This window comes from Paraglaciecola polaris LMG 21857 (assembly GCF_000315055.1).
Classification (GTDB): Bacteria; Pseudomonadota; Gammaproteobacteria; order Enterobacterales; family Alteromonadaceae; genus Paraglaciecola; species Paraglaciecola polaris.
Window position 1 is genome coordinate 1 of sequence record NZ_BAER01000006.1, and the last position, 57,671, is coordinate 57,671.

The following is a 57,671-nucleotide window of genomic DNA, read 5'->3' on the forward strand; positions in this document are numbered from 1 at the left end:
GATACAGCAATTAACGGGTTGATATTCGCCATACGAATAAGCCCTATAGATACGGATTTATTATCGCGAGTTGTATGATGATGGTGATGTAATGTACAAAGTGATTGATGAGTGGTTCTGGCTATATTTTCTGTTTGGCTTTTTCCTTCATATTTTTGTATGGGGATAATTTCGCCGATACGCTTTGGCGGTTTTTCTTTTTGTTCGTTAATTAGCGCCTCAATTCTTCTGTTAACAAACTTTCGGTGTTGTTTTTTAAAACTATCTAAATCACCAACAAATCGGTCTTCATAATCTGAGGTTGTAAATTCATCAAACCAAGTACAACAAATACTTTGATTCCATTCACTAAGATTGGCTTTTGCATATTGGCTCCAACCGGCCTTGTAGGATTCATATAACGCATACGCCAATGCGGGTGGCATTGTGGCTGTTGATAAAAGAACTTTACTACCGAGCAATCCAGCCCAATGAACCAAGCGACATAACGCTGGAAGGTCACTCAGTCCAAAATCGTCAGGTTCATCTAACACTAAATCAGACGTTAATAAACGCAACATCGGAGGGATTTGTTTGCCTCCTTTTGTACCTTCTGTTGCTGGAATGAGGTGATCAATAGTGCTGACCAGCACCGGCGCGCAAAGTAATTTGTCTATACGTTTATTTTTATCATATTTAGTCCACTCACTAAGACTATGCGATGTGTCTCCTTTGAAATCTATATAGAGTTCTGGATCTAGCACTTCCTGATCTGATTCACTTCCGGATTGTTCGCTTTTGACTACACCTTGAATAGCATGCTGACTATTTTCAAAAAGCTGTTTAACCGATACACCACCAACAGCAATAGCTAGTTGCTCGCTACTAAGCTTCAGGCTATCACGAAATTCCCTGCCTGTTTGCAAGGTAAGTGATCGCAAACCAAGCGCAACACTAAAGCGAATTCTGCCTGTTTGCTCACCCAGCGCATACATAATCTTAGCATTAGCAATAGTTTTTCCTTTTCCCGTTGATGCCATGTTGATACCAAAAAAACCATTTGTTAGTGGTTCTTTATTAAGCTTACTAATTAACTTTATCGCTTTATCTTGCCACCCATACTTAACCTTATCTGCCTTTTTTACAGGGGTAGATAGAAAGTCGTTTTTTTCTAATGGATGAAGGCTAGCGTTTAGTCTCGGTAAAGCTCTTGTTATTAATTTGGCAAAGTGCGCGACACCTATCAAATGTTCATCTAACTGTTGTTTAAATCCGTGTCCAAACATTGCCTCACTGTTTCGGTAGGTATTTGCGTAAACCTTATAATTTGCTGATCTCCACTCTTCTGTTGTTTTCGGTTTCGCAGAATAATGATGATCAGCCAACATCATTGATAGTCGAGCTAGGTGGCTTGTGAATAATTGGTCGTTAATAAAATCCAAGTTGGTAGATTCAACAAAGAGTCTGGATAGCTCCTTTTTAGCATCTGATCCTGCGATAGATGCGTGAGAAATCCATTTAATACTGTGGTGCGGTAATGCTTTTTTCGAGAATGACCAGTTATCTTCTAAACGGTGCTTTTGATCTTTTTCATTACATCGATATGAGTTCCACATAGCTTCAAAGCTTGTTTCTAACCAGTCGTCAATACGATTAATATCTGCTGGATTCCCGTTAATATCGTCACGCCACATTGGAACTAGCGGTAATCGGTGATGAGAAACAATAATCCATGCGACAAGCTGCCCAAATGGTGGGAGACTAAGTATTGGGTGTTTTTCGCTCTCATTGCTATCTAATCCATCTCTAAAATAATCAGTTATGGTACTAAAATTGGCGTTTGCTAAAGCTTCCAACCACTGTTCATCTGAGTTGTCGCCCAAAAACGCTTGGAATAACCTTAACGACACCCATTCATGGCGATATGGTTCAAAGCTATCGGTAGTAATATCTGGATTTATCTTATTTTGAAATAATTTATTAGCTTTGCCAAAATCATGAAATAACCCAGCAATGGTAGCGGCATGAGTCATGATAGGTTGAGTTTTCCAGCTGAAATTATCTTTGTACTGATTAGTTATTGTGTTAGTACTATTCACCGGCACCACACCTAAACTATTAAACTTATTTTTATTCCCCACCACCCATAAAAACTGACTTCTTGCTCTTGAGCGTATCCAGTGGCAGCTCACCGCTGTGCTTTTACTGGCGGTTTGCCGTAGCATTTTTTTAACGGTAAGTAAGCCGTCTTCGGTGATGATGGTTTGCCATGTGTTGTCACCTATGCGGTCGGCAAAGGCATCGAGTACTCGCCGAGTTTTTTTGAGGGCATTTTTTTCGCATTGGCTGACAAAGGTGACCATCATGGCTGTTCACCTTCTTTTTGTGGCATAAGGCACTTATGATGTTTGTTTTTTGCGAAAAGCATCAATATAAGCATATACTGATGTCCATATTGATGCCTGAGGAATATAAATATGCGTACTACCTTAAATATCGATGATGACTTATTTGCCCAAGCCGTTGAATTGACAGGTGTAAAAGAGAAAACTGCTCTAGTGAGAGAAAGCTTAAAAGCTTTAATTGAGCGTGAAAGCGCACGACGTTTGGCTTTGTTGGGCGGTACTGATCCGTCAGCACCGTGGAGCCCTCGTCGCCAGAGCGAAATAGCTGAATAATGGTTTTGGTCGATAGCTCTGTGTGGATTGATCATCTTCGCAAAAAAGATGATGTGCTGAGTCAATTGTTGATAAATGGCCAAGTCTGCATACACCCTATGATTATTGGTGAACTGGCTTGTGGCAATTTGCGAAATCGTTTGTCCATCATCAAATTGTGGCAGAGTTTGCCACATGCTAACCATGCTACACATCAAGAGGCCTTGCACTGTTTAGAAAAACACAGCCTGTTTGGTAAAGGCATTGGTTTTATTGATCTACATTTACTGGCGTCAACATTACTCAGCACTAACACCTTTTTGTGGACAAATGATCGCAGGTTAAAAAACCTTGCAGGCGATTTAAAACTCAGCTTTTCTTTGCATTGAATTAAGTACAATTTCACTCTTCCTGCCCCTGTAACGCCACTTTTTTAACCTGCTCAAACATAAAGTCTAATGCTTTATGGTCGGTAAATTTTTGTAATACTTGCTGACGGAACTCTTGTTCGGTGGAGTTTTCTTTGGCGCAAATAAAGGCCCAGGGCAAGACGATGGCATCTTTGATTAAATCGGCGATATCAAATACCAATGCGCCTCTGCGGGTTTTGCCGTGCATCACGGCAAAACCGTGAGGGATGCCTAATACCCACAAGGTACACGCCGCTAAACCATAAGCCAGATAGTTACCGTGGTTTAGAAAGTCATTAGCTTTGTCGGCGCTCTGATGCTGACGAGTAAAATCGCTTGTACCAGTATTATTGGCAGAAAATTTATATAACACTTTCGTGAGTTGGGCTTCGGTAAGCAGTAAATCGGAGGATTTTGTGGCTTGCTCGGTTCGCGTGTTAAAACGCTCTAATGCGCCTTTGATCAGGTCGTTATCAGTGGTAAATCCCTCGACACTTAGGTCTCGATCCTTGCCCCACACGCGCGTCAGGTATGCAATTCTTGCGGCTTGAAATTGTTTGGCTGCCTGTAAGCGCTTTTCGTCATCAAACCAAAACGACATCCATCCTTGTATGTATTCTGTTGGTCGGTATTCACTTTGTGGAGTTAACCATTCAATCTCGTTACCCATGTACAAGGGGGTACCGCCACCACCGGCAAAACCGAGTAATACCCCTGCTTGGGCTAGCATACGCACTGCGGCTTGGGTGATTGACGTACCGTTTCCTAATAGCACTACGGTCGTATTTGCAATGGGAATATTAAAATACTGGTTTTCAGGGTTTTTCTGTGAATTATTCGCTTCTGTTAGGTACAGCACCCGGCCATCTTTTTGCATCACTCGGCAGTATTCTAAGTAATACAAATTTGCTCGCTTTGAATGCAAGATAGTTTTTAAGTCACTGGGGGATAAGTCTTTCATTTTCAGCCACAAGCCTTGGTTGATGATAATAAAACTGCGCTCAGATTACCGATTATTCAATAGCCTCAAACCCCTGAAATAAAACCAGTAAACTTTGTTGGCGGATTTCCATCATGTGAGCTGGTTAAGCATTGAATAACCATTGTTTAATGTCGTTTTTGTTGGCGAGTACCAATTGCTGTGCTTCTGGCTCTGCATCGAGAAACTTGAAATTCACCTGCATTTCTTGCAATAAATATTGTGCTAAAGCAGCGCGGGTTTTAACAATCAACATGCCATTTTGCATCTTATAGTCTTGGGCGATAACGGCTTTTTGCTTGGCATTGAATCGGCTATCTGGAATGAGTTTTAATTCAACATAAGTATGCCATGCTTCATCTTTATCGGAATTTCTGGTTCCACCGTCCAGTATTTCTGGCGTGCCGCGAAAGCGACTGAGCACAAAGTCGCGAAACTGTTGATGTTTTTCATCGAATGCACGTAAATGCCAACGCAGGCCTGTACGCACAAATACATGAGGCTGAATAATACGCCCTTCGCCATTGGGATTGCTCAACGAGACATAGTCTACTTCAAGCCTACGTTTGCTTTTAATGGCTGCAGTGAGGCCTCGCATTACATATGGCGTGACGTGTCTTTGCGGTAAGTTGAGCGAGGTGTTTGTTAGTTCATTAGGGAGGTGATTAACACCAATCGATTCACCTGAATGGTCGAGCCATTGTAAATATTCAATCGCGTCACCCGTGATATAGCTCAATGTAAAATCAGGCTGAGGAATATAGCCTTTCAGACTGGAGTCATAATGTAAGTTTTTTGGAAACGCGTGTTGATAGCTGGCAAAATATTTTTTAGCTTGCGTACTGCTAACACCGAAATGTTCACTCAATTGGGTGCTATTGACATGCCCTTGCCAGTAACTGAGTAGTTCAATTAGTCGATAACGTTTCTCTATGTGATGGTCTTTCAATTTAGACCATCCTGTTCACGTAATAAAGCGGCAAAACTGCACGTTGCTGCATCAATAAAATTCCTTGTTACCCGCGTGACATCATATTCTGCATCGAATCAGTAACGCAGCAGATTCATCGCCCAAAATATTTCGCTTTTCAGCACCTTACTGAACTTTTCGCGAACTGGCAACAAGAAAGTATCCAATTAGATACACACGAAAAATCGATTTTTGCAGTGCTTCACTTTGCAAAACAGCAATTAAGCAGCGTTTTGTATGGCTGTGGGAATGGATCCACATTTAGATATATTTTGCTTACGGAATATACGGAGGTTAAATTCGATGACACAAATAACCTTGCTTGCAAACATGATTTTTATAAATGAATTACTGCCATCACCGACATTCGGCTGCCTAGTTAGCCTTTAACGACACACCCAGATGCACAGATTAACTAATGACTTAGATCGGCAATCAGCACATTTTAGAATACCGCCCTATAAGCTTACTTATATCGAGCTGTCATTTGAAAAATGCTATTAGCAGAATCATTACCTCCCTTTTGAAAAACCTACAGGGCAAATACAATTTTTACCCTTTCGCCTGCTTGATTAACCAAGCAAAGTCACAGAACTTCTCGTCAATGATGTTTATCCGCCTATGACTGGCAAGGTTTAAATCGTGGGCATGCAGATGACGCCGCGTTTCATGTTCTTTGGCACAATACTTGATTATCATCCGTTGATAAAAGCAGACATCTTGCATTTAACGTAGCAACAGATTGCATTAAGCTCCTAGGAAACCGATATGCCTATATTGCTAGCGAATGGCCCAAGGCGTTTTTCCCGTTGCTTTATATTTAATCAATTACTTAATAAGCATTAGAATACGAGAGCCCAGAATGTCATCTGACTATTTTCATTTTTTAAACCTAATTGGGGTCGCATTTTTTGCTATCGCAGGTACCTTGCTTGGCTACGAAAAAAAGGTTGGCGGTTTTGGCATAGTGGTTGTTGCGTCGGTGACTGCCCTCGGTGGCGGTTCACTGCGAGACTTACTTTTGAACCAGCCCGTTTTCTGGGTTGCTGATCCCACTTATTTATATTCAACTTATGCTGCCACCATTACTGCGATTGTCTTTATTCGCTACTTGCCACACGTGTCTAATTATTATTTTTTACTTATTGACGCCATTGGTATGGCCATATTTAACATAGTCGGCATTGAAAAATCTCTTATAGAAGGCACGGGCATGCTTATCGCGCTAACGATGGGCACCACCACCGGCATTTTTGGCGGTCTAATAAGAGACGTAATTTGCCGAGAGGTACCGTCAGTGATGCGCAGCGAAATGTATGCGTCGGCGTGTGTATCGGGCGGCTTAGCTTATGCGGTGCTGTTCCAATTCGGTGCCCCGTACCTTTGGTGTATTTTAGGATCGCTTTTTACCACGGTATTTATACGAATGGGCGCATTGCACTGGAATTGGCAGCTTGAATTTTTCAAAAAACGGCAAGGTTAATAACCTATTATTAGGTTAATGGCCTTGCCTGCTTAAAGCACGAAGGTCATCACCGAAGGTAAAGTAACAATGTGAACCATTCGGTCACAGGTTTTACGGATCCCATCATGGTGAAACCTAATCCGCCCTCTTAGAATACGTTCGCTTTGGCGACGGTAAAGTTTCTATCAACACAAACGGCAGCAACATTTTAAGTGAATGGCACGGCCTAACCGTCAAAAATCATGTCCACTTCCCTGCACGTGCTAAGCCCCATATGCCAAGGGCCCTGTAATTGACCAATCGCAGCATGTCGCTATTAACTGCTTTAACTGCTTTAACTGCTTTTAAACAACATGAAGATGCATTAAAGATCAGCCAATTTATCAGCTAGTTGCTTAAGATTTTGCGCTATAAAATCTGGCTGGGGCACATTTTCAGCCGACAAAATATTGTTATTTGGGCGCGTAATAAAAGCGCCTGCACATCCGGCTGCTTGTGCGCCGATCGTGTCCCATAAATGACATGCCACCAGACATATTTGCTCTAGTTCCACGTTCAGCTCTTTTGCTGCATAAGCGTAGGTTGATGGGTGCGGCTTAAACGCACGTACGCTGTCTACACTGAAATGTTGTTCAAAAAAATGACTGATCCCTGCTTTTTCCAATAGCGTTGGCGAAGGAGACGGCGGGGAGTTTGTCAGGGTCGCCAGGCGAAAGCCAGCCGCCTGCAGGCGCTTTAATCCTGGCACAACATCAGGATGCGGCGGTAGGCTTGTAAGTAACGTCTTGAATTGGTTAACATCCTCTTCGGTTATCGACAAACGATGATTTTCCGCCACCATCTTCAACGTGCCCACAGCTAGATTAGCGAATGGTTCATAAAGGCCCGCAATGGTCATGGTTTGAGAATACAGCACCAATTCAGCAAACCAATTACGCAGCACTAAAGGATGATTAAATACCCGCTGAAAAAACGGTTCGAGAGTCGTGATATCAAGCAAGGTCTCATTTACGTCAAAAAGAAGTACTTCTATACTGCGCGCTTTATTCATTTTTATACGGTCCTCTTTTAGATTTGAGAGCAAGCCATACTTGCCCATAAGCTTATGTTAGTTATTGAAGCATCAAATTGATCAAAATTGTTGCTTTCTTAGGCTAATTACACACGATTCGTAATGACGGCTAACATTGTAAAACACCAAGCTTATACACAGAGATGTCTAGTGATGTGGCCAGTAAAGGGTTTGCTTACTGGCCACATGTTTAGTCTGAGCAACTGATCACCGGACGATTAGCAAGTCGTATTGCGTAAGACGTTTTCGGTCAACGCGGATTAGCTAGCGCCCGCGAGTTCCTTAAGCACATCATGGTAGCTACTTTGTGGGTGTGCACCAGTCATCGCGCTACTGCGATTGAAGATAACGCTTGGTACGCCGGAAATTCCTCGCTGTTGCCATTGTATCTCTTGTTTCACTACCTTGCTGAGTCTATCAGCGTCATCTAAGGCCAACTCGGCTGCATAAATATCAAGACCAACACTCTGGGCCTCTGTGAGTAATACCTCACGATCAGATATATCTTTGTGTTCACTGAAAAAAGCCGCAAACAAACGTTGTTTCAACGTGTGTTGCAGGCCAACTTCATGGGCATAATCTAATAACACATGTGCTTGACGCGTATTAACCATCTTCATGTCTTCAAAATAGTTAAAGGTAAAGCCATACTCAGCGCCGAGTGACGTGATATTCGCCCGAGCTTTATCACTGTCATCACGCTTAGCACCATACTTACGTAACACGTGGGCACGTAAGTTTTCACCTTGTATGGGCATATCTGGATTGAGTTCAAAGGGTTGCCACTCAATCTCTACCCTATCTTGCAAGCCGAGTTCATTAATTGCGGCTTCTAAATGTGTGTAACCAACGATGCACCAAGGGCACACGATGTCAGACACAATATCCAATTTAATTTTTTTGTTCATTTCTGCACACTGACAATATTTAATCCACTCACTATAATCGAAAATGAACGGTCGTTCAATTGATTGCTGAACAATCGTTCAACTTATAGTGACGGTTTATTTCTGATGGTGGCTAACCATGCCCTAGGGCGTGATTTAATTGCAAAATTCCCTCACCGATGATTCGGGCAAATCAATTTGCATAGGGCTAAGCTTTTACAATATAGGAAGACTGAATGGGTATGCTGACAAAACGGAGACGAGTAAGCTTAACCAAGGCGGAAAAATCCGTTCTACGCGCTCATTGCTGTATCAGGCAAGTCTGGGGCACCTAAGCTAATCAGCAGAGTAAAACAAGATTAAGGCAAGGCTTCAAATAGGTCATCAATGAGCTTTTCCACGGCAACAATATTATCTGTTGCCTGAGCATACGTTCTTAAGCCTATTAATTGCACTTGCAGATAACAGGCTAATTCAACGGGATCTTTTGCTGCACTTATCTCGCCATTATCTTTCGCCCGTTGAAAAATTTGCGCAAGAGAGCCCTCTACCTTTGCTAAAATGGCTTTTGCGTTCGCAAGCAAGACAGGACTGTCGTTTTGCGTTAATTCAGCGACGCTTTTAACGATCATGCACATGCCACTTGGCACAGATCCTTTGTCACATAGGGTCACACTGCGAATAAATCGTTTAAGGCCACCAAGCACTGTGTTTTCTTGCGCCATGCAGTTAGCAAGCTGCTCAGCATTTTCCAACGCGTAATGATTTAACGCTTCGCTGAACAAATTATCTTTACTGCCAAAAGCCGCGTAGATGCTACCAGGGCGCATATCAACCACATCCTGTAGGTTTCTCATTGACGTCGCATGGTAACCTTTCTCCCAATATAGGTTTTTGGCTTTGCTGATCACGTCATCACGATTAAACTTTGCTTTTGCACTCATTACTATGGCCTTAAAACGTTTACGGTAAAAATCAAAAACCTAATGACAAAGATGCCACTAGGTTTAGATTGATCGTTTGCTGCTATGTAAAATAACTTACGCTGGCTTTAACGCCAATACTTTATCGATATCTTTAGCACTGTGACGACTTTCAAGTTGTTCCCATTCATCACCCCAATCACGGTTGATGATACGCCCACGTTGCACTGATGGGCGAGCTAACATCGCCTTTGCCCAACGCTGAATATGGCTGTAGCTTTCGACCTGCAAAAACGCTTTTGCGTCGTAGAGCTTACCCAGAACTAAGTTGCCATACCACGGCCAAATTGCGATGTCCGCAATACTGAGTTCATCACCTGCGATGAATTCATTTTTGGCTAATTGTTTATCTAATACATCTAACTGGCGTTTGGTTTCCATGGCAAAACGATTAATTGCATATTCAAATTTCTGTGGCGCATACGCATAAAAATGACCAAAACCACCTCCTAAAAAGGGTGCTGAGCCATGTAACCAGAACAACCAGTTCAAAACTTGTGTACGCTTAACGCCTTTTTCAGGTAGTAACACCGAAAATTTTTCCGCAAGATAAACCAAAATGGAAGCGGATTCAAAAATAGCGTCAGCATCGTCGTTTGAGCGGTCGACTAATGCAGGAATTTTAGAATTTGGATTAACGTTCACGAACCCAGATGAAAACTGATCACCCTCGCCAATTTTTATCATGTGCGCGTCATATTCAGCGTCCTTACCCAAGGCTAATAACTCTTCTAACATGATAGTAATTTTTTGACCATTCGGTGTGCCCATTGAATATAATTGCAAGGCATGCTGACCTACAGGTAACGCCTTTTCGTGGGTCGCGCCTGAAACAGGGCGATTAATACTCGCCCATTTACCGCCACTTTGCGCATCATGAGTCCATATTTCGGGCGGTGTATATAGGTTTTCCATCTCGTTATTCCTAGGTTACTTTATGTGCTCAGGCTTGCGTATCAAAGTTTTGTGGATACAGCGCCCGGGCTGATTCTTCATCGAAATCAGCTTTAAATTGGATATCTTTAGCAATATTTCTTGCTCTTTCCACTGCTGGTCTGGTCTCTATTTTTGCAAACCAACGCAATAAGTTAGGATAATTTTCCAGCTCTTTTTCACCTAACACAGCGGTTGCTTTATCTACCCAGCCCCATGCTGAAATATCGGCAATTGAGTATTCGTCACCCACCACAAATTCACGACCTTTCATATGTGCCTCTAACACTTCATAGTGGCGCTGGGCTTCACGTAAATAACGATTGATGGCGTAAGGCACCTGCTCTGGAGCTCTATGTCTAAAGTGAACAGACTGACCAGAGAACGGCCCTAAGCCTGTCGCTAAAAACAATATCCAAGATAACATTTCACTGCGATATTGCTCTTTACCTGTGAACTTCCCCGTTTTTTCAGACAGATACATTAGGATGGCCGTCGAATCAAATACCCGTTTGCCATCGTCATCGATTGCAGGAGTTTTCCCATTAGGGTTAATTGCACGGTACTCAGGTGTATGTTGCTCACCTTTCATGGTATCGACTGGGATTAATTTATACGCTAGCCCTGCCTCTTCTAAAAAAAGAGCCACTTTCATGGGGTTTGGCGTAGGGTGAAAATAGAACTTAAGCATATTGTTAACCTATCTCGCTGTGCCTGTGTAAGTATTAAAATCAACGCTGAATTGCTTCTGCATTAATAGCAGAGGCAATTGCATTGAAATCAATTATTCATGCTTACATGCTTATTTTTTAGTCCACGCGAATTTTTCAAACATGGGATCAACAGGCGTTTCAGCAATATGGTTGACGTAATTACTGATCACTTTTTGCGATAAACCAAGGATCACTTCAAGTACCTGCTGTTGTGCATAACCTGCAGCAAAGAATGCTTGTAACGCGTCTTCAGAAACATTACCGCGGTTACGAACAACACTTAACGTAAAGTCCTGCAAAGCTTGCAGTTTGTCAGTTGGCATCGCTTCACCGTTACGTAACGCTTCGGTTAATGCAGGATCAACTTTCATTGAATGTGCAATACCAGTATGTGCAGGCACACAATAATGGCATTCATGCTCAACGTTTATCGTTTGCCATACCACGGTCAGCTCTTCAGCGTTAAAGGACGTATTGGTGAACAATTCATGTAATTGCATATACGCTTTGAGCGTACTTGGCGATTCAGCCAGAACACCGTAAAGGCCAGGCACTACACCCATCTGCTTTTTTGCACCTTCTAATATTGCTTTGCTTTCTGCTGGTGCTGACTCAAGGGTATGAATTTTTAAGTTTGACATTATGACTCTCACTAGTTGGGGAATAGACGGTTTTGTTGAATAGGAACCTTTGTTCCTCTGATTTAAGTGTACTATAAACCCACATGAACGAACGTTCAAGTTTATTTTGAGCGATCGTTCAGACTTGATATTAAGACACTGAATGCAAAGTGATTTTATTTACGCTAAGCCTCACGGTACGCAGCTTTCGCGCATATCCAGCCAGGCGTTACACATTAATAAACAAAAATACCGTCGGGTATAAGTGAGCTTTAGGGAGTTATGCGGTTTTGGGTGGTTTTAGGAGAGCATTTAAATCCGCTGACTCACAGACCAATAAATCGTTTCAGATATTAACAATCGGCATAACCAAATGGCGTGGGCAAAATAAAGCAAGGGTATTTCTCATACACAGAGGGTGATTAAACAGAGATCCCCCCCTAGGAGGTTTGCTTTAGGGGGATACCTTTTTGTTCAAGCATGGTGGATTTTTAGCCTGTTACAAAATTACCCCTGATGCTTTGAAAAGCCAGTACCACTTCAGAGCGGCTCATTACCCTGAAGTGTATGGCACACGTTAACCGGGTTAACCGTTATTGATAGCTTCTTTTTACCCAGCCAACCAAATACCAACTGTCCGCTGAATTTTTTGATCGTCTGATGGTGCGGATTTTTTCTAGATTCTTCAGACTCTCTTCTAATTCATTTTCGGTCAACGTAGTACGGTCGTAACGAATTAGGTGGGTGTTAATTTTGCTAAGTAAATCTTTACCGCTTATGGTGTTGCTACGGCGGTTTCTCACGAACCACATGCTCCAGATTACCATAGCGTCATTTTCACTGATCGTGACGTCTTGCAGGTCGCTGACTAAACGCAAAACCTCAATAAAGGCATATAAACCTAACCAAGGCTCAACTTTAAGATTGAAGCCTGGCGGTTGAGTTTTCACAATTTGATCAACCACGGTATTGATATTCAATTTGATACTGCCCGCTTTCGCTACTTTTGCCTCGCCGTCTTCTGATGTTGCGCTGGCCTCTGCGTCTGACACCGGGGTTTTCGGCGGTTTGATCACAATAGCTGGCGTAAGTGCGGTACCTATCAATTCATCAATCGAACTTGGCTCTACCCCTACACTGCTAAGGGATGCACGCATTGAAGCGTTGAGTTCCAATTCTTTGTTATTTGCCGTCTCATAGTCGAGTTCCATATCGATATCTCCTAATCATTCTTATTATTATTGCTCTACCAGCCTTGCTCAAATAAAGGCCAAGTCAGCAATTACCAACACTGACTAACCTAACTCTTTCGTCATCGGCTAACCCAAGGGCAAATTTATACGGTCAGCTAAATGTCTAAAACGTGGGAGCGAACAAGTGCGGGTTAATCAACCCATCGCAAAAACCAATTTGCCCCTTGTTTGCGGTAATTTCAGCACTAACTTACCACAAAAACGCCTATTAATGTTGCACATGGCTTGATTTTCACGTTACCGACTCAGTAATTTACAGAATTTTAGACAGGGAATAACGTATTTTTCATACATCTGGCGCGGTAGATGCCAAAATACGCAACGCAAGATTTTATCCACTCACTTAACGTAAAATTCATGCCTAGACACTGCCCTTAACCCGTCATTACTAGTAAGCCGTGCATGGCAGCCAAACCATTTTGGCAAGGCTGATACGGTTAGTTTTTATTTCTGAGGGGAGGCGCTACTGATAAAGGCGTTAACTTAGCAACTTGCCCAGCTACGCATTAGGTTGTGATACACGCCTGAAAGGCGTTTGACTTCGGGATCATTACTGCCCCTGTCGACCGTAAGCGCTTGTATCGATTGGTCTAAATCAAATAACGTGCTGCGCTGATCATTGGTGCGCACTAAACTTTCGATCCAGAAAAACGAGGCAGTTCTGACGCCCCTATTGACCGGATTAACCTGGTGTAAGCTATTAGCCGGATACAAAATCACGCTGCCTGCACTGAGTTTAATTTGCTGTAAGCCGAACTGGGTTTCAATGCTTAATTCCCCTCCCTCGTATGCACCAGGTTCCGTTAAAAACAAGGTGGCAGAAAGATCCGTACGCAACATTTGATGACTATTTGGCAGTGGCATGATTGACGCGTCAACATGTAAACCGTAATGCTCGCCGCCTTGGTAACGATTAAATTTTGGCGGGTAAATCTTACTTGGCAGCGCAGCGGACATAAAAAGTGGATGACTGGACAATTTGCGGATCACAATATTCCGCAATTCATTTGCCAATGCACTGCTGTCGTCTAGCTGTTGATTGTATTTAACTTTTGACGCTTGACTGCCTGCCGTGTGTTTACCGTCTTGCCACTGACCTTTATCTAACGCTTGGGTAAATTGAGTGACTTCTTTTTTGGATAGTAGATCTTCAATGACGGTTAACATGGGTCTCTCTTTTAACGGGCTGGCTGTATAATAATTGGTAAGTGTAACAATTCACGCCTAGATATTCATTTGGCATTAACAGCGAATAGTTACCCTTAACACATAAATATTCTCTTCTATTGGCATTGCGTATTCCGGCAAACTAATAAATACAATCAAGTGTAATATCGTTAATGGTTTCGCATCCAGTCAACGCCATCGCAAGTTCTAGCTCTTGTTGTAGCAAAGTCAGGCTATGCGCCACACCTAAGGCGCCAGCCACAGCTAAGCCGTTTAGTACTGGCCGACCAATCAATACGCCGTTGGCTCCTAAGGCAATGGCCTTAAAAATATCAGTGCCACGGCGAATACCGCTATCAAGTAAAATAGCGAAATCTTCTCCTACCGCGTTTCGGATTGGTGGCAGTAAATCAATGCTAGGGGCAAGGCCATCTAACGTGCGTCCACCGTGGTTTGATACTACGATACCGGCACAGCCACTCTGGGAGGCTAAAATTGCATCTTGTGGGTGACTGATGCCTTTGATCCATACTGGCAGCTTAGTGTGTTGACGTAACCACTGAATATCGTCCCAGTCGGGGGCGTCTGCCATTAAACCATTGAGCAGTACACTTTGCCCTGGGGACAAAGATTGGGTTTTCGACGTGGGGTAATTGACTAAATTGGCTGCAACCACACTTGATGGCAAGCTAAAACCTGCCCGTTGCTGGCGATTACGCAGGCCACTTACCGGCGCATCAACCGTCACCACAATGGCCGTGTAACCAGCATTTTCAGCTCGCCTTACTAAATCAAGGGTATGTTCAGGGTCCGGCTGCATATATAACTGAAACCACTTAGGCGTTTGCTGTTGGGCAGCAATATCTTCTAGCGGTACAGTCGATAACGTACTGGTTAACATACCCATATTCACCGCATTCACCGCTTCAACCGTGGCTAACTCGCCTTCGGGATGCAGTAAACTTTGATACGCCAAAGGCGCCACCAACATAGGCCAAGCAAAGGTATCACCACTTAAAGTGACCGCTGTCGTGCCTTGGGTGAACTTACGCAACACACGTTTGTTCATACCGATGGCGTCAAACGCACTTCGGTTGCGATTTAAGGTAATATCGTCCCCTGCTCCGCCGGCAATATATTCATAGATACCGTGGGGCATATATTCTTTTGCCAAACGTTCATAATCGCCAATGGCAATCACATCCGCGGGAATTTTCTTGAGTTTTGGTAACACGTAATGTTCTGCTTTCATGGCGAAAGATTAACCTAAAAAGAAAAAGGGAGCACGCTGAAAAACAACCTACTCCCTTGATTCATTTACCAAAATTGTAAATAAACGTGTTTTAGAACTCGTACGTTAGTGTCAACTTGGCGTTTCGCGCTGCACCAATATAGGTAAAGGCACCACTGCGATAGGCTGCTAGGTAGTAGTCTTTATCGGTAACGTTAGCCACATTTAACCGCAAGTTTAACTGCTCATTGAATGCATACGTTGCGAACACATCAAACGAGGTATAGCTTGGGACCTTGTAGGAGTAATCATTAATGTCGCTGTTGAAGCCGGCGCCTGAATCAGGTTGGCCTGCATATATTTCACTTGAGTAGGTCATAGTCCCGCCGAATGAAATTGCATCGTTTGCCTGATAACGCAACTGCCAGAAGGCGCTGTTATCCGCGAAGTTACTCAAGGTTCTACCAACACTATCGGTATCGAAAGATTCAAGTACTTCGGCATCCATGAAGCTTACACCGAATTGGGTGCTTAACTTTTCTGTGATGTTACCTACCACAGAGAACTCAGCACCTTTCACACGGTTTTTACCTGTATTAAGGGTACCTAGATTGGCGTAATCGTCGTCGCCTATACTTTCCATTACATCATCTTTAGTGATTTGGAAGATAGCCGCCGTGATAAGCAGTTTATCGTTGTATACGTTCCATTTGGTACCTAATTCAAAGTTTTCAGTGTCTTCTGGTTTACTGTCAGTCACTTGTTGAGGGTCGCCACAAATACCACCGTAACCACAGTTACCACCCAGATCTGACTCGCCGCCGTTGATATTACTTGACGTACTGTATGTTAAATAAACATTAGCGTCTTCGTTGATGTTATATACCACACCCACATGACCGTTCCATAAAGTATCTGAATAGTCATAGGCAGTGGCTACACCGCCGCTGGTCACGACATTATCGTAATCAAAGCTATCAGCACGTACACCGGCAAATACCGACCAGAAATCGTTAATGTCAATGGTATCCATTAATGACACAGACACGGTATCGATTGAGTAATCTGAGTCTTGGGCACCTTTGGTAATGCTGCGACCCATGACGCTATTGATATTATCAATATAGTTACCGCTGGCATCGACGATACAATAACCTGCTGAAGCACCACCGCGACCTGAAGTGACACAGTTGGTGTCACCGGTATTTTCTACGTTATAAACACCGTTATCTACGTCAAGGGTACTGTATTCAGCACTCACTACGAAATTATGCTTTAGACCGCCTAGATCACGGGTTAAAAAGACATTAAGTTGGTCTGCGAAGTACTCGACTTCTTGCCAACCTTGGTGCGTACTCAAACCAACAGTTGCCGCACCGGGTGCATCTAGGTCAGTTGCGTCACGGTTAGTGCCGCGGGCACCGGTTGTGACATAACCATTGTCTGTTGTGCCGTAACGCATCATGTTTTCAACACGAGTGTTACTGTCTATTTCGTATTGCGCACGCAAGGTAAACGTATTAATTTCTGACTCTAAGAAATCTTGTCCATCTTGGCTATACACAGGCAAGTCATGTACAGGTTTGCCACCATTTGGCTCAATATAGGTACCTAGATCCGGGGTATCTTCTGCTTTTAAGTAATAGTAATCTGCAGTCAATTTAAGTTTGTCAGTGGCTTGATAAACCGCTGACAAGGCTAAACCGTTACGCTCTTGATCGGCAGGGCTGCGGTCAGGGATTTCTTTGTATGAATGCAACACGTTTGCACGTACGGCAAGTTCGTCATTGATACGTTTGTTACTATCAAGGGCGATACGACGATAATCATCAGTACCTAAACCGGCTTCTAGCTTGTTAAAGTCATATTCGCTGCTCGCTTGCTTGGTAATACTGTTAACCGCGCCACCTGTTGAACCACGGCCAGCAAAAGTAGAACTGGGGCCTTTGGTTATTTCAACTTGCTCTGTGGCAAAGCTTTCACGAGTTGTCATACCTGGGTCACGTAAACCATCGACAAACACGTCACTGCGTGCTTCGTGGCCACGAATAATATAGCGATCGCCAAAAGCATTACCGTTTTCACCTGTGCCTAATGTAATACCAGGCTGGGCAGCAAGAATTTCTTTTAAGTCAGTTTTACCTGACTCTTTTATTTGGGTTTGTGTCAAGACACTAATAGTCTGGGGCGTATCGGCTAATTCTTTAACATGGCGTGAATCACCAGAAACCTGCGCTTTATAAGGTGCGCCCGCTTGGGCATAAGGGTTGGTATCTACCGTACGCTCTTCAATCTGCATGGTGTCCAATACAATTGGCTCGTCTTCTTGTGCCAGTGCCATAGGGCTTAGCAACATACCTGGAATGCTTAACGCTAATAAAGTCTTGTTGGTTTTAACGTTAGGCGAGCGCAAGCTCAATGGCGCCGAATGACAGGCTGTTTTTCTACTCATGGGTAACTATTCCTTAAATGCTGAGTTGGTGATTAGTGAATATTCAATGGGAATAACTAACGTGATGCGCTCACGTTTAATTGAATCTGGTACGAGAGGCAAAGGATTGGCTTTTTGCAACATATCTAAAGCCGCTTGATCAAGTGCAGCGGATCCTGAGCTCTTTTCGATGCTTGAGGCCAAAACATAACCGTCGCGATCTATGGTGAACTTGAGCTGCACTATTCCTTCAATTTTTTGCTTCTTAAGTGCTTTCGGGTACGTCTTGTATTCCCTCAGGTGTGCCTGCAAGTCAGCGAAAAAGTTTTTTGCATTGCCGGCACGTCCACCTGAACGACGAGAGCTGGCACTGCCTGTTCCACGAGTTGTGGCTATTTGGGCCACTGGAGCTGGGCTATTATCCGTTTTGTCAGCTTCGCTATCGCTAACAGGCGCATTATTTGTCTCAGTCTTGTCTGTCTCAGGAGTATGCTGCACATCAGGTGCACTACTTGACGCAACGACTGTCTTTGTTGGCTCTGGCACCTTTTGGATGGCATTGCTGGCAGATACCTGCTCGATTATCGGGGCGATATCGTCCATGACCGGTTCGTTAACGTTTTCAACAGGAGGTTCAACGGGTACAGGTGGCACGTTATCTTTGAAAGGTTTGCTTTCAACCTCAGGCTCGGTTTGTGCGGTTGGCTTGTTAACTGCTTTTTTAACCGCTTCAAGCTGAGTGACTGGCTCTACTGGGTCAGTCAATTGCTCTGACTCAACCAACTCTTGATCCTGATAAGCACCGACCATACCTAACCCGACTTCAATTCCGTCTTGCCCTTCACCAGCCGCACTGCCCTGCACTGCATCTGTCTTTACTGATAAAGCTGCAAACACCGCGCCGTGTAGAATAATCGCAACCGTCACGGCAACGGCCCACTGACGTTTACGTCCCGAGGCAAACAATACAGATTGCTCAGGAAGAAGCGCCACTGAAGCCCCGCCGTCCCCTAACATATTGGGATTAACCGATGACGCGTTGTTTTTTGGAGAAATGGCACTCATCAACTTGGCTCTGTCGTTAGAGTGAATAAGTTGATGGTGCTAAAACCAGCAGATCTAAGTGTATTTAACACTTTGTCTAAATCTTGGTAGGTCACTTGCTTGTCGGCACGCACGGCAACGTCAGCTGGGTGCTCAAGCAATAAATCCGTTAACGCGTTAGGCAATTCAGCAAAGCTGACCAATTCGTTGTTGAGATGAATTTCGTTGTCTTTAGACAACTGTAGGGTAATAGGCTGATCGATCGCCGATTTCGTTTGACTGCTCTGGGGCAGTGTTAAACCGGCGTCGTGAATTTGCTCGATTTTGCCCGCAATCATAAAAAATATCAGCAATAAAAATACAATGTTGATGAGCGGAATGAGGTTATCATCACTGTTTGCTTTACGGCGCAGGCGAGGCATTTGGTTAAACATGCTCATTGCACTGCTCCATCACCGGGGCTTAATTTACCCAAAGTGACCTGGCTAAACCCTAAGGCTTTCAAGCGAGAAAGCGCATCAACAATAACTTGCACTTGTGTTTCGGAGGCAGGCATAAGCACGGTAGGTGTGTCGATTGCCAATAGGGTGCTTAATGCATCGTCGGTTAACGCTACCCCCTCTAATTGCGTACCTCCACCTAATAATTGCCCATTAACACTTAATCGAACCACTTGAGGTTTTGTGCTAGAAATCGTACTGGCTGCCAATGCCGATTGCATTTCAACCGCACTGAATTTAGTGAACGAGGAGGTCAGCATAAAAACATCAGTAAAATGAACACCACATCGATTAACGCTGTCAGGCTAATGCTTTGCTTTCTGCGTTGTGGCAAGACCAAACTAGACATAGTGTTTACTCAGTGCCTTGCTTAGAAGTATTTTGTGCTTTACTCGCCGAGCTTGTTTTACCTAATGACGATTGACTTGAAGCGCTGGCATAAATTGTAAACACCCGCTGCAAATCATTTTGTATTGCTTGGGCTTCAACTTCTGCTTTGCGTTCAAAGTAACTATTGAGCATAGACACAGGTATCGCTACGGCTAAACCCACTGCAGTGGTCAGTAATGCCTGCCAAATTCCCCCTGACAAAACCGCAGGGTTAACCTGAGCACCAGCCGATTCCATAGCCTTAAATGCTTCGATCATGCCAATTACTGTACCAAAAAGCCCCATTAATGGGGCTAATGTGGCAATGACTTCTAGAATTCGTAAATAGCTATTAAGTTGCGCTATCGCCAATTGTGCTTGACGATAAACTTCGTCTTTAATGTCGTCTAATGCCAGTGATGATTTATCGATTAATTGTACTGTGCTACTGATCAACGCGGCCCGGTAGTTGCGCTGCCCCTTGACTAATAAAAGTGCTTGGGCATGTTTACCTTGTTGTAAAAAACCAAATGCTTGCTCAATGGCATCAGCTGGTTTTGGACGCGTACTATAAAACTGCCATCCTTTTAACACCCCTACACTTAATGCAATCACTGAAAGACTGATTAACAGCCATACCACAACCCCACCATTGACGAGTAAATCAATCACTGCAACATCCTAATAACAATCTAAATGAGAACGATTATCACTTTATCTATTTTTGCTTTTTAAGACAAGCCTTTATTGAACTAAAACTGTAAAACAATGTCGTTTTAGGCAATTTTTAAAATCTAACAATTATTGTTTAACATGGTAAATAGTGAAAAATTCGCCAGTATTTAGAGTTTAATGTGGCAGAAATTGATTTAAGCAGGATTTATAAAAGTAATGATATTCACTAGCAATAACATTGAATGAGAAAAAAAGGAAAGTTAATGACCCGAAAAAGGGTGCCGTAGACGACTATTTAAACTGAGGTATCGCATTTTATTTTGCTCAAAACACGGTTACCTGACACAGTAAAGTAAAATCGAACTGATGTTCGACCCCTGTCACATAACTTTATTAGCGAGTAATTCACGCAGTGCCACAGGCAAATATTCTCTTAATTTATCGGTAATAGCATGCTCGTTTTTCTGCCACATGATGCCCACGTAAACAATCACTATCCCTAACATGGTTAACGCAATAGGAAATAGCCAACTGCCGCTAAACACGTCATAGGCCAAGTACCCTATATACCCACAAACTCCAAGCGCACCAAATATGACCAGCACGCGACGCACCAAGATAATTCCTAATCCCATCATGAGTATATTGATGCAGCAGTAGATAAACTTAGATAGCTCACTGTCCGACTCTTGCATAGACAAGCCACACCAAAATGCAATAGTGCCAAATAAATACAACCAGAATGCATAATCAGCTAAACGTCTAGTACGTAAATCCACCCAAAATGCTAAGCCTAAGATGGATAATCCTATGTACATAGATACCAATGCACGCACCTCATATGCAGGACTTTCCCCTGTGAGCATCACGGCGAGATCCATCGACAGGTACCAAAGAGTGACCGCAATGGGCATGACCAAAAAGGGATATTTATAGATCTTAGCGAGTATTACCGCGACCGCTAACGTGCCTAGTTCCATGTATAGCCAATGCCACTGTATATAACGGTGGTAATCTTGATAGCTGTCGCTGCCAGGCCAAATATCCAACGTCTGTTGTATTCCAAATATAGCGAGCGGCGTCAATGTGACTACAAAAGTAGCACAGATGCCGGCAACCACGACTAAGCCTTGTTTTGCAAAGCGATTAGTGAGTAACACACCAGCAGCAGCATAAACCGCACAAAGACCCACAATGCCTGCGCCCCCAAATGATTCCCACCCTAGGTTCATAAATACGGTCATTGCTCCGATTGCGACTAAGCCACCGAAATAATAAAGTAAGTGGGTAAAATCAAACTTGGGTGTGCTATCCGGCAGCGCTGATAGGTATGCAACTAACTGCTCGGCTTGAGATGCGGTTAAAATTCTCTCTTCCACCGCGCCATTCAATTGACGTTGACTAATACGCATTTCATTTACTCCGTTAAGTGACGCTATATTTGTAAAATATCGATTCAAGACTAAGTTTCATCGTGCAAACCGCCCAAACGTATAGGTAGTTCTGCAGGCAACTAACGCCTTCATAGGTTTACAGCTGACTTTTTGCCGCACTGACATTATCGAGCAATAACATCAGCGAATGATAGGGTATACCGCTATGTTGACTAAGCCCAATTTCACACGTTCGACTATTACTATAGCCAGCTTTACAGTTGACTGGAATTTGCCTTTTTAGGTGGCGAAGTGCACTGGCATTTAATTCAGGTACGAACATGCCTTTATCGCCCGCATAACCACAGCATTCTATGCCCTGAGGCTGAATGACCTGCTCGCTGCAGGCGTGAGCCAAGGCTTCTAGATAACCTGAGATGCCCATTTTACGGCTGCTGCAAGTAACATGAAGGGCAACTGGATCACTTTGCGGAGTGATATGTAAATCGGCTAATACGCGCTTGACCATAAATTCACTGGTTTCAAAAATATCTAATCCTTGTACCTGATCGAGTGCTTGCATTTGTTGCTTACAGGGGCTGGTATCAAACACAATGGGAATGTTACCTTGGCGACTAATGTTAAGCAGGTTACGGGCTAACTCATCACCTTTTTGCTGAGCTAAATCGGGAAAACCTTTGCTGCTAAATGGCATACCACAACATAGGTCGTTCATGTCTTCAGGTAATATGACCTGATACCCTGCCTTAGCAAAAACCGAGCGCGCTGCATCGTAGGTAGAACGGGGCTCGTTGTCAGACGCTGCAGGTCCCATAGTGCGACTGGCGCAACTGGCAAAATAGACCACTTGCTTAGCCTTTGGCTGCCCATCGAACTTTATCGCTTTGGCTTTACTTGGCCACTGACTTTGCCACAAAGGTAGGTTTTTAGCAGACAATCGATGCACTTTAGCACCTATGGTGTCGGTGAGCGTATCGCCTAAGACCTTAGTAACAAAGCTTGACGCTCCAAACCCCAACGCGGCTGATTGGCTCACCAAGGAAAAATGTTCTGCGCTGAATTTAGCGATAGTTTCACCGAATTTGCTTTGTCTTTCACTGCGAAGTTGGCGAATAAGATCACCTGTGTTAATCCCCACCGGGCAGCGCTGAGCACATAATCCTGTCGCGGCACAGGTATCGATTCCCATGTATTGAAAGTCATGCTCTAACTGACGTAATTCCTGAGCGTTTTCAGACTCAGTGTTGTTTGCTGCATTGCCTAGCGCGCGCAGCTGTTTTATTCGGCGCCAAATGGCGATGCGCTGCCGAGGGGTATAACTCAATTCTTGAGATGGACAAACAGCTTCACAGAAACCACATTCGATACATTTATCAATAATATCATTGGCTTTTGGCATTAATTTAAGGTTTTTAATGTGGCTTTGCGCATCGTCATTCAATATAACCCCAGGATTCAAAATCCCTGTGGGATCAATGATTTTTTTAACTTGCTGCATCACTTTGTAGGCTTCACTTCCCCACTCTAATGCCACAAACGGCGCCATATTACGCCCTGTACCGTGTTCTGCTTTAAGGGATCCTTTAAATTCCACCGCGACTAGCTTAGCCACCGCCTGCATAAAACGATCATAGCGTTCAATTTCAGCTTGTTGTTCGAATGACTGGGTAAACACAAAATGTAAATTCCCTGCCAATGCATGGCCAAATATTATCCCTTCTGAGTAGCCAAACTGATCAAATAACTGATGTAATCGGCCAATGCCTTGCGCCATATTTTCAATGGGGAAACATACGTCTTCAATGATAACCGTAGTGCCTGCTTCGCGCACCGCGCCAACAGCAGGAAACGTACCTTTGCGTATGGCCCATAATTGTTGGTTTAACAAGGTATTACGACTAAAAGGGATTGACTGTAAAACATGATGACTGCTTATATATGCTGCCAGCGTGTCTATTTTTTGTGTCAGTTCCCCTGGGCTTTCAGCACTCACTTCAATCAAAAGTGCCGTGTAATTGTCATTCTGTGTGCAAAATGAATCTGGTAAACCTGGCTGCCCTTTAACCGAATTCAATGCTCGCTGGTCCATTAATTCAACGGCGTCGACGCTTTGCTGACTTAATGTTTCAACCAATGAACATGCTTGCTCTGCACTGGCAAATAAATATAAACCGCTGGCTTTATGTTTATGCTCAATTACGGTCCGGTAAGTAATGTCACTAATGAAACCTAACGTGCCTTCTGAGCCAATCATGAGATGCACCAATATATCGAGTGGGTCCTGATAATCAATCAACGCATTCAGTGCGTAACCACAGGTATTTTTAAGGCGATATTTGTGGGTGATAAGTCCATATAGTGATGTATTATTTTGGCAGTCCGAGGCCAATTGCTGTAACTGTGACAGCATTTCCTGATGTCGTTGGCGAAAGTGAGCAACACTTTCTTCATCACTGGTATCCACCATGCTGCCATCTGCCAGCACTAGGGACATATCTTGTACTGTGTAATAACTGTTGTGCGCCACACCGCAGCACATGCCGGAGGCATTATTTGCCGCAATGCCTCCGATTTTACAGCTGTTGATTGACGCAGGGTCTGGGCCAATCTTACGTCCAAAAGGGGCTAATAACCGGTTCGCATCCGCGCCAATAACCCCAGGCTGTAACTTAATTTTCCCGCCGTTATTTAACACCCAGTGGTTACGCCAATCATCACTTAAGGTAATCAGCACGGAGTCACTTACCCCCTGCCCTGACAAACTGGTGCCCGCGGCACGAAAAGTAACAGCCACCCTATATTGCGCACTGAGCCTGAGAACGTTTTGTACTTGTTCTAATGACGAGAGCTTCAACACCAACAAGGGAATAAGCTGGTAAAAGCTGGCATCGACCGCCAGTGCCCGGCGTCGGCTGATATCTTGAATAATTGATTCAGCAGGTAACATAGCAAGTATTTGCTTCAGATAGTCGGTGGGCAACCGTGTCATTTAATGGTCCTTTTACTGGGAAATAGAGCTGAGAGATGCAGTGTTTTGCGAGCTCGGGATAAAAGAGCAAAAGAATCGCATCTTGAGACATTTGCATCAAGGGCAATACGTAAGCTTTTGTAAGCTAAATTGAACAAAAATATTTGCTGTGCTTGCTAATCCCTTCGTATCTAGTAACAAAGGTAAAGCTCACCAACAGTAAATATTTTATTGCGCAGAGTGAGTGTGACTCACGTTCGATGAACACATAGTGGTCCTAGCTAGGAACATTTGCCTTGTTTATAACGCGACTTCCACCAGGAAATAACGATGAAACAACGTTAACTTCGCTCACCTTGTAAACTTTCAGGATATACAACAGAAATAGTCGTTATCAATATATCAGTATGTTAGGCAGCAAAAAACAAGCCTAGGGTTCGAAAGTGGTGATTAGACTGGACTGCCTTGCACACGAAAAGCAAAAGCATGTAAATAAGTACTATTTATCAGACATTTAAAGAAATAAAAAATTCACTTAGATTCCAATACGATAAGTTTAAAATCACTTATATTTTATCTTTAAGCGCAAATAAAACGCATGAAAGTTTGAAATATAGCAACTTTATGACAATTTATTTCGAACTTATGAAATCCAACATGTTTTATTACAACATGGGTTACATAATGAGTCCAAAATTGGTTAGAATAGTATCGACTGTTACACAGAGTAACGCCTTATGCTAACAACGCTCTAGCTAGCTGCCATTAAGGTATTAACCGGGTCAGGCTTACGTGCCTAACACGACCATAAATATACGTTCGCGCCGCCATTATCAAACGAAGGGTTATTTAATGACTATACACACATTGACCACTGATTTAGCCAAATTAGGCATTATCGAAGCTACCGAAATTGTACATAACCCCTCGTACGACTTGTTGTTTGAGGAAACCACCAACTCCTCACTTGAAGGGTATGAAAAAGGAACGATCACTGAATTGGGTGCCGTAAATGTCAACACAGGTAAGTTTACCGGTCGCTCACCGAAGGACAAATACATTGTGCGTGATGACGTATCTAAAGATACCGTATGGTGGTCAGATCAGGGGAAAAACGATAATAAACCCATCACACCACAAGTTTGGGGCGAGTTAAAAAATTTAGTCACCGAGCAACTCAGCGGCAAACGTTTATTTGTGGTAGACACTTATTGCGGTGCGAATGAAGATACCCGCCTGAAAGTACGTTTTATCACTGAAGTGGCTTGGCAAGCACACTTTGTAAAGAACATGTTTATTCGTCCTACCGAAGCAGAATTAGCCCACTACGAACCTGACTTTGTCGTTATGAACGGTGCAAAAACCACTAACCCGAATTGGCAAGCCCAGGGATTAAATTCAGAGAACTTTGTTGCCTTTAATCTCACTGAAAAAGTCCAGTTAATTGGCGGCACTTGGTATGGCGGTGAAATGAAAAAGGGTATGTTCTCAATGATGAACTACCTGTTACCCCTTAAAAATATTGCCTCAATGCATTGCAGTGCAAATGTGGGCAAGGAAGGTGACGTTGCCGTATTTTTTGGTCTTTCTGGAACCGGTAAAACCACCTTATCGACGGATCCCAACCGAGAACTTATCGGCGATGATGAACATGGCTGGGATGACAACGGGGTATTTAATTTTGAAGGTGGTTGTTATGCAAAAACCATCAACTTGAGTAAAGAGAACGAACCTGACATCTACAATGCCATTCGTCGTGACGCACTACTAGAAAATGTAACCGTAGATGCAAACGGTAAAATTGATTTTGACGATAATAGTAAAACTGAGAATACCCGCGTCTCTTACCCCATTCAGCATATCGACAATATCGTTAAACCGATATCTCGAGCGGGTCACGCCAATAAGGTGATCTTCTTAACCGCAGATGCATTCGGCGTACTTCCGGCTGTTGCTAAATTGACACCTGAACAAGCGCAGTATTATTTCTTATCTGGATTCACCGCTAAATTAGCCGGCACGGAACGCGGAATTACTGAACCGACTCCGACCTTTTCTAGCTGTTTCGGTGCGGCTTTTTTAAGTTTGCACCCTACGCAGTATGCCAAGGTCCTTAAAAACCGCATGCAAGCATCAGGTGCCCAAGCGTATTTGGTCAATACCGGTTGGAACGGCACAGGCAAGCGTATTTCTATCAAAGCAACGCGTGCCATCATTGATGCCATTCTAGATGGCTCCCTAGATGAAGCATCCACCACGACACTACCGATATTTAATTTACAGGTACCACAAGGGTTGGGTGAATTGGACACAGATATTCTCGATCCACGTAAAACTTATCAGCATGAAAGCCAATGGAGTGAAAAAGCCAATAACTTAGCTGAATTATTCGTCGACAACTTCGATAAATTCACAGATACCGACAATGGAAAAGCCTTGGTAGCGGCTGGCCCAAGTTTATTTGCGCCAGCAAAAAGCGCAAAATCTGCTTAACGAATATTCTGTTACCCTATTCACAAATAAATGGATAAGCAGGCGCAAATCATGGCGCCTGCTTTTTTCATCACCATTAGTCCGTTACACCTCAATGCTTGTGCCACACATTCACTGTTCTCGTTCCCTGTTGCAACTATCACTATCTTATTAAACCCACTATGGTGTTAATAGTGCTCACTATTGCAATAATTAACATGCTACATAAACACACGAGGTGAAATATGGCTTATATCGATGGTTTTGTTGTCGCGGTTCCCAGCATAAATAAAGAACAATACAAAGCTTATGCTAAGCAGTGTATTGACATCTTCAAACAAGAATACGGTGCGCTAGCTTGCAAAGAGTGTTGGGGGGATGACGTCCCGGAAGGTGAGCTCACGTCTTTTCCCTTGGCTGTGAAGGCGAAAGACGATGAAACTGTAGTATTTTCATGGATCACCTGGCCGTCGAAAGAGGTCAGGGACATAGGCATGCAGAAATGTATGCAAGACCCTCGCTTCGACCCACTAAAGTCACCCATGCCCTTTGACGGAAAGCGTATGATTTATGGAGGCTTTGAAGTGCTAGTGGATGAGTAACTTTGGGTCAAACGTTTGAGTTGAGAACCTTTTCGATAAATTAAGCCGAGTCGCTGACGCGAATGAAATGCCATTTACCCAATGGAAGTAAATGGCACATATTGCGATTTAATTTGCCGTTATTTTTCAATAAACGCTTGTTCAATAACGTAATGGCCTTGAGAGCGAGAATTTGCTTTGCTGAATCCTTTGTCGTCCAATATTTTAGCTAAGTCTTTGAGCATGGCGTCGTTACCACACAGCATAAAACGGTCATTTTCAGGATCGATATTCGGTAGATTTAAGTCGCCGCTGAGCTTATTTGATAACAAGAGTTCGGTGATACGCCCTTCATGATCCCGTAGTCCATCATTGCTTTTCAAGCTGTTATATTGATAAGGCTCTCGGGTTACCGTTGGGTAATACAATAATTTATCTTGTACGATGTCGCCAAAAAAACGGGTTGTTTGGCAAACCCACTTCGATTTCTTGTTGATATGCCAGCTCAGACGCCCAGCGTACTCCATGCACTAAAATAATTTTTTCAAACTGATCGTAGATATTTGGGTCTTGAATAATACTCATAAAAGGCGCTAAGCCTGTACCTGTGCTCAATAAATAGAGATTTTTCCCCGGTTGTAGATAACCCGCGACTAAGGTACCCGTTGCACGCGTCGTTAACATGACCTCATCACCGGCTTGAATTTTTTGCAGTTCAGATGTAAGCGCGCCATCTGGCACTTTGATGCTAAAGAACTCTAATTCGTCTGCATAATTTGCACTGGCAATACTGTATGCACGCATCAGTGGTTTGCCAGCAAGCTCTAAACCGATCATCACAAACTGACCACTTTCAAAGGTAAATGATTTCTGGCGCGTCGTTTTAAAACTAAATAACGTTTCGTTCCAATGGTGAACGAAAGTCACACATTCTTTGATTACATTGCGCATGATTTAATTTTCCCCCTGTTTGATATGCTGTGATTATCTCAGAAATAACCAAATGATAATAGTTCCTATTAGCATTTAATTGTAACAAATGTATTTTTTACTTTACTCAGGTCAATAGAAGCTTTAGGTATGCTCGTTAAAGTCAGGATTTATCAAAGTGGCCCGAGGCTTCCCCTACTATCTGCACCCAATTATATTTAAGCGCACCAAGCTTGCACTTAAATATAAATGGGTGCTGGTCACGCTAAACTTAAACGATTAAGATTAGTAAAATAAAGAAATACGTAAGAAAGTGCGGATCTGAACATGAGCAACGCTTGCCACTCGACAGTGAATTATATTGTCAGCGTTGTGCTCAGTAACAATTTGGCACTAATTAAGTGGTCTAATACGGCCGATAAAAAGATATGGCGTATTTTTTGCTCGAATGTTTTGTATTAGTGGTGGAACGATCCAAAAAATACGACTAACGGGTAATTTTACCATGTTCAATAAGATGATATAAATTTTAAAGCCTGTATTAAACCCAATTATACCGCGTGATTATCATATTTGTGTATTACAGATAAGTTAATCTGCATTTTTCAGAAGCCCTTTCCCTGCTTCTCCAGAATTTATTAGGATACCCTATGCAAAACCTCGAACTAAACACGCAACTCGACGCGTATTATCAGCAAATTAAGTCTGTCATTTTAGACAAACAACACCCTGTGAGCGGCTTGCTGCCAGCTAGCACTGCCATTACTGTGCATGGTAACTATCAAGACGCTTGGGTACGTGACAACGTATACAGCATACTGGCGGTATGGGGCTTAGCTCTAGCGTATCGTAATGTAGATAATGACAATGGTCGAGGCTACGAGTTACAACAACGTACAGTCAAACTGATGCGTGGATTGTTGCGCTCAATGATGGCGCAATCAACGAAAGTTGAAGCCTTTAAGAGAACTCGTCAACCCATAGATGCGCTGCATGCAAAATACGATACCGCTACGGGTGACAGCGTGGTGGGCGATTCTGAATGGGGCCATTTGCAAATTGATGCCACCTCGGTATTTCTGCTGACACTTACCCAAATGATTGCGTCTGGCCTTGACGTTATCTGGTCAGACGAAGAAGTATGTTTTGTACAAAACTTGGTGTACTACATCGAGCGAGCGTACCGCACGCCTGATTTTGGTATTTGGGAGCGAGGCGCTAAAAGTAACAGCGGTAGCGTTGAATTAAACGCCAGCTCGTTGGGCATGGCAAAAGCGGCTCTTGAAGCCTTATCAGGTTTTAACCTTTATGGTGCTAAGGGCTCCCTTAGTTCGGTGATCCACGTAATCCCAGACAACATTGCCCAATCTAATATCACATTGAGTGCCATGTTACCCAGGGAGTCAAACACCAAAGAAATTGATGCTGCTTTGCTTAGCGTTATCGGCTTTCCTGCTTTTGCAGTGCAAGATAAAGCATTAGCAGATAAGGTACGTCACGACATTGTGACTAAATTAGAGGGCCGCTATGGACTGAAGCGCTTCTTACGTGATGGTCATCAAACGGTACTTGAAGATGAAGCAAGATTGCATTACGAAGATAAAGAACTGAAACAGTTTGAAAACATTGAATCTGAATGGCCGTTATTTTATGCCTACCTGTATTTAGATGCTCTTTTTTCCGATAATAAACCGCAAATTGCCCATTATCGTGACCGTTTAGATAAGGTTCTTGTAGAACAGAATGGGTTTAAATTACTGCCTGAATTATATTTTGTGCCTAAAGCGTCTATTGACGCGGAACGAGCAGCTCCTCAATCACAAGATCGCTTGCCTAATGAGAACGTGCCCTTAGTGTGGGCGCAAAGCCTATTCTTGCTTGGCTCCATGTTACAAGATGGCTTGTTGCGCCCGGGAGATTTAGATCCCCTTGGACGCCGTCATGCCAAACCAACCATGAAGCCAGTGGTGCAATTAATATTTATATCAGAAGATGAAACACTACAACAAGAGCTAGCAGCACATGGCGTGGCCACTGAAACCTTAAGTGATATTGCCCCTGTCAAAGTATATCGCCCAGAAGACATCGCCGCCGTGCACGGACAAGTCGGTCGCTGTGATAGTTTGGGCCTGACCGGCCGTATACCGCGTATGCTTAAAAGCCTAACCACAAGCCGGGTGTATATGTTTAATAAACAACGAGCTGTGTGTTTAACCCCCTCTTTTATGCAACACGAGTACTTTTTAAGTTACGACATTGATTTTCTGGTGCGTCGCTTTAAAAGTGAGCTGAGCTATTTACACCGTAATTGGACCGAAGTAGGCCGCCCCACCGTCACCGTTTTACTGACCCATAATTTACTGGGGGCTGAGCGCAGCTCGTTTTTCGAATTAATGGCTCAAATTGCTACCGGGGAAGTAGATGATGTACCCGTCAAGCACGGAACAATGGCCCAGCTAACCCCAACTTCTGCTGTGGAGCGGGTTGAGCAATTGAATGATTTAATATTACCAAGTGAGCCCCTTAGCGAGTTGTTTTCCCATTCATGCACCCTGTCCCTTGCGGGTCATCATATTGCACTGTCATCTGATCAAGAGCGCGAGATAGATGTGTCATCAGATACAACTGACCTGCTTACCCGTTTAGAAAAATCCGACAACTTGTATCAGCAGATAGCCTTGCTCGCCGCGCTGAGTAAACTGCTGGGTGTAGACTCCAGGATCAGCTACCAAGGTCAACAGCACACGATTAAAGCATTGATTGAAGAAGTCTATTTGCAAGCAGGTCGCTTGCGCTTATGGTCTGTTTTACGCCATGCATCGGGCTTATTAGGTAAAGTTGATGGTGATTTAGGGCTCGCAGTCAGTGCGTTACTTGTGGCACAAAAGTTTATTCAAGTTGGCCGCGCTTACAGTGATGACTCATTAATATCTAAGACTTTACAAGATGATGAATTACTTGCCAAAATCAGTCAATTCTGCCGCGAAGATGTGCGCGACCAGGTATTAACGCAAGAAGTACTCTTGTGCTTAGGCATGTTAGTCAAAGCACGACCTAAGCTATTTAGTGAATTGTTGACTGTGCGTGTTAGTTACCTGATTATTTTGCTCACCAGTCAGATTTCTCGTGAACATCATAAGACGCCAGATGAAGCATACGAACATATTATGAACTTGGCCCCGTCAGATATTCAGGATCAAATTGAAGCTGTGCTTGAGGAGTACCAAAACTTAACAGACCTTCCCATGAAGCTCGAAGAGCTGCATGCGGAATGCCATTCAGGCAAGCTCGATTGGGATCAAGATCTGGGTTTAGAAGAGCTGTCAGAACCAACTGAGGGTTGGTACGTTTGGCGACAACATCAAGGTGTTATTGACAGAAGACCTGCCGGTTTTATTCCTCAAGTATGGAGTATTTTTAAGCATACGACAGGTCTAGTGATTGGTAACAAAATGGATAAACGTAATCGCATAGCCAGCGACATGGTGCTAAGCGATATGACCCAAGGAGAAGCTGCGTTTGCGCTGCTTATCGAGCAGATGTTGAATAATATTCAGGCACCTGAATATAGACAACTGACGGTTGAAACATTAAGTGCACTGGGCAGGTTTTTCGAACAGAACCCAAGTTTGCAAGTAGACGAAGCGCTGACGATTGATGTCACTATCGGTCATGCTGTTCACCTCGCCTATGGTGAATTACACCCTGAGCGCATAGCAAATTACTCGGAATTCAAAGGTCAAGCTTGGGACAGTTTTTATAATCGCTCTCCCATGGAAACGACCTTTTTCATTGTATCAGCGCTGCGTAAATTATTGACTGTGCGCCCCGTTAAAGAGATGGAAGTTGAAATGGATAATGTGGCTTCTTGAGCAACTAAATAATCAAGTCAGCTGCCAACAAATGCCTTAACTGAAGGCGTGAAAAATCATTAGATACAAGGGCCAGCCCCTTGTGTCTTTGTTGATTGATATAGAAATACAACCCTTCATAGCCATTTATTCAAACCTGTTCCCCCACCGCAACCATCTTGTTAACACACTGTTAAATATAATTATTTTAAAAAATATTCGTTAAGTTGCAACGTAAACCGTTCGCATATTGGTCAAATATTAGTAGACTGACGGGCTGTGCTTGAGTCTTTCATATGGAATGTTTTGTGAATGCCTGATTTAACCATACTCGCTGTTTTTATACCGACATTTTTCTTTGTTTCTATTACTCCAGGCATGTGTATGACCCTTGCCATGACCTTAGGCATGAGTGTGGGTGTGCGCCGCACATTGTGGATGATGTTAGGTGAAGTATTTGGCGTGGCATTAGTCGCCATAGCTGCGGTAGTCGGCGTAGCCAGTATCATGTTAAATTATCCCGCTGTGTTTCAGGTTTTTAAATGGCTCGGCGCAGCTTATTTAGGTTATTTGGGCACTAAGATGTTCATCGCCAAAGGACACATGAACACTGGCGATACCCCCACAGGTCCAGCCTCACGTATCGGGCTTGCCTCTCAAGGTTTTATCACCGCCATTGCAAACCCTAAAGGCTGGGCGTTTATGGTCAGCTTATTACCACCTTTTATTAGTTTATCTAAACCGTTAACGGGACAGCTTATGGTACTCGTTGGCTTAATCATGTTGAGCGAATTTGTATGTATGTTGATTTATGCCACCGGCGGTAAAAGTTTACGCATGTTTCTTAATCGCAATGACAATATACGCTGGATGAACCGTATTGCTGGCAGTTTATTAATCGGTGTCGGTGTGTGGTTAGCATTGGTGTAATACTTAAATGTTTATTTATCGACTAGGCCGTGATCGACCGCATAACAAATCAGTTCCGCCAATGATTCAATATTAAGCTTGCTTTTCATGTTGCGTCTGTGGGCTTCAACCGTACGAAAACTGATATTCAAAATCCGTGCTATTTCTTTACTAGATTTTCCTTGTGCTACATGGGTAAGTATCAGTTGCTCGCGAGTCGTGAGTTTTTGACTGGTGTCCTTGGCAGGCTTATCAATTAACATTTTCGCTATCGAGCTACTGAAATGCGTCTGCCCTTTCGCCACCGCTTTAATGGCGTAATACACCTCTTCTGACGTGGTGTCTTTTAAGATATAACCCGACGCACCTGCTTGAATAGAGCTAGTAACAAATTCCGCACTGTCATGCATACTAAAGATCAGTACTTTAGTATCTTCTAAACGATCGGTAATGATTTCGGTTGCATCAATTCCGTTCATAGAAGGCATGCTGATATCCATTAGGATCACATCTGGTTTTAATGCTAAGGCCTTTTCCAGTGCGTCTTTTCCATCATGCGTCATCCCGACTATCTCGATATCATCATAAAACGACAAACACGCGCTCAAGCCCCCTTGCACCATGGGGTGATCATCAACCAATAAAATACGGGTGGGTAGCTCAGGTTGTATTGTGCTCATGCAAGAGTGCCTTTTGTCACAGTTTGATTATTAGCGTAGCTAGTTTTTGGGATACGTGCCTTTATTAGGGTACCGCTTGATGATGATTGCACACTAAATTCGCCTAAGTGATACTCAACCCGCTCTGCCAAGTTACGTAACCCAATCCCGTACTCGTCAGTTTTGTCATTTAATTGGCTATCAAATCCTCGGCCGTTATCACTGATGCTCAACGTTAACCACTTGTCTTTGATGGACATATCGATATTGACTTCTGTAGCGTGGGCATGCTTTTGCACGTTGATCAGAGACTCTTGTACAACCCTATACAAGGTCGTACTAATACTGTCTTGTACTAATTTACGTACCGCTGGTTTGGTGATGTTGACGGCAATGCCAGTTTGCTCACTAAACTCTACAGCAAGGGCATCCATAGCCGCAGATAAGCCCAGTTCATCCAAAATTCTTGGGTGTAAATGGTGAGAAATACGCCTAATTTCATTGATCGCGTCTCGTAAATTACTTTGTGCATGCTCAAGGGGCTGTGGTTTATCAACCTTCGCTTTCGCTAACCATAGGCCGGTGGCTTCCAGCGAATACTTAATCGATACCATCATGTAATTATCGGGAAATATGCCGACGCTCTTCTTCTTGCATATTAATTATCTTAAGGCCTAACTCACTGATTTTTTGATCTGTTTTCTTTTTTTTGCTTAAGTTTAGAATGAGTCCAAGTAGAAAGATGACAAATATCGAAGACATGGCCACCAGCAAAATAATCTGCTTGGTTTTATTAATATGTTGGTCTATTTCACGTTGCAGTTTATTTAATTGGTTGTTTACATCATCTAAGTACACACCCGTTCCGATCATCCAGTTCCACTTTTCCAAAAATACTGAATAGCCCATTTTTTCAGACATTTCATCTGACGATGGTTTACGCCAAGGGTAACGATAAAATCCACCACCGGCTTTGGCATTTCTAATTAATATTTGAACGGTTTTATCGCCCTGCTCACTTTCTAAGTCCCACCAATTCTCCCCAACTCGATAAGGTTCTTTAGGATGCACTACGCCGTTACCTTCTCCGTCATACACAAAAAAATACCCGTCAGCACCGCTATAAGTCATGTTATGAATAATCTCTGTGACTCGTGCCTTAGCTTCCCCATCATCTATATCACTGTTTTGGTAAGCATCGGTCATGGCGGATACCGCTAAAAACGTATAATTCTTGAGTTCTTGATGCTTTTGCTCAATCAGGAAACTTTCTAATGTATCAACGCTTTGATTAGACAAATCACGATATTCATCTGTCACTAGGTAGTACGTCAGTATTTTGGTGATGCTAGCAAAAATATGGCTAAAATGGTGGAAGAAATGTCAGATGGTAGACTAACCATACGCATTGATTCAGCCAACAAACATAAATCTGCGCTAGGTATTTTTGATTTCGTTAAAAGTGGCCAATATCAAATGGGCCATTCTGCTTCCTATTATTCGAAAGGCAAAGACTTCAATACCCTATTCTTCACAACTGTCCCATTCGGCATGACGGCATTTTGTCATTCCCAGGCGGTAATACTGGGGTACAAATGGGTGGCTGGTTTAGAAAAGAAATCAACACAGTGGACGACTTGAAAGGGTTGAAAATGCGTATTCCAGGTTTCGCGTGAAGTATTGGCTAAACTGGGCGCCAGCCCAACCAATATACCTTCTGCCGAACTTTACACCGCATTAGAACGCAACACCATCGATGCACTTGAGTGGGTTGGCCCGTCACTGGATCTACGTATGAGGTTTCACAAAATAGCGCCTTATTACTACACCGGCTGGCAAGAACCAGCAACAGAGTTGCAGTTTATGGTTAATCAGAAAGCCTATGACTCGTTACCCGCTGATTTACAAAAAATATTAACGATCGCAATGAAAACCGCCGCTTATGACATGTATTCACAATCTACCCATGAGAACGGCGTCAACCTTAAAGCACTGCAAACCGATTACCCGAACATAAAAATTCGTACCTTTCCAAAACCTGTCATGAAAGCGATCCGTGCAGCAAACGACGAGCTACTCGCTGAATTTGCAGCCAAAGCTCCCAAAACCAATAAAATTTTAGAGTCGATTATACGTTATCAACAGCAAGTTCGTGCTTGGACTAAGTTTGCTGACCAAGCTTATTTAGAAAGTTTCGAGGATGAAAAGTAACCATACGATTGGCCTGCTATCAGCACATCTCGCTTGGTTAAAAAGTGTTTTGTGCTCGGTAGTCGCATGTCAGAGATTTATTATGAATTCAGTCGTTAAATTACTAGGCAAGTTTATAGATGGCGTAGGTCATCTCTGCAGTTTGCTGATGATGTTAATGATTTTGAACGTGTTTTATGACGTGGTGATGCGCTATTTCTTTAACGAAGTTAGCATCGGCATGCAAGAGCTTGAATGGCATTTGTTTGCTGCCATGTTTATGTTTGGTATTGGTTACACCTTAAAGACCGATTGCCACGTGCGAGTTGATGTACTGTACGACAACTTTAGTCCTCGCCTTCAAGCTTATATTAATTTATTTGGTGCACTGCTGTTTGTACTGCCCGTTACCATATTGATCCTTTACTACAGCTGGGACTACACCCTTGAAGCCTATGAAATGGGTGAAGGTAGTGCTGATCCCGGCGGTTTACCCCACCGCTTTATTATTCGTGGCGTCATTCCTGCGTCGTCTGTGTTTCTTATCTTATGCACCTTCTACGTCATGTTGGAACAAATTCAGCGCCTAACCGGCCCTGATGTACCATCTGGGCAACATAAGGATGCACTTTAATGACAGGTTTAGTTTTATTTGGCATTGCACTTTTGTGCTTATTTCTCGGCTACTCCGTTGCATTTACTTTTGCGGGTGTCTCTGTACTGATAGGGGTCATCGTCTTAGGCGCAGATCTATTTGCTTTCATGCCATACCGCATCATGAGCATCATGGAAAACACCACTATGATGGCTATTCCCATGTTTGTATTTATGGGCATAGTGTTACAAAAAACCGGCCTTGCAGAACGCTTACTCGAATCATCAGCCAAGCTATTTGGCGGTATTTCAGGGGGTGTGGCGGTTTCCACTATAATCGTCGGCGCTTTGCTTGCAGCTTCAACCGGTGTGGTTGGCGCAAGTGTCGTTGCTATGGGCGTAATTTCGCTGCCTGTGATGTTAAAAAATAATTATCACCAACCCACGGCAGCTGGTGTAATATGCGCCGCCGGAACATTAGGGCAGATTATTCCACCTTCTATTATCTTAATAATATTAGGTGATGTAATGGGAGTACCGGTTGGCGATTTGTTTCGTGCGGCTGTGATACCTGGGGTTTTACTGATAGTCGTTTACACCCTGTATATTTTGATTTTGGGTAAAATAAAACCAGAATACTGTCCTCCAATTGAAGTGACCGAAGACAGGCGCACCATTCTGGTACAAGCGGTTAAAGATATCTTCCCGCCGTTGTTGTTGATTGTAACCGTATTAGGTTCAATTTTTACCGGTATTGCAACGCCTACCGAATCATCGGCTATCGGCGCTGTAGGTGCATTGGTGTTGTCGGCAATTTATGGCCGCTTTTCATTCAAGAGGGTACATGAAATATCGGGTGAAACCGTTAAGGTAACCGCCATGATATTCGCAGTACTGGTGGGCGCAACAGCATTTTCCATGGTCTTTAGTTACTCCGGTAGTGAATATCTAGTAGAAGACTTTTTCACCCAACTACCCGGTGATAAATGGACGTTCATTATTCTTGCGATGTTGACAATTATGCTACTGGGTTTCTTCATCGATTTTATTGAGATTTCGTTCCTAGTGGTGCCTATATTGACACCCGTAGCCATGTTACTGGACATCGATTTGATTTGGTTCGCTATCTTAATTTCAATGAACTTACAAACGTCATTTTCAACCCCACCCTTTGGATTCAGTCTGTTTTATCTAAAAGGCGTGGCACCTAAATCACTTAAAACGACCACCATTTATAAAGGTGTTATTCCCTTTATCCTGATGCAGGTATTGGTTTTATTACTGGTCATTTTGTTCCCTGAATATCTTATATTGCAATAACACACACATAGGACACACATGAAAAAATCTATGCTCGCGTTAGCCATGCTATCTCCACTGGTTGCTAGCCAATCAGCTCAAGCTGAAGTCACCGCTTATGGCCGAGTGCTATATAACATTATTAAAGACGATACTTCTGATGACCTGTATTTTGGTCGCCATGAATTTGCCGAGTCGACTATTGGGGTAAAAGGGTCCGTTAAATACAAAGAACTGACTTTTGGTGCCCAAGTTGAAATCGGTTTAGATGAGGGGGTATCTAACATCCTACAAGACGGCACTAACTCACGTAACCGTATTCAAGAGTTATGGGTTCAAGGAGCGTTCGGTAAAGTTAAACTGGGTACGGGCGCCAGTATCACATGGATCGTATCTGATGTTGACCAATCAGGCACTTGGTGGTCTGACCCACTTGGTATGAGCCAACGTTTTGGTTCGACCCGCCGCGGTCCAGCTGGCGAAAGTCAAACACCATTTGTTCAGGCCCAGTCAATCTTTAGTGAACGCATTGTCTATGAGTCACCGACTTTTCTTGAAGGCGCTAAGTTTTATGCCCAATATGGGGAAGACAGCAGTTATGAGTTAGCGGTGAAATACTCAGCCAATGGTTGGCGCGTTAACGCATGGTCTGTGGATTATGGTGATGCAGACAACGACGAAGATCCACAAGCAGATATCGACGGAAATGGCACAGCAGGCTTCTTCGGTGCAGAAAGTGGCTACGGTATTTTAGCCGGTTATCTACATGACTCCGGTGTGAATTTCACTGCAACTTATGGCGTAGCAGATCAGTTAGACGGCAGTGACCGTGACTTTCTTAACTGGAAGCTAGGTTACACCCAAGGCAAACATGCCGTCAGCTATAGTATGGGTAATTACGGTTCTGAAGATGCGTCTGGCATATCAGGAGCAGATCATACCCGTAGTACTGTCGCTTATCACTTCACCCCCGTGGGCGGCGTAAGCTTGTGGGTGCAAGCAACCAAAGGCGACACCGACGATCAAGAAAGTTTCAACGCGTTAGCGCTTGGTGGTATGGTTCGTTTTTAACCACACGCTAGGTTAGCGTAAATACTCATCTAAAATGCCTGATGCCATAAATATATCCGTTCTTGGCATCTAACTTTTTCATTCTGCCTACAACCGAGATAAAGGTTTATTATGTTTTTATTTAACGCCACAACTCGTATCGTTGTCCTAGCTGGTTTGGTTAGCCTCAGTATAACAAGCCATGTAATCGCCCAAGAAGAACTCGATGGTCCAGGGGTCTTTTCTGGTGAGAAAGGCGAGTTTTCATTGAGTAAAATTTTTGCAGAAAAAACCACTGACGATGTGAAACCTGCAGCTAAAAATTATCAGGCCATTGGCGCGACGGTCCAAAATAACCATTCGGAAACATACAAAACCGTATCAAGTTTGAGCAATAGCCAAGCAGTTTTACCAAAAAGTGATGAATTTGAAATGTTCAAGTCATGGAGAGCGGCTAAAGAGCAAAACACTGACGACTATCAAGAATTCAAGTTATGGCTTGAATATCAAGATTATAAGCATAAAAAAGCGACTCATTAGTCGCTTTAATATATTAGGATGACGGTAAACCACAGCCATTAAATAACTTACTTAATCATTTTGAAATAACGCCGCATGCGATCCGTTCGCCGCCACCACCTAAAGGTTTAGGTGAATCTGAATAGTTGTCACCATTGGCGTGGATCATGATTGCGCGCCCTTCAATGTCATCAAGTTCAAGTTCAGGGGCAAAAACCGCCTGCTTCGCTTTACCGTTCTCATCGACAAACAAGGTGGGTAAATCCCCTTCGTGACCTTTTTCTGACCATGGAACAGAGTGTTTACCGGTATTCTCGGGATTAAAATGCCCTCCTGCAGCTGCGCCTAACACATTCTTACCGTCTTTCATGGCGGGCGAACAATCGCCATTTTGATGAATATGAAAGCCGTGAATGCCCGGTGTTAACCCGCTTAGGTTTGGTGTGAACACTACACCATCATCATCGTAATCACTGACAATAATACTGCCAATACTTTCGCCACTTTGCAGGTCGTTCATAATGACAGTTTTGCCGCTGTCACTCATATCGCTAGCGAAACTTGCCGTGCTTAATGCCAACGTCATAGAACCGATTAATGCTGATAGTAACTGTTTATTCATAATATCCTCCGCGTCGAAATAATGTTTGTATCCTGAACTCAGGCTCATCGAAAGTATTCGGTTAACCTGACAAAGCATAAAACACACCAGCATGAAATATGTAACCGCCCTCCCCTTCAGGCCTTATGAATCCTGTCATCTTCGTCACTAATCAAAATAATACCAAGTGTCTATTGTTTTTAACCTGCAGTGCTTTCATACCCTACTGTGAATATTTTACCGATAACGAACAGACGGTTAACTCATCAAACGGCTGGCAATGTGAATCTCAATTTTTGCTGCGCCCTGTACTCGTTAAATTCGCTTGATTGGTTGGCTCATTGCTCGAGTGGCATGTTATTTTTTGCACGCAACTTATGCATAAAATTAGTAATGTGCTTCGCTATTTCAACGGGTTTTTCTTCTACCGCAAAATGACCAGCATCTAATAAATGCAATTCTGCATTAGGCACATCTCTCAGATAGGCTTTTGCGCCATCCGCGATAAAAGCCGGATCGTTTTGACCCCACACAATTAATGTCGGTGGTTGGTAACGACGTAGGTATGCTTGCCACAACGGATAATCTAGCAAGTTGTTATAATAATCTTGCAATAACTGAACCTGAATCAATCTATCTTTATCGCTGTGTAAAAAGTGTAGATCGTGGCTCCTGCTATCCGGATTCATCGTTTCTGGCGCGCTTTGCACGTCGCGTAAATACTGTTTATTGACGATGGCTTGTTGCCCAGTAAACCCATAAAGCTTATCTAATTGCAGCGTAGAGTTGTCTTCCTTGGCCGTTTTAAAAAAGGCTTGTCTAGATGGCGTTAACCCATCTAAATAAGCATTTCCATTTTGAATTATTAAGGCCTCGAGTTCCTGTGAGTTGTTCAGAAGCATTCTAAATCCTACCGGGGCGCCAAAGTCCTGCATATAAAGAGTGTAACGCTGCACATTAAGTGTCTCTAATAACCCAGCAACATAGGTTGCTAACAGGTTGAAGCTGTATTTTTGGGTGCTTGGATCTGGGCGGTCGCTATAACCAGAACCGAGGTAATCAGGGGCTATGATGTGGTAACGACCCGATAATAAGGGGATCAATTCTCTGTAAGAATGCGATGATGAAGGATAACCATGAAGTAAAACTATGGTTTGTTTGGGATGCTGCCCTGCTTCTCGATAAAAAATACGTTTGCCCTCGACTGTGGCAAATTTATAATATGTTTTCGATGGCAAAACGGCTTCCGGTGCGGTGGCGTTAGCGGTAAACGACAATAAAGTCATGAATAGCAACACCATTGAAAACATCCCCAAATTCAAATAGCCCTTTAATGGATGGAATACCCAGTTAGGTTTTGATACCGATCGGTTATTTGTAAAGTTGTGCACGGGTAACATCATTAGTACCGCCATTTCATTTTTATGACCTGATTGAGATCTTGTCTGTCATATTGACACATTACCAGACCCCTAATTTAGCGATTAACGTTCACAGAAAATCGCTAGGACAGTTATAAATTAAAGATGACGAGGCAGCCTCAAATGCCAATGCTCGACATGACAGGCCCAACATTTGGCCGCAAACCTGATGTCGATCAATATTGTGTGCGTTAGTAGTTCTTAAAGCTGAGTTTTCAAGGTTACCTACTCGACCTCCATTGATAAATCCATCACTGTACAGAGGTGGCGTATGAGAGAGTTTTAGTGCTGTAGATGGCTGAACTGTATTTATCTCTGAGTTAGCTAGAAAGCGTGTGCATGAGGCAAGTAGCGTAAACCTGAGCATCCCCTTTAAAATTCACTCAAAGAAATACAAAAAACTATTTCCGTGCATTTAAATATCGATAAATATTTATTACGGCAAGCAGCTTTACGCTGTTGTTACTTTATTATATTTCGGTGATCCGCCTATGGATCTGGTTCGCCAGCGGTGAATTTCAACATAGACAGTGGGTGTAAAATGAGTACCTATCAAAAAACGTTCAGTATTAAAAAGCTTTGGATCATTCTTGCGGTAGGAATGATGGTGATGTTCGGTATTTTACTCTTGCTTGGCCAACAAATATATCAACAGGCACCGCCTATTCCTGCGCTGGTCAAATCTACCGCTGGCGAAACGCTATATACCCGAAATGATATTGAAACAGGGCAAAACGTTTGGCAGTCCATTGGTGGTATGGAACAGGGTTCCATATGGGGGCATGGCAGTTATCTCGCCCCAGATTGGAGCGCTGACTGGTTACACCGGGAAGCATTAACATTACTTGAAATCAATACACAGCGGTCTCGTTCAGGCCTTTCCCTTGAGCAAGAAACGGCAATGCAAAAAGCCATGTTACCCGCACTGATGCGAAAAAACACTTACGATCCTGCAACTGAGACCATAACGGTCAGTAACAATCGTGCAGCCGCCATCAAACAAGTTGAAGGGCACTATTTAAGGCTTTATCAAGGTAGTGATGAAGCGTCATTGGCGTTAAGACGGGATTACGCGTTTTCAGTTCATGGTCTGCTAAACGCCCAAGAGGCCAAACAACTTGCGGCCTTTTATTTTTGGACGGCTTGGGGAGCAACCACCAACCGACCCAACGATAACATAACGTATACGAGCAACTGGCCCCATGAACCTCTAGTAAATAATAAACCAACGACTAGCACGTTGATGTGGAGTATCGCGTCCATTATCTTGTTGCTCGGTGCTGCAGGAGCACTCGTAACCTATTATGTGAAACAATTTGACGACTGGCGTGACGATATTTTACCTGAGCAAGGTATGGCCACTAGCGATCTATTGGCCAATGCCACTGTTACTCCCTCCATGCGCGCCACGGCTAAATATTTCTGGGTAGTATGCGGGATGTTTGTCAGTCAAGTGCTACTGGGTATAGTCACTGCCCACTATGCAGTGGAAGGACAAGGATTGTACGGGTTGCCGTTCGCTGAATATTTACCTTATACCGTCACCCGCACTTGGCATACCCAGCTCGCCGTACTATGGATTGCCACGGCGTGGCTCGCTGCCGGGCTTTATGTGGCTCCTATGCTTGCGGGACGCGACCCAAAATTTCAGCGTTTTGGGGTTAACTTTTTGTTCATTAGTCTGGTGATTATCGTTATTGGTTCTTTTGTCGGACAGTGGGCCGCAGTACATCGTTTCTTCACTAGTTTGACCGCCAACTTCTGGTTCGGCCACCAAGGTTATGAATATGTTGATCTGGGTCGTTTTTGGCAAATATACCTGACAATTGGCTTACTGCTGTGGGTCGTACTAGTGGTGCGTGCACTGTGGCCGGTGCTGCAGCAAAAAGGCGATAAATCACTTATTTATCTTGTGTTAATTTCCGCACTTGCGATTGGCTTACTCTATGGTGCTGGCCTAATGTGGGGTCAACACACCCATATTTCGGTAATGGAATATTGGCGTTGGTGGGTGGTTCATCTGTGGGTGGAAGGTATTTTTGAAGTCTTTGCCACGGCCATCATATCTTTATTGTTTGTACGCATGGGCATATTGCGCACGTCAACGGCAACAGTAATGGTGCTGTTTGCCACTATTATTTTCTTGTTTGGCGGCGTATTGGGCACCTTTCATCATCTCTATTTTAGCGGCACACCAACGTCTGTTATCGCAGTGGGTGCGATGATTTCAGCCCTTGAGGTGGTGCCGTTATTAGTGGTGGGATTTGAAGCGTATAATCGTTATAAAGTTGAACGAGTAGAAAAATGGCAGTTAGCTTATCACTGGCCATTTATGTTTTTCAGCGCTGTGCTGTTGTGGAATTTTGTCGGAGCGGGTCTGTTTGGGTTCATGATTAACCCACCGATAGCCTTGTATTATATGCAAGGGCTCAATACCACCGCAAACCACGGCCACGCAGCCTTGTTTGGTGTATATGGCATGCTCGGCCTAGGATTAACCCTATACTGCATGCGCGGCTTAACCGACATAACGCGCTGGGATCAGAAAATGCTTAAGCGCGCATTTTGGGCGCTTAATATCGGATTGGGCATGATGACGTTTTTATCCTTGTTGCCCCAAGGTGTAATTCAAACTTATACCAGTATTGAACTAGGCTACTCTTTTGCACGCTCTGCTGAGTTCATGCACAGCCCGATAATGGAAGCCTTAGTATGGGCAAGAGTACCCGGTGATATAGTATTCAGCATCGGAGTGTTTTATTTTGCCTGCTTTATGGTAAAGGCCTTCGCTGGAAACACGAAGGAAAAACAGAGTAATTATATTCATGTTAATAAATAATAAAACCCCGGCACAGGGTCATCAACATAGGGAATGCATCCCTAGTGCCCCGTAAACGCATATAAAAAAGCCACACGTCATTAAATTGATGTGTGGCTTGCTAAATTGACTTCCACTGGTTTGCAGTGTCTCTGTTTACGCCATAAGGCAACTAAGCTTTATTGTGACGTTTAGCACGTTTTTCGGCCATGGCATTAAACTTTTCAAGTTGTTCAGGCGTCAAAATTTGACTGATCTTTAATCGCATATCCGCAGCATTTAAAAACTGCTCTTTAGCACGCTGAGCACGTAAGTCAGCCAGTTCATTAAGCGCTTGCTCGTAGTTTGCATCGCTTGAGTCAAGCTGAGCAAGTTGAGCCCTTATTGAGGTAGCGTTATCTTTTTCAGGTCGATTGGCTTTCATTTCGGCTTTTAACGCTTTAATTTGCGCTGCTTGCTCATCACTAAGATCAAGTACCTTAACCATCTTATGTACAGGGAAGAAGCTTTGGCCTTTGTGGCCGCCTGAATGTTGGCCGCCAGCAAATGCGCTACCCGCAATACATGCACTTAATAAAACACCGGTAATTAATTTTCTCATCGTAATATTCCTGCTTGGTTTGTGTCATTAATACCAATGACGTGAATAATTTGGTTCGTGTAATCAACGCAGCTAAGTATGCACAAAGGGTTCGATAAGTAGGGTTAAGCTAGTGTAAAGTTCAGTAAAGTTAATCTATCCCAAAATCAAAGCGGTTAAGCTGTGTCACATGGAAAATGATAAATACAAAGTATTGCTCGTAGACGACGACATAACACTGTGCGATCTACTGAGCGAATTTTTACAAGAAGACGGGTTCGCAGTGGAAACACTCAATAGCGGCGATGCTGCTATCTTACGCCTGATGGAAACCGATGAATTTGATACCGTTGTGCTGGATATCATGATGCCAGGTATGTCAGGACTGGACGTCTTGCGCACGGTACGGGCTAAACGACACGTTCCAATTTTAATGCTGACCGGCCGCGGAGACGACATCGACCGTATAGTGGGCCTAGAAATGGGCGCTGACGACTATCTAGCTAAACCCTGTAATCCTCGAGAGTTAGGCGCACGTATTCGCGCGATTATTCGCCGAACACAACAAGGTAACAGTTCCAATATAGTCCATGCGCAATTACACGGTATCGTGCTCGACAGCGGAACGCGCACGGCGTTGGTGAATAATATTGCACTTCCCTTAACAGGAGCCGAATTTAACGCATTGAGCTTATTGATGGAGCGTGCTGGGCAAACTATTAGTAAACAAGATATGACTCAAGAAGTATTGAATCGCCCACTCGAAGCCTATGACAGAGCGATGGATGTGCATGTGAGCCGTATTCGGCAAAAACTGGCTGCTGTCAGTATACAAGATGTCATTAAGTCGGTGCGTGGCGTTGGCTACCAGATGCTCACCGAGCCACAATTACAGCAAGAAAAAGGTTAGCTGCAGTGGCAATATCAGAGTTTTGTAGAATGCTAAAACACACCTTTGGTGTTAAACGTTTATTTTGGCGTATCTTCATCGCTTTCTGGTTGGCAAGCTTACTGGTGATGATTGCTACTGGCTTTGTATTGGTGAATAAATTCTCGTCCGATGAATATAACAAACGCTTCTTCAATGACGTAGTTAGCCAAGCAGAACGAATTGTTTGGCGTTATGAACAAGATTTAGCCACTTCGGGTGGGGCAAAAGTAAAATTAAAAGACTGGGTCAACAATAAGCATAATCGAGATGGGCACCTCATCCCCATGTTGATTAAAAATGACAACGGCAAGACCGTTTATCATTACCGATTAAACAAGATTAAGCTTAAAGATCGTACCGAACAACATGTTACGGGTCCATCGAATCGCGAATACCAAGTACATATCCGCAAGCCCAAAGCGCCGCGGATTTACAAACAGGTTTTATATCGCTTTCAGTCGTTGCAATTTGGTTTTATTTTTATCGCATCAGCACTGGTCAGTGCCCTATTAAGCTGGAGCATAATTTTACCTCTTAATTATTTAGGGGCCTTTAGTCGACGCTATGCCAATCAACAAGAGGTTGCTATCTTACCCAGAAAATTAATTGCGCGAGGCGATGAGCTCGGAGATTTGGCCCTAGATATCGATTTTATGATCAACAAGACCCATGCAGCCGCGAGTGCTCAGCAACAGCTATTGCATGACGTATCTCACGAACTGCGGGCGCCTTTAGCGCGATTGCAAGCATCCGCCGCATTGATTGAACAAAAAAGCCCAGACAGTCGTCACGTCAAGCAAATTCACAACGACTGCCTGCGTATCGATCAACTCATACAGCAAATTCTCGATTATTCAAAACTCGAACAGGGAAGCCCAACCGTAGAAAACTGCGATCTGAATGCGTTATGTCAACACGTCGTCGATAACATGGCGGTCAACTACCCGGGTATTCCGGTTCATTTTACCGCTCGCGGTAAAATCGAACTTGCAGGTTATCCAGAGGCCTTATTACAGGCGTTAGACAACATAATAGGAAACGCTTGTAAGTATTCTGCGAATGGCGAATTAGTCGAAGTCAGTACCTTAGCTCGAGAGCTGAGCGTGGTTGTTACTGTGCGTGATCACGGTCCGGGCGTGGATGACGAAGAAATGTCAAAACTGTCACAACCATTCTACCGAGCAGGAAATCAAATGCACACCAACGGTTTTGGACTCGGTTTGAGCATAGCAGTGAAGGCGATTAATAAACACAATGGCGAGCTTCGTATGAGTAGCCCAGACGACGGTGGCCTATGTGTTGAAATCATCTTACCTCGCACACTGCCATAATCCGTATTACCCAGGTAAAGACAATTAAGGTGCGGTTAGTTTTAGCATATAACGCAATGACGATGCCGCACCCTACAGATGGTTTAGTTCTAGATACAACTAACTAAAACAAAGCATGTATCACCTTTTAAACCCAATATTTAATTTGGTACTTTAAGCACTGCAGCATTCAGAACGACTGTGTTATCACCTAGCTTATTTTTATCAATCTCGGCGCTATTATTTATATATTTCGTTCCTAACACATAGGCTTTTGCATGATTAACCGCATCAACGGCTAACAACTCGCTTCCTTTAAAATACCACACCGAAAAGCTGTCAGGTTTATCCGTTTCTGTGCGCAGAATGACGTTATCGTAGCCTTGAGACAAACCGACCATTTGCAATTTAACTGCATATTGATCAGACCAAAACCATGGCACGGGATTACTCTTAGGGGGCTTGCCACAAATGACTGCCGCCGCTACTTTTGCTTGATCAAGGGCATTTTGTACCGACTCAAGTCGTAACCAACGTTGATAATGTGTATTGAATTGAGCGCAGCAATCACCAATAGCAAAGATGTTTTTATCACTTGTTTGATTGCATTCGTTTACGACAATTCCGTTGTCAATAGTCAATTCGGCCTTCACTGCCAACGCAGTATTGACTCGAACGCCAACCCCGACAATGATAATATCAGCTTGGTATTGACTGCCGTCACAACACACAACTGTGTTGACATGATCACGCGTGCGTATTTTACTGACATTTTGATCGTTATATATCGCCACACCATTATTTTGGTGCAAAGCATAAAAATAATCAGACATGTAAGGCGCAGTAACCCTAGCGAGCAAACGTGATTCACGTTCAAGTACGGTAACGTTTGCACCGCATTTGCGAAGCGATGCTGCGGTTTCAAGTCCAACGTACCCGCCGCCAATGACCACGATCCGTTTATGTTCACTGGCTTTAAACGCACTCGCGATTGCTTGCGTATCATCTGCATTACGAATAGTAAATAAGTTGTGTGCGTCTTTGATCCCCGTGATAGGAGGAATGATAGGACTTGCACCGGTCGCTAAGACTAAATCTGTATAGGTGTGTAACGTACCGTCGCTCAAAGTCACATTTTTATTTTCGCGGTTTACGTCCACGACTTTGACGCCCAAAGTTAACGTTATTTGAGCGTTTGCATAACCTTGTAATGGTTTAAGCAACTGCCCAACTGGCTCATCAGACACCAAGTGCGTTTTAGACAGTGGCGGGCGGTGATACGGTACATTATGGTCCGAATCGATTAGCTTAATGCTTCCAGCATACCCCTCTTTTCTTAGGGAAAATGCTAGGTTAACGCCACTATGACTGGCGCCAACAATAATGCATGTGTCTTGAGTGTTGTTCTTGCTCGTCATTGCGTTTTAACCTCTTATCTAAACAATTTCTCGCCCTGTTACAGGGCAATTAATGTTAACCAGCAACAGTGAGTACCAAACCGTCTAATTGCTCTGTAATATCAATTTGACAACATAATCGGCTGTATTCGTTTGCATCATCGTCCAGCTCCAACATATCTTTTTCAATTTCGCTGGCTTCACTAACAAGATCGAACTGCTCCTTCGTCACATGTACGTGACAAGTGGCACAAGAGCATACTCCACCGCAATCTCCGTCAATACCGGCCACGTTATTTTCAACCGCTAAAGCCATTACTGAGCCTGACTCACCCTCTACTATTACGGGAATATTGTCTTGGGTAATAAATGTAATTTTTGCCATTGTTTGGTCCTTTAAGTTACTGATGTATAAAGATTATAACGACCTAATGATTATTTACGATGAGCACCCGCTTCGAGGATACTCGTCGTTTCTTAGTGAGGGTTAAATTTAGCGTTAAGTTGGTGAAAACCAACCTTGCGTTCAAATTCACCTAAACTTTCAACGTTTTCTTCAAAATCGATGATCTCAATTGAGGACACCTTCTCTATTAATGTTTCGATCAATACACGCATGATTTGCCTAGCATGAGTCGCACCTAAGCAATTATGATGACTAAAGCCAAAGCTCACATGGGGGTTTAACTTTCTATCCAGAATGACCTCTTCAGGCGATTCAAATACGCTCTCATCTCGATTTGCAGATGCCCAACAAAGCGACACTCTTGAGTCGGCTTTAATCGCATGTTCACATACCTGTGTATCGTCAGTAACCACCCGTCCCATTTGGGTTAACGGTGCAAAATAACGAAGCAGTTCTTCGATGGCACGGCCAATAATTTCGGGCTCATTTCGCAATCTTACCAATGACTCAGGGTGTTCTGCGAAATAACTGATGGTGTTGGTAACGGCGTTAATAACTGTATCCCGCCCGCCAGCGAAGGTTAAAATAATGATCCCCTTTATCTCTTCATGAGTTAATTTTTTACCTTCCACTTCGGCGCTAAGTAAAACCGAATACAAATTGCCCTCAGGATCGGGGGTAGATGCTTTGATTTGCTCATCGATGTAGTCATATAACAATGCCGCTTTATCGCCATCCAAAGGATCATCTTCACTACGAAATACATGTGTTCCCCAACCTATCCAAGTGTCGGCCTCACTGGCATGTGTGTTCAGCAGCAGGGTAAGGGCTCGAGACTGCAAACAAAGGGAAAAATCTTCTACCACGTCGATTTTTCCGGCCTCTAAAACATCATCAACTAATGCGCGTACCTGCTGGGTTAACTTTTCTTGGTAGGCACTCTCCAGCGGGCGTTTAAACCAAGGCTCAAGCAATGACCGAAATGAACCATGCAAAGGAGGGTCGACTTCAAAAGGAATTTGCCGAGTATGACGAATATTAACTTCAGAAGGGATAACAATGCGCCCTGGAGTAGCGCCAGAGTGAAACGTTTTCCAGTTATGCGCTGTTTTGCGCACATCTTTTAGGCGTAATATCATGGTCACAGGATCATTTTGCTCGTCCATGTGAGCACATCCGTGAGCAACACGAGCCTTTTTAAACGGATCAGGAGATAGGTATTTTTTCATAGTGGGCCTCAAGCCTGTCAGTGTATTCATAACAACTGTTTAACATCTTGAGGGTATATTAAGAGTCCAAGGAAAAGATAAATACCGAGATACTAACTAAAAGTATCAAATTTCCACCGTATTATGCTCATATCCTTTTAATAATCACCATTTATAGCAAATAAATAGCATATCGATATTAGCACACTACTGCAGCTGAGGAAGGTAGAGGTAAGATTACAATGATTCTGTCGTCAGCATTCTGCGATTAATATCACTGCGATATTGATACGGTGTTAATCCGTAATATTTTTTGAAGTGAGCGATGAAGTGAGATGGGCTTGAAAATTCCATATCATAGCTGATTTGCGTGACGGAATGCTTACTTTGGCTAAGCATTCGAGCACCGTGATATAGCTTGTGTTGAATAATGTAATTGGCGTAGGTATGACGAAAAACAGTTTTGAATAAACGTGAAAAATGGGAAGCCGATAAATGACATTTTTCTGCCGCTTCGCCCACGGTCAAATTGACATATTCGTCGTGTTTAAATAGATGTATTACGGGTAATAAGCGGGCGAATCCTTGGGAATTTTTGAGCATATGCTCACTGTTCTGTTCAACACTTTGCGCTTGGTCCGCAATCCATAACAACAATAACGATAACAAAGCCAAACTCTTTTCACTGCGCGGCTGCTGGTTAAAACAGTCCAATAACCATTTCGTTTGTTGCTGAACAATATGTGTGTTTTCACTATCCATACGTAAATGCATACCTCGATTAAACAACGGCTTAATCGACTGAAATTGTGCAAGTTCGAGGATTTTAGGCGTGAACTGGATCAAGTACCAAGACTTAGCTCTGGGGCTTATTTCATAGTTATGCACTTCCAAAGCTGGGGTAAGTACTATGTCATTGTTTTCAAGAGCGGAGTCCCCTTGACTAGAAAAATAACTACCTTGTATGTCTTCAAAAATAATCAACTCATGGACTTCATGAAAATGCATTAAACATGAATAAGGCTCAGCATCTTGGTAACTCACTTTTTGAATATCAAACAAATACTCTTTGGCAATACACAAAGGTTCACAATATACATTTTGCTGTTTCATTAGCGCCTCATTGTCAACAATAAGCAATAGTCAATGCGAGCAAGTTTACCCCTATTTCTGATACTTTGTCACCAGAATGTGACATAAATATCGTCTGCTTTATGCTCTAATTTTGATACTTTAATTGAATTGTTTGCGTTAAGAGAGCCAATTATGAAACACATTGAGCGTCAATCAAAAGCGATTGTGTCTAATGGTAAAGGCCATTATGAACTGGTTACTTTGCAGGTAGCCCCTCCAGGCAAGGGTGAAGTGAGAGTTAAAATACTGGCTTCTGGTTTGTGTCATACAGATTGGGATTCCATACAAAACTGGAATAAAACATTTGTTGTGGGTCACGAAGGTGCGGGGATCGTGGATGCTATCGGCGATGATGTTGCTGGATTGAGTGTCGGTGACAAAGTAATACTTAATTGGTGTATTCCATGTGGACACTGTTTTGCATGTCAGCAAGGCAATGTGCATATCTGTGAAAATAACTCCCCCGTTTGCGGTAATGGCTTATGTGGCCATGCCAATGACTTCGCCACAACCCTATCTGGAAAAGCCGTAGAGCGTTCATTTCATTTAGGGACATTAAGTGAATACACAGTTGTGAAAGCGGCAGCAATCGTTAAATTTACCCATGAAATCCCCTTCTCTTCTGCCTCGATTGTGGGTTGTGGGGTAATGACGGGATACGGTTCAGTGGTAAATGCAGCCCAAGTAAAGGCAGGTAGTACAGTGTGTGTCATTGGCTGTGGCGGCGTTGGATTGAATGTTATTCAAGCTGCGCGTATATCTGGAGCCCGTAAAATTATTGCTATTGATATTAATCAAGACCGTCTTGACCAAGCCAAAGCATTCGGGGCAACCCACGGGCTGATATCCATCAACAATGATGTGGATTTTGCGCAAATGCGAGCCTTGGTAAATGGCGAAACACAAGGGCGCGGTGCCGACTACGCATTTGAATGCACCGCCATTCCCGCTTTAGGCTCAGCGCCATTAGCGCTTATCCGCAATGCAGGGGTCGCGGTGCAAGTCAGTGGTATTGAACAACGTGTAGACTTTAATTGTGAATTGTTCGAATGGGACAAAACATACATTAATCCTCTGTATGGGAAGTGTAATCCCCAAGCCGACTTCCCTATCTTATTGGATTTATACAACAGCGGCCAGCTAAAGCTTGACGAGCTGGTGAGTAAAACCTATTCCCTTGAAAATGTGGCAAATGGCTTTAATGATATGCTTAACGGTCGCGTTGCAAAAGCAGTCGTTGTTTTTGAATAACAAGGAAGCACCTTATGAGCATTGAACGTTTAGAAATATCGGCGCGGGAACATACGCCGTTAAATACGCAATTTATCACTATCCATTCCAGTCATTTAGACGGACGCGGTGATGTCAGCATATACAACGCCGATTCAACACAGCACGACATTCCCGTCATATTATTTTTACACGGTGTGTACGGTAACCATTGGGTTTGGATGAATTTAGGCGGGATCCACACAGTATACGATACGCTTCGAGCCCAAGGCCTTAAGGAGTTTCTATTGGTTATGCCATCTGATGGCGGCTTTAAAGATGGTTCTGCCTACTTGCCCCTTGGTGAAAAAGGCAATTACGAAAGATGGATCATGGATGACGTTATTCAGGCCATTAAGCATGTTCAAATGCCCAACGTGACAGCTAAAAGTCGTTGGTATATTAGCGGATTATCTATGGGGGGCTACGGAGCGTTGCGCTTAGGGGCAAAATACGCTGCCTGTTTCAGTGGTATTTCGGCGCATTCATCTATCACTAAAATTGCTGATATGGCGCAGTTTGTTGATACGCCTTTGTCCTACTACGATTGTTCATTTGCCAAAGAGGCAGATCTTTTATATTGGTTCAACAAAAATGCAGACATACTGCCAGCGCTGCGTTTTGATTGCGGTATTGATGATCCGTTACTTGGGGCAAACCAATGGTTACATCTTCAGCTAAACACTGCCGGTATCGCCCATGAATACCATGAGTATTCGGGGGCACATGAATGGTCATATTGGCATAACAACGTGGCCCAAAGCCTTCAGTGGTTTTCGAGCATTGAACAGAAAAATTTATCCGTAAAACCCTAATATTTGACCAGAGTCACCAGCAACATGCGCCAGGCCTACTTGCATTGGGTAACACTCAAATATTACACACCTTCCATGACGACTTACTACGTTTACTACGTTTACTACAATGTATGCAAAAACCGTTTAGAACGCGGCAGATAATAATTGTCGTAATTAAGGGAAATAACAACTTGCTTGGCGCGGCCAATGATTTCGGTCCGCGGCACCAAACCAATCACTCTAGAGTCAGCACTGTTGTCGCGATTGTCCCCCATAGCTAAATAGTAATCCGTAGGTATATTCATCGAGGGAAAGCTAGATAAAGCGGAACCGGCATTGGCTACGCGAATACTATGTTGCACGCCCAACAAGTTTTCGGTTTTGTCACTAAAGCGCTCATTGATTCGCTCATTACCATACGCTAAACGTTGATCATTGATGTAGAGCACGTTATCGATCATCGCGATAGTATCTCCAGGTACGCCCACTACGCGCTTAACCAACCTCTTATCGGATACTTTAGAGTCAAAAATAATTATATCGCCACGAAGGGGATCGGCCAGCTTGTAAAGGGAGTGATGAATAAAAGGGGTATTAACGTCATACGCCAATTTATTCACTAAGATTCGGTCACCCTCAACAATAGTGGGCTGCATTGAACTCGTGGGAACTTCATTCCAATCAGCGACGGCACTGCGAAATACGCACATCAGCAGAATGAATAAAATAAATGATTTATTTTCTGAGTACAGATCCGCCATTTTAACTTTCATACTATTTCCCCTTTCTAACAAGCAATATAACGATATGTCCCATAACATTTTGCAATGCATAATAGGTCAATTTAACCCTTCTATAGCAACCTAGACGATACTTAATATGCTGTAATTATTGTCGGTACGGCCATTTAAGTTCGGGCTTTTATGTTACTAGGCGTAACATAAATTGCTTTATAGCTTTGTTATCATAACCAGGTCGCCGATAAAATAAACTAAGCCGTCTGTGCTAGGTTGTGGGCAGAGCTGCGCTTTGCGATCCGTATATTGTGCACTAAGCTCGGGACTGAGATAAATACAAACGCTGCAGTGAAGACGACTTTGCGTTTCGTATCGAAGAAATGCAGCCATGTTAGTTGGCGCTGCATGTTTAAGATATATCGCGTTTAGTTCTTGCCTAAGTGAATCCACGGTGTCTGTAATGAGCATTGGATCACCTAATTCAATTCTTTTCCAGGGCGGCAACACAAAATTATTCATCTATTTTCCTTTCAATGGGCATGCGTCACCTAAGCGTAATTTCATACCCTCTAGAGCATTAGCGTTCTACTAGTCGTGTTAAAACTTGATTAATTGTTCTATTAAAACAGTTTGTTATCACTACCGATGGGGAATAACTCGTGTAATACTCTCTTAGTCAGTAACATCATTTTAGCAATTGATTACCAAGGATGCCGCCGACTGTGAGCATACGAATAGCGAAAAGTACCTTATTAGTAATATGTACATTAGGTCTACAAGCTAGCGTCTTAGGGCAGAAAGCAGAATATTCACTTCAATCCAATAGCCAATTACTCAAAGCAAAAATCGTACTTGCTCGCAAACACGGTGAAATGGCCGAAGCTGAAGCACTCACAACTGAATTAGCACAACTAGTGCTTGATGAGAGTGGTTCGCTAACACTAGCTGATGTGTATTTTCAAAAAGCACGTAATGCGATGGAGCGTAACCTCTATCCAGTTGCACAACTGCAACTCACCCAAGCCATTTCGCTTTATCAAGTACAAGATAACCAACTTGGTTTGGCAAATGCGTACCGGCAACTGGGGCTGACCTATCGTTATCAGGCTAATTATTCTCAAGCCTTAGAATACATTTACCTCGCCATGCAAATAAATCAGCAAGAGGCTCAAACAAAAGCCATTGCCTCAACCTATAACAGTTTAGGCTTAGTATTAGAAAAAATGGGCCTGTTTCAGGGGGCCGCGCAAGCTCATCAAAGTTCTTTAGAACTGAACTACCAATTGGACGATAAAGACGGCATCGCGAGTGATCTATACAACCTTGGGGATATTCATCGGGTAATGGGCGATCATCAGCTCGCACTGAGCTACTTTCACGATGCGTTAAAAATAGATATTGAGTCCGATGACAAGAAGTACATCGCCTACAGTAACAACAAAATCGGTTATCAACAGATCGAACTAGGCAACTTTAAAAAAGCGAGAGAGCATCTAAACACCTCCCTGACTTTATTCAAGCTGATTGAAACTCCAAGAGACACAGACTGGGCGCTCACATCAATGGCGACCCTTGAAATGCGTGAAGGTCACTTCGTTAAAGCGAGGCAAATACTCGATGGCGTGATACAACGTGCAATTGAAAATCAATATGAGAGTTTATTAGTCGACGCCTATCGCATATCTGCTGAACTTGCATATATAAAAGGTGAAACAGACCTGGCGATAGCGCATATAGATGCGGGGATTATTAAAGCAAAAATAAATAATGAAGCTCACGATGAGTCCCTATTTGAAGCGCTTAGGGTAAAAGTGTATCTAAAACAAGATGAGCTTCAACACGCCTTTGATGCATTGCTTGCCCAGAAAAAGCTCGACGATGAATTACTCAATACAACACGTATTAAAACTATCGCTACTGTTCAATCACAAACCGAGTTTGTACGCCGAGCACAACAAATAAAATTGCTTGAGAAAGAGAAGGCTCTGAATCAAGCTAGGTTAAAGCAAGCCCAGTTGAATAGAAATGTTTGGTTAGCTTCCATGGTCATTGGCGTCATCATGTTAGCGCTCATTTATGGCCGCTTCTCGCAACGTCGACTGAATAAACGTCTACGAGAAGAAGTCACGTTGCGCACCCAGGAATTGAATTATAAAAACGTTGAGCTACAAGCCGCCTACCAAGAAATGGAGGCCATTAGCTTAACCGACAAATTAACAGGAATACATAACCGACGCTTCTTAGAAAACCATATTGAGTCAGATATAGAGAAAAGTCAGCGGGTTTACAATGATTGGCGAGATGGCAAAGCACCTAAACCCCAGCAATCAGATGTTGTTATTTTCATGATTGACGTGGATCACTTTAAGCGTGTGAATGATGAATATGGTCACAGTGCAGGCGATGAAGTGCTCAAACAGCTCACACGACGTTTGGCTTTAGTGTTTAGACAATCTGATTATTTAGTGCGCTGGGGAGGTGAAGAATTCGTTGGAGTTGCACGTTTTATAGACCGAGCTGACGCACCTCTACTAGCTCAGCGCTTACTCAAAGAAGTGAGCTCAACCCCCTTTACGATATCCGAAGGTGTCACCACGTTTCATACCTGCTCAATCGGTTATGTCTGTTATCCCCCCCGACTTGAACACGATCAATCAAAGGACTGGCAAACATTAATCGCGTTAGCCGATTGCTGTCTTTATCACGCAAAAAATAACGGGCGTAACGCTTGGGTGGGAATTGAAAGTATCAATGAAACCACCTTCAATTTAGTTGAGTTATGCAATAAACACTTCGGATCAGGTTCCGCAACGGACAAAATAACCGTTAGGTCATCCCTTCTTCAATCTTAATCTATCAATATATAACAGTGATGATCATGTAACATTTCTATTGACTCGCACGGGCTCCCTGCCCATGTTAATTTTTTGGCATATTAATAAAAACCATCTTCGCTGGGCGATAGGACAACATCGTGTTCGAAGAGCAACCTGACAGGACAATATTATATGAACAAATCAAAACAGCTGTTTACTCACATATCATCTGATGGTGAATTACAAATTAATTTACGTGAAATCGATGTCCCAAAACCGAAAGCCCACGAAATTGTTGTAAAAATGGAAGCGTCACCGATTAACCCATCAGATATGTGGCCAATGTTTGGTCCAGCAGATCTGTCAAAAGCCACATTAAGCGACGATAAATCGACCTTAAGCGCTCCGGTCCATAAAGGTATGTTACCGCGTATCAAGTCTCGCTTAGACCAAACATTACCAATCGGCAATGAAGGTGCGGGTGTTGTCGTC

Annotated in this window: 49 protein-coding genes and 2 pseudogenes (1 of these 51 running past the window's edge); 19 read left to right on the forward strand and 32 right to left on the reverse strand. The window is 43.3% G+C overall.

Going from position 1 to position 57,671, the window contains the following annotated elements; genetic code table 11:
* Positions 1-2,345: type I-F CRISPR-associated helicase Cas3f (gene cas3f, locus GPLA_RS00350; RefSeq protein WP_040513576.1), on the reverse strand; the 2,345-nt coding region annotated here is incomplete at its 3' end.
* A 111-nt stretch (positions 2,346-2,456) separates the two neighbouring features.
* Between cas3f and GPLA_RS00355 the strand changes: the two genes are divergently transcribed.
* Positions 2,457-2,657 (forward strand): type II toxin-antitoxin system VapB family antitoxin, encoded by a 201-nt coding sequence (locus GPLA_RS00355; RefSeq protein WP_007102801.1) that lies wholly within the window; start codon positions 2,457-2,459, stop codon positions 2,655-2,657.
* A complete protein-coding gene (locus GPLA_RS00360; RefSeq protein WP_007102802.1) occupies positions 2,657-3,025 on the forward strand; it encodes a type II toxin-antitoxin system VapC family toxin in 369 nt (122 codons plus the stop codon). Before GPLA_RS00355 ends, GPLA_RS00360 begins: the two co-directional genes overlap by 1 nt.
* A gap of 13 nt (positions 3,026-3,038) precedes the next feature.
* Here the strand turns inward: GPLA_RS00360 and cas1f are convergent, their stop codons facing one another.
* Both cas1f and GPLA_RS00370 read right to left on the reverse strand, forming a co-directional pair.
* A complete protein-coding gene (cas1f, locus tag GPLA_RS00365) occupies positions 3,039-4,007 on the reverse strand; it encodes a type I-F CRISPR-associated endonuclease Cas1f (protein ID WP_007102803.1) in 969 nt (322 codons plus the stop codon).
* Between the two features lie 124 nt (positions 4,008-4,131).
* Entirely contained in the window at positions 4,132-4,974 is an 843-nt protein-coding gene (locus GPLA_RS00370) for a WYL domain-containing protein (RefSeq protein ID WP_007102804.1), read from the reverse strand.
* An 883-nt stretch (positions 4,975-5,857) separates the two neighbouring features.
* Here GPLA_RS00370 and GPLA_RS00375 point away from each other — a divergent pair.
* Entirely contained in the window at positions 5,858-6,478 is a 621-nt protein-coding gene (locus GPLA_RS00375; protein ID WP_040513583.1) for a trimeric intracellular cation channel family protein, read from the forward strand.
* 346 nt (positions 6,479-6,824) lie between these two features.
* On the opposite strand, the gene GPLA_RS00380 is transcribed toward GPLA_RS00375, so the two are convergent.
* The 16 genes from GPLA_RS00380 to GPLA_RS00455 form a co-directional block, all read right to left on the reverse strand.
* Positions 6,825-7,511: a haloacid dehalogenase type II gene (locus GPLA_RS00380; RefSeq protein ID WP_007102808.1), complete on the reverse strand. Its 687-nt coding sequence runs from the start codon at positions 7,509-7,511 to the stop codon at positions 6,825-6,827.
* Positions 7,512-7,792: 281 nt separating this feature from the next.
* Positions 7,793-8,440, reverse strand: coding sequence for a DsbA family oxidoreductase (locus GPLA_RS00385; RefSeq protein ID WP_007102809.1), 648 nt, complete (start codon positions 8,438-8,440; stop codon positions 7,793-7,795).
* Positions 8,441-8,778: 338 nt separating this feature from the next.
* Positions 8,779-9,363 (reverse strand): TetR/AcrR family transcriptional regulator, encoded by a 585-nt coding sequence (locus tag GPLA_RS00390; protein ID WP_007102810.1) that lies wholly within the window; start codon positions 9,361-9,363, stop codon positions 8,779-8,781.
* Positions 9,364-9,459: 96 nt separating this feature from the next.
* Complete coding sequence (gene yghU, locus GPLA_RS00395) at positions 9,460-10,317, reverse strand: glutathione-dependent disulfide-bond oxidoreductase (protein ID WP_007102811.1); 858 nt, start codon at positions 10,315-10,317, stop codon at positions 9,460-9,462.
* Between the two features lie 28 nt (positions 10,318-10,345).
* Positions 10,346-11,026: a glutathione S-transferase family protein gene (locus tag GPLA_RS00400; protein WP_007102812.1), complete on the reverse strand. Its 681-nt coding sequence runs from the start codon at positions 11,024-11,026 to the stop codon at positions 10,346-10,348.
* A 111-nt stretch (positions 11,027-11,137) separates the two neighbouring features.
* Entirely contained in the window at positions 11,138-11,689 is a 552-nt protein-coding gene (locus GPLA_RS00405) for a carboxymuconolactone decarboxylase family protein (protein ID WP_007102813.1), read from the reverse strand.
* 572 nt (positions 11,690-12,261) lie between these two features.
* Positions 12,262-12,879, reverse strand: a complete 618-nt coding sequence (locus GPLA_RS00410) for a hypothetical protein (protein ID WP_007102814.1) — start codon at positions 12,877-12,879, stop codon at positions 12,262-12,264.
* Between the two features lie 525 nt (positions 12,880-13,404).
* Positions 13,405-14,088, reverse strand: coding sequence for a Fe2+-dependent dioxygenase (locus GPLA_RS00415; RefSeq protein ID WP_007102815.1), 684 nt, complete (start codon positions 14,086-14,088; stop codon positions 13,405-13,407).
* A gap of 142 nt (positions 14,089-14,230) precedes the next feature.
* The gene (locus GPLA_RS00420) at positions 14,231-15,340 is read right to left on the reverse strand and encodes an alpha-hydroxy acid oxidase (RefSeq protein WP_007102816.1); all 1,110 of its coding nucleotides are present in this window, start codon (positions 15,338-15,340) and stop codon (positions 14,231-14,233) included.
* 91 nt (positions 15,341-15,431) lie between these two features.
* Positions 15,432-17,771 carry a TonB-dependent receptor gene (locus GPLA_RS00425; protein WP_007102817.1) on the reverse strand — a complete coding sequence of 780 codons (2,340 nt, stop codon included), beginning with the start codon at positions 17,769-17,771 and terminating at the stop codon, positions 15,432-15,434.
* Between the two features lie 6 nt (positions 17,772-17,777).
* Complete coding sequence (locus GPLA_RS00430) at positions 17,778-18,815, reverse strand: energy transducer TonB (protein WP_007102818.1); 1,038 nt, start codon at positions 18,813-18,815, stop codon at positions 17,778-17,780.
* Positions 18,815-19,234, reverse strand: coding sequence for an ExbD/TolR family protein (locus GPLA_RS00435; RefSeq protein ID WP_007102819.1), 420 nt, complete (start codon positions 19,232-19,234; stop codon positions 18,815-18,817). The genes GPLA_RS00430 and GPLA_RS00435 overlap by 1 nt, the downstream gene beginning before the upstream one ends.
* Entirely contained in the window at positions 19,231-19,554 is a 324-nt protein-coding gene (locus GPLA_RS00440; RefSeq protein WP_007102820.1) for an ExbD/TolR family protein, read from the reverse strand. The genes GPLA_RS00435 and GPLA_RS00440 overlap by 4 nt, the downstream gene beginning before the upstream one ends.
* 94 nt (positions 19,555-19,648) lie before the next feature.
* Positions 19,649-20,335 carry a MotA/TolQ/ExbB proton channel family protein gene (locus GPLA_RS00445; protein WP_007102821.1) on the reverse strand — a complete coding sequence of 229 codons (687 nt, stop codon included), beginning with the start codon at positions 20,333-20,335 and terminating at the stop codon, positions 19,649-19,651.
* 383 nt (positions 20,336-20,718) lie between these two features.
* Positions 20,719-21,750, reverse strand: coding sequence for a hypothetical protein (locus GPLA_RS00450; RefSeq protein ID WP_007102822.1), 1,032 nt, complete (start codon positions 21,748-21,750; stop codon positions 20,719-20,721).
* Between the two features lie 118 nt (positions 21,751-21,868).
* The gene (locus GPLA_RS00455; protein ID WP_007102823.1) at positions 21,869-24,721 is read right to left on the reverse strand and encodes an FAD-binding and (Fe-S)-binding domain-containing protein; all 2,853 of its coding nucleotides are present in this window, start codon (positions 24,719-24,721) and stop codon (positions 21,869-21,871) included.
* Positions 24,722-25,552: 831 nt separating this feature from the next.
* Between GPLA_RS00455 and pckA the strand changes: the two genes are divergently transcribed.
* Complete coding sequence (gene pckA / locus GPLA_RS00460; RefSeq protein ID WP_007102824.1) at positions 25,553-27,193, forward strand: phosphoenolpyruvate carboxykinase (ATP); 1,641 nt, start codon at positions 25,553-25,555, stop codon at positions 27,191-27,193.
* 224 nt (positions 27,194-27,417) lie between these two features.
* Positions 27,418-27,774, forward strand: coding sequence for a DUF1428 domain-containing protein (locus tag GPLA_RS00465; protein ID WP_007102826.1), 357 nt, complete (start codon positions 27,418-27,420; stop codon positions 27,772-27,774).
* A 119-nt stretch (positions 27,775-27,893) separates the two neighbouring features.
* On the opposite strand, the pseudogene GPLA_RS00470 reads toward GPLA_RS00465, so the two are convergent.
* Positions 27,894-28,704 (reverse strand): annotated as a pseudogene (locus GPLA_RS00470) (ferredoxin--NADP reductase).
* A 629-nt stretch (positions 28,705-29,333) separates the two neighbouring features.
* Between GPLA_RS00470 and GPLA_RS00475 the strand changes: the two are divergent.
* On the forward strand, positions 29,334-32,555 hold the full coding sequence (locus GPLA_RS00475) for a glycoside hydrolase family 15 protein (protein WP_007102828.1): 3,222 nt from the start codon (positions 29,334-29,336) through the stop codon (positions 32,553-32,555).
* Positions 32,556-32,846: 291 nt separating this feature from the next.
* Positions 32,847-33,464, forward strand: coding sequence for a LysE family translocator (locus tag GPLA_RS00480; protein ID WP_007102829.1), 618 nt, complete (start codon positions 32,847-32,849; stop codon positions 33,462-33,464).
* 11 nt (positions 33,465-33,475) lie between these two features.
* Here the strand turns inward: GPLA_RS00480 and GPLA_RS00485 are convergent, their stop codons facing one another.
* The 3 genes from GPLA_RS00485 to GPLA_RS23780 are packed head-to-tail and all read right to left on the reverse strand — an operon-like array spanning position 33,476 to position 35,422.
* Positions 33,476-34,123, reverse strand: a complete 648-nt coding sequence (locus GPLA_RS00485) for a response regulator (protein ID WP_007102830.1) — start codon at positions 34,121-34,123, stop codon at positions 33,476-33,478.
* Complete coding sequence (locus GPLA_RS23775; protein ID WP_226993016.1) at positions 34,120-34,719, reverse strand: sensor histidine kinase; 600 nt, start codon at positions 34,717-34,719, stop codon at positions 34,120-34,122. The genes GPLA_RS00485 and GPLA_RS23775 overlap by 4 nt, the downstream gene beginning before the upstream one ends.
* Before the next feature lie 4 nt (positions 34,720-34,723).
* Positions 34,724-35,422 carry a cache domain-containing protein gene (locus GPLA_RS23780; RefSeq protein ID WP_226993017.1) on the reverse strand — a complete coding sequence of 233 codons (699 nt, stop codon included), beginning with the start codon at positions 35,420-35,422 and terminating at the stop codon, positions 34,724-34,726.
* Between the two features lie 18 nt (positions 35,423-35,440).
* On the opposite strand from GPLA_RS23780, the pseudogene GPLA_RS00495 reads away from it, so the two are divergent.
* The 5 genes and pseudogenes from GPLA_RS00495 to GPLA_RS00515 form a co-directional block, all read left to right on the forward strand.
* Positions 35,441-36,313: pseudogene (locus GPLA_RS00495) on the forward strand (TRAP transporter substrate-binding protein); the annotation flags it as partial.
* 82 nt (positions 36,314-36,395) lie between these two features.
* The gene (locus tag GPLA_RS00500; RefSeq protein WP_007102831.1) at positions 36,396-36,926 is read left to right on the forward strand and encodes a TRAP transporter small permease subunit; all 531 of its coding nucleotides are present in this window, start codon (positions 36,396-36,398) and stop codon (positions 36,924-36,926) included.
* Positions 36,926-38,206, forward strand: a complete 1,281-nt coding sequence (locus GPLA_RS00505; protein ID WP_007102832.1) for a TRAP transporter large permease — start codon at positions 36,926-36,928, stop codon at positions 38,204-38,206. Before GPLA_RS00500 ends, GPLA_RS00505 begins: the two co-directional genes overlap by 1 nt.
* A gap of 18 nt (positions 38,207-38,224) precedes the next feature.
* Positions 38,225-39,256, forward strand: a complete 1,032-nt coding sequence (locus GPLA_RS00510) for a porin family protein (protein WP_007102833.1) — start codon at positions 38,225-38,227, stop codon at positions 39,254-39,256.
* A 111-nt stretch (positions 39,257-39,367) separates the two neighbouring features.
* A complete protein-coding gene (locus GPLA_RS00515; RefSeq protein WP_007102834.1) occupies positions 39,368-39,775 on the forward strand; it encodes a hypothetical protein in 408 nt (135 codons plus the stop codon).
* Positions 39,776-39,830: 55 nt separating this feature from the next.
* Here the strand turns inward: GPLA_RS00515 and sodC are convergent, their stop codons facing one another.
* A complete protein-coding gene (gene sodC / locus GPLA_RS00520; protein ID WP_007102835.1) occupies positions 39,831-40,376 on the reverse strand; it encodes a superoxide dismutase family protein in 546 nt (181 codons plus the stop codon).
* A gap of 317 nt (positions 40,377-40,693) precedes the next feature.
* On the reverse strand, positions 40,694-41,641 hold the full coding sequence (locus GPLA_RS00525) for an alpha/beta fold hydrolase (RefSeq protein WP_040513584.1): 948 nt from the start codon (positions 41,639-41,641) through the stop codon (positions 40,694-40,696).
* A 676-nt stretch (positions 41,642-42,317) separates the two neighbouring features.
* On the opposite strand from GPLA_RS00525, the gene GPLA_RS00530 reads away from it, so the two are divergent.
* Positions 42,318-44,615, forward strand: coding sequence for a nitric-oxide reductase large subunit (locus GPLA_RS00530; protein ID WP_007102838.1), 2,298 nt, complete (start codon positions 42,318-42,320; stop codon positions 44,613-44,615).
* Between the two features lie 151 nt (positions 44,616-44,766).
* Here the strand turns inward: GPLA_RS00530 and GPLA_RS00535 are convergent, their stop codons facing one another.
* The gene (locus GPLA_RS00535) at positions 44,767-45,195 is read right to left on the reverse strand and encodes a Spy/CpxP family protein refolding chaperone (protein ID WP_007102839.1); all 429 of its coding nucleotides are present in this window, start codon (positions 45,193-45,195) and stop codon (positions 44,767-44,769) included.
* 169 nt (positions 45,196-45,364) lie between these two features.
* Between GPLA_RS00535 and GPLA_RS00540 the strand changes: the two genes are divergently transcribed.
* Both GPLA_RS00540 and GPLA_RS00545 read left to right on the forward strand, forming a co-directional pair.
* Positions 45,365-46,084: a response regulator transcription factor gene (locus GPLA_RS00540; protein ID WP_007102840.1), complete on the forward strand. Its 720-nt coding sequence runs from the start codon at positions 45,365-45,367 to the stop codon at positions 46,082-46,084.
* A gap of 29 nt (positions 46,085-46,113) precedes the next feature.
* The gene (locus GPLA_RS00545; RefSeq protein ID WP_007102841.1) at positions 46,114-47,436 is read left to right on the forward strand and encodes a sensor histidine kinase; all 1,323 of its coding nucleotides are present in this window, start codon (positions 46,114-46,116) and stop codon (positions 47,434-47,436) included.
* 140 nt (positions 47,437-47,576) lie between these two features.
* Here the strand turns inward: GPLA_RS00545 and GPLA_RS00550 are convergent, their stop codons facing one another.
* From GPLA_RS00550 to GPLA_RS00565, 4 genes are all read right to left on the reverse strand, one after another.
* The gene (locus tag GPLA_RS00550; RefSeq protein ID WP_040513579.1) at positions 47,577-48,833 is read right to left on the reverse strand and encodes an NAD(P)/FAD-dependent oxidoreductase; all 1,257 of its coding nucleotides are present in this window, start codon (positions 48,831-48,833) and stop codon (positions 47,577-47,579) included.
* A 55-nt stretch (positions 48,834-48,888) separates the two neighbouring features.
* The gene (locus GPLA_RS00555; RefSeq protein WP_007102843.1) at positions 48,889-49,197 is read right to left on the reverse strand and encodes a 2Fe-2S iron-sulfur cluster-binding protein; all 309 of its coding nucleotides are present in this window, start codon (positions 49,195-49,197) and stop codon (positions 48,889-48,891) included.
* Positions 49,198-49,289: 92 nt separating this feature from the next.
* Complete coding sequence (locus tag GPLA_RS00560; protein ID WP_007102844.1) at positions 49,290-50,447, reverse strand: cytochrome P450; 1,158 nt, start codon at positions 50,445-50,447, stop codon at positions 49,290-49,292.
* A 216-nt stretch (positions 50,448-50,663) separates the two neighbouring features.
* A complete protein-coding gene (locus GPLA_RS00565) occupies positions 50,664-51,539 on the reverse strand; it encodes an AraC family transcriptional regulator (protein ID WP_007102845.1) in 876 nt (291 codons plus the stop codon).
* A 153-nt stretch (positions 51,540-51,692) separates the two neighbouring features.
* Here GPLA_RS00565 and GPLA_RS00570 point away from each other — a divergent pair, with 153 nt between their 5' ends.
* Together GPLA_RS00570 and GPLA_RS00575 are read left to right on the forward strand one after the other, a co-directional pair.
* A complete protein-coding gene (locus GPLA_RS00570) occupies positions 51,693-52,811 on the forward strand; it encodes a Zn-dependent alcohol dehydrogenase (protein WP_007102846.1) in 1,119 nt (372 codons plus the stop codon).
* A gap of 14 nt (positions 52,812-52,825) precedes the next feature.
* Complete coding sequence (locus GPLA_RS00575; protein WP_007102847.1) at positions 52,826-53,644, forward strand: alpha/beta hydrolase; 819 nt, start codon at positions 52,826-52,828, stop codon at positions 53,642-53,644.
* A 104-nt stretch (positions 53,645-53,748) separates the two neighbouring features.
* On the opposite strand, the gene lepB is transcribed toward GPLA_RS00575, so the two are convergent.
* Entirely contained in the window at positions 53,749-54,399 is a 651-nt protein-coding gene (gene lepB / locus GPLA_RS00580; RefSeq protein WP_007102848.1) for a signal peptidase I, read from the reverse strand.
* Positions 54,400-54,576: 177 nt separating this feature from the next.
* Positions 54,577-54,882, reverse strand: a complete 306-nt coding sequence (locus GPLA_RS00585) for a hypothetical protein (RefSeq protein WP_040513581.1) — start codon at positions 54,880-54,882, stop codon at positions 54,577-54,579.
* 203 nt (positions 54,883-55,085) lie between these two features.
* Between GPLA_RS00585 and GPLA_RS00590 the strand changes: the two genes are divergently transcribed.
* Together GPLA_RS00590 and GPLA_RS00595 are read left to right on the forward strand one after the other, a co-directional pair.
* Entirely contained in the window at positions 55,086-57,215 is a 2,130-nt protein-coding gene (locus tag GPLA_RS00590; protein ID WP_007102849.1) for a tetratricopeptide repeat-containing diguanylate cyclase, read from the forward strand.
* 156 nt (positions 57,216-57,371) lie between these two features.
* Positions 57,372-57,671, forward strand: partial view of a zinc-binding dehydrogenase gene (locus GPLA_RS00595; RefSeq protein WP_007102850.1) — the 5' portion only. 822 nt of this gene lie beyond the right edge of the window; the window shows 300 of its 1,122 coding nt (coding positions 1-300); it begins with the start codon at positions 57,372-57,374; the stop codon falls past the right edge of the window.

What these genes read in the sequence shown, in the direction of transcription:
- GPLA_RS00505 (WP_007102832.1), top strand. Translation starts at nt 36,926, where the DNA reads ATGACAGGTTTAGTTTTATTTGGCATTGCACTTTTGTGCTTATTTCTC.
- GPLA_RS00585 (WP_040513581.1), bottom strand. Translation starts at nt 54,882, where the DNA reads ATGAATAATTTTGTGTTGCCGCCCTGGAAAAGAATTGAATTAGGTGAT.
- GPLA_RS00420 (WP_007102816.1), bottom strand. Translation starts at nt 15,340, where the DNA reads ATGAAAGCAGAACATTACGTGTTACCAAAACTCAAGAAAATTCCCGCG.
- GPLA_RS00430 (WP_007102818.1), bottom strand. Translation starts at nt 18,815, where the DNA reads ATGAGTGCCATTTCTCCAAAAAACAACGCGTCATCGGTTAATCCCAAT.
- GPLA_RS00440 (WP_007102820.1), bottom strand. Translation starts at nt 19,554, where the DNA reads ATGCTGACCTCCTCGTTCACTAAATTCAGTGCGGTTGAAATGCAATCG.
- GPLA_RS00575 (WP_007102847.1), top strand. Translation starts at nt 52,826, where the DNA reads ATGAGCATTGAACGTTTAGAAATATCGGCGCGGGAACATACGCCGTTA.
- GPLA_RS00415 (WP_007102815.1), bottom strand. Translation starts at nt 14,088, where the DNA reads ATGTTAACCGTCATTGAAGATCTACTATCCAAAAAAGAAGTCACTCAA.
- GPLA_RS00485 (WP_007102830.1), bottom strand. Translation starts at nt 34,123, where the DNA reads ATGAGCACAATACAACCTGAGCTACCCACCCGTATTTTATTGGTTGAT.
- GPLA_RS00475 (WP_007102828.1), top strand. Translation starts at nt 29,334, where the DNA reads ATGCAAAACCTCGAACTAAACACGCAACTCGACGCGTATTATCAGCAA.
- GPLA_RS00375 (WP_040513583.1), top strand. Translation starts at nt 5,858, where the DNA reads ATGTCATCTGACTATTTTCATTTTTTAAACCTAATTGGGGTCGCATTT.
- GPLA_RS00540 (WP_007102840.1), top strand. Translation starts at nt 45,365, where the DNA reads ATGGAAAATGATAAATACAAAGTATTGCTCGTAGACGACGACATAACA.
- GPLA_RS00360 (WP_007102802.1), top strand. Translation starts at nt 2,657, where the DNA reads ATGGTTTTGGTCGATAGCTCTGTGTGGATTGATCATCTTCGCAAAAAA.
- GPLA_RS00355 (WP_007102801.1), top strand. Translation starts at nt 2,457, where the DNA reads ATGCGTACTACCTTAAATATCGATGATGACTTATTTGCCCAAGCCGTT.
- GPLA_RS00390 (WP_007102810.1), bottom strand. Translation starts at nt 9,363, where the DNA reads ATGAGTGCAAAAGCAAAGTTTAATCGTGATGACGTGATCAGCAAAGCC.
- GPLA_RS00400 (WP_007102812.1), bottom strand. Translation starts at nt 11,026, where the DNA reads ATGCTTAAGTTCTATTTTCACCCTACGCCAAACCCCATGAAAGTGGCT.
- GPLA_RS00500 (WP_007102831.1), top strand. Translation starts at nt 36,396, where the DNA reads ATGAATTCAGTCGTTAAATTACTAGGCAAGTTTATAGATGGCGTAGGT.
- GPLA_RS00550 (WP_040513579.1), bottom strand. Translation starts at nt 48,833, where the DNA reads ATGACGAGCAAGAACAACACTCAAGACACATGCATTATTGTTGGCGCC.
- GPLA_RS00405 (WP_007102813.1), bottom strand. Translation starts at nt 11,689, where the DNA reads ATGTCAAACTTAAAAATTCATACCCTTGAGTCAGCACCAGCAGAAAGC.
- yghU (WP_007102811.1), bottom strand. Translation starts at nt 10,317, where the DNA reads ATGGAAAACCTATATACACCGCCCGAAATATGGACTCATGATGCGCAA.
- GPLA_RS00565 (WP_007102845.1), bottom strand. Translation starts at nt 51,539, where the DNA reads ATGAAACAGCAAAATGTATATTGTGAACCTTTGTGTATTGCCAAAGAG.
- GPLA_RS00535 (WP_007102839.1), bottom strand. Translation starts at nt 45,195, where the DNA reads ATGAGAAAATTAATTACCGGTGTTTTATTAAGTGCATGTATTGCGGGT.
- GPLA_RS00450 (WP_007102822.1), bottom strand. Translation starts at nt 21,750, where the DNA reads ATGCGTATTAGTCAACGTCAATTGAATGGCGCGGTGGAAGAGAGAATT.
- lepB (WP_007102848.1), bottom strand. Translation starts at nt 54,399, where the DNA reads ATGAAAGTTAAAATGGCGGATCTGTACTCAGAAAATAAATCATTTATT.
- GPLA_RS00455 (WP_007102823.1), bottom strand. Translation starts at nt 24,721, where the DNA reads ATGACACGGTTGCCCACCGACTATCTGAAGCAAATACTTGCTATGTTA.
- GPLA_RS00515 (WP_007102834.1), top strand. Translation starts at nt 39,368, where the DNA reads ATGTTTTTATTTAACGCCACAACTCGTATCGTTGTCCTAGCTGGTTTG.
- GPLA_RS00425 (WP_007102817.1), bottom strand. Translation starts at nt 17,771, where the DNA reads ATGAGTAGAAAAACAGCCTGTCATTCGGCGCCATTGAGCTTGCGCTCG.
- sodC (WP_007102835.1), bottom strand. Translation starts at nt 40,376, where the DNA reads ATGAATAAACAGTTACTATCAGCATTAATCGGTTCTATGACGTTGGCA.
- GPLA_RS00530 (WP_007102838.1), top strand. Translation starts at nt 42,318, where the DNA reads ATGAGTACCTATCAAAAAACGTTCAGTATTAAAAAGCTTTGGATCATT.
- GPLA_RS00435 (WP_007102819.1), bottom strand. Translation starts at nt 19,234, where the DNA reads ATGAGCATGTTTAACCAAATGCCTCGCCTGCGCCGTAAAGCAAACAGT.
- GPLA_RS00510 (WP_007102833.1), top strand. Translation starts at nt 38,225, where the DNA reads ATGAAAAAATCTATGCTCGCGTTAGCCATGCTATCTCCACTGGTTGCT.
- GPLA_RS00545 (WP_007102841.1), top strand. Translation starts at nt 46,114, where the DNA reads ATGCTAAAACACACCTTTGGTGTTAAACGTTTATTTTGGCGTATCTTC.
- GPLA_RS00525 (WP_040513584.1), bottom strand. Translation starts at nt 41,641, where the DNA reads ATGACTTTATTGTCGTTTACCGCTAACGCCACCGCACCGGAAGCCGTT.
- GPLA_RS00380 (WP_007102808.1), bottom strand. Translation starts at nt 7,511, where the DNA reads ATGAATAAAGCGCGCAGTATAGAAGTACTTCTTTTTGACGTAAATGAG.
- GPLA_RS00560 (WP_007102844.1), bottom strand. Translation starts at nt 50,447, where the DNA reads ATGAAAAAATACCTATCTCCTGATCCGTTTAAAAAGGCTCGTGTTGCT.
- pckA (WP_007102824.1), top strand. Translation starts at nt 25,553, where the DNA reads ATGACTATACACACATTGACCACTGATTTAGCCAAATTAGGCATTATC.
- GPLA_RS00465 (WP_007102826.1), top strand. Translation starts at nt 27,418, where the DNA reads ATGGCTTATATCGATGGTTTTGTTGTCGCGGTTCCCAGCATAAATAAA.
- GPLA_RS23775 (WP_226993016.1), bottom strand. Translation starts at nt 34,719, where the DNA reads ATGATGGTATCGATTAAGTATTCGCTGGAAGCCACCGGCCTATGGTTA.
- GPLA_RS00410 (WP_007102814.1), bottom strand. Translation starts at nt 12,879, where the DNA reads ATGGAACTCGACTATGAGACGGCAAATAACAAAGAATTGGAACTCAAC.
- GPLA_RS00385 (WP_007102809.1), bottom strand. Translation starts at nt 8,440, where the DNA reads ATGAACAAAAAAATTAAATTGGATATTGTGTCTGACATCGTGTGCCCT.
- GPLA_RS00555 (WP_007102843.1), bottom strand. Translation starts at nt 49,197, where the DNA reads ATGGCAAAAATTACATTTATTACCCAAGACAATATTCCCGTAATAGTA.
- GPLA_RS00570 (WP_007102846.1), top strand. Translation starts at nt 51,693, where the DNA reads ATGAAACACATTGAGCGTCAATCAAAAGCGATTGTGTCTAATGGTAAA.
- cas1f (WP_007102803.1), bottom strand. Translation starts at nt 4,007, where the DNA reads ATGAAAGACTTATCCCCCAGTGACTTAAAAACTATCTTGCATTCAAAG.
- GPLA_RS00480 (WP_007102829.1), top strand. Translation starts at nt 32,847, where the DNA reads ATGCCTGATTTAACCATACTCGCTGTTTTTATACCGACATTTTTCTTT.